This window comes from Limnohabitans sp. Rim28, assembly GCF_000293865.2.
In the GTDB taxonomy this organism is placed as follows: domain Bacteria; phylum Pseudomonadota; class Gammaproteobacteria; order Burkholderiales; family Burkholderiaceae_C; genus Limnohabitans_A.
In genome coordinates this window covers 1-57,671 of sequence record NZ_ALKN02000012.1, presented here as the reverse complement: position 1 = coordinate 57,671, position 57,671 = coordinate 1, and the positions used below count along the sequence as shown (strand labels likewise).

The window sequence follows — 57,671 nt, the reverse complement described above, 5'->3', positions numbered from 1 at the left end:
GCAAGCCGGTTACAAAATTGCTGCCGTGCACAATCCGCGTGAGCAGCGCCGAGTGTGGCTGGAAATGAGTGAAAAAAATGCCGACATCAAGCTGGCACGGCTACTGGCCGAAGAAGGCTCACAACAAGCCCGCACCCGGGCCTTGGCCGATGCCTTGGATTTGGCCCCGGACGATTTGGACCAGCTGCACATCGAGTGTTTTGACATCTCGCACACGGCCGGCGAGAACACCCAAGCCTCTTGCGTGGTGTTTCGCCAGCACAAGATGCAAAGCAGCGAATACCGGCGCTACAACATCGAGGGCATCACGCCAGGTGACGATTACGCGGCCATGCGCCAAGTGCTGATGCGCCGCTATGGCAAATTGGCGGAGGCCTTGCGCTCGGGGGAGGGGACGGCCCGGCTGCCAGATTTGGTGCTGATCGACGGCGGTAAAGGCCAAGTGAGCATGGCGCGTGAAGTGTTCACCGACCTTGGGCTGGACCTCTCGCGCATTGTGGGGGTCGAAAAAGGCGAGGGCCGCAAGGTGGGCCTGGAAGAACTGGTGTTTGCCGATGGCCGCGATAAAGTCTATTTGGGCAAAGACTCTGCGGCACTGATGCTGGTGGCGCAAATTCGCGACGAGGCGCACCGCTTTGCCATCACCGGCATGCGGGCTCAGCGGGCCAAGGTGCGCATGGGGGGCAGCAAGATCGAGGAAATTCCTGGCATCGGGCCGCGCAAACGGGCCAAGCTGCTGCAGCGCTTTGGCGGGGTGCGTGGGGTCGAAAGCGCCAGTGTGGAGGATTTACTCGGGGTAGAGGGCATCTCGCGGGAGTTGGCCGAGTCCATTTACAACGCCTTGCACTGAGCTCCAACATTCAGACACACGGGTGTCAGACTCTTGCATGCATCACATGCCACAATCGAAAGCATGTTTTTCACGATTCCGACCCTCATGACTTGGACGCGCATTGCCGCGATCCCCTTGATCATTGGTGTTTATTACTTGGACAGTCTGGCGATTGAGACTCAGAACCTGATCGCCACACTCATGTTTGTAGTGTTTGCCTGGACGGACTGGCTTGACGGTTATTTGGCCCGAAAACTCAACCAAACTTCAGCCTTCGGTGCATTTTTGGATCCAGTTGCCGACAAGTTTTTGGTTTGTGCGGCATTGCTCATGTTGGTTCAAATGGACCGAGTGAACGTGCTGGTCGCTCTCATCATCATCGGCCGCGAGATCGCCATTTCGTCTTTGCGGGAATGGATGGCGCAAATTGGTGCCAGCAAAAGTGTGGCCGTACACATGGTGGGCAAGCTCAAGACCACGGTACAAATGGTGGCCATTCCGTTTTTGCTTTACAACGGCACCTTGTTGGGTGTGATTGATACCCGCGCTTGGGGTGCAGTGCTGATTGTGGTGGCCGCAATCTTGACGGTTTGGTCGATGGTCTATTACATGCAGAAGGCTTTGCCTGAAATCCGAGCCCGCGTGAAATGACCGTGGGCAAACCGTCGGGTGCTTGGGTCTGGGCTACCCCCTTGGTGTTTGTGCTGATCTGGAGTACGGGTTTCATCGTTGCCCGTTTCGGCATGCCCCATTCGCCGCCATTTTCCTTTTTGTTGTTGCGCTACTTGCTGTCCATGGCCTGTTTTCTGCCTTGGATTTTGTGGGCCCAGGTTCCTTGGCCACAAACACGGCAGCAGTGGATTCACCTGTCTGTGACTGGCGTTTTGATACAAGCTTGTTATTTGGGCGGCGTTTGGGCGGCCGTCAAGGCGGGAATGGGTTCAGGACTTTCCTCTCTGGTGGTGGGTATTCAGCCCGTGCTCACAGCGATTTGGTTGTCGTGGATGTCCCGCCCATCTTCTGCACTGGAGGCGGCTTCACCAGCCGTGACCCCCCGCCAGTGGTTGGGTTTGTGGCTTGGATTTGTTGGTTTGTTGATGGTGGTCTGGCACAAACTGAGCTTGTCTAACCCCATGGACCATGTGACACCCGCCAATATGGCTTTTGCCATCGGCGCTTTGTTGGCCATCACGGCGGGAACGCTTTACCAAAAACGGTTTGTGCAACCCTGCGATGTTCGAACGGCCAACACCGTTCAGCTCATGGCTTCTGCTGTGGTCACCTTGCCGCTGGCGTTGCTGGAGACTGAAGCCATCAGCTGGAACGATGAATTGATAGGCGCTATGGCATGGTCGGTTTTGGGTCTGACGCTGGGTGGCAGCTCGCTCTTTTACATCCTGATTCAACGCGGCGCCGCGGCAGCGGTCACCAGTTTGTTGTATTTGGTGCCTCCGACAACGGCGGTGATGGCTTGGTTCTTGTTTGGCGAAAGCATCACGGCCCTGACCTTGGCCGGAACGGCCCTCACGGCCTTGGGCGTTGGCATGGTGGTTCGGTCACCTCGGTGAATGCGCGATCATTCACTTGTCTGTATTCTCTGCATTTTTTGAAAAAGGAAACTCCATGACCCGACACCGTATTGCCGTCATTCCAGGTGACGGCATTGGCAAAGAAGTCATGCCCGAAGGCTTGCGTGTGATGGATGCCGCAGCCCGTAAATTTGGCATTGACTTGCATTTTGACCACTTCGATTTTTCAAGCTGGGACTATTTCGAGAAACACGGTCAAATGTTGCCCGACAACTGGAAAGACCAGATTGGCGGTCACGATGCGCTGTACTTTGGGGCTGTGGGGTGGCCAGACAAGATCGCCGACCATGTGTCTTTGTGGGGCTCCTTGTTGTTGTTCCGCCGGGAATTTGACCAGTACATCAATTTGCGTCCAGCCCGTTTGATGCCCGGCATCATTGCGCCTGTGGTGCGCCGCGATGGCAGCCCTCGTCAACCCGGTGAAATTGACATGTACATCGTGCGTGAAAACACCGAGGGCGAGTACTCCAGTATTGGTGGGCGCATGTTCCCTGGAACTGAGCGTGAAATCGTGATGCAAGAGACTGTGATGTCGCGCATCGGTGTTGATCGTGTGCTGAAATTTGCATTCGAATTGGCGCAGTCGCGCCCCAAAAAACACCTCACCAGCGCCACCAAATCCAACGGCATTGCCATCACCATGCCTTATTGGGACGAACGCGTGGCCGAGATGGCCAAGGCTTATCCCGGGGTCAATGTCGATAAATTCCACATTGATATCTTGACGGCCCACTTTGTTCAGCGCCCAGACTTCTTTGATGTGGTGGTGGCCAGTAATTTGTTTGGGGACATCCTGAGCGATTTGGGTCCTGCGTGCACCGGCACGATCGGCATTGCGCCCAGTGCCAACCTCAACCCAGACCGCAAGTTTCCATCCTTGTTTGAGCCCGTACACGGATCTGCCCCTGACATCGCCGGCAAGGGCGTGGCCAACCCGATTGGTCAGATTTGGTGCGGCGCCATGATGCTCGAATTCTTGGGTTACAAAGCCGCTCACGATGCGGTTTTGAGCGCCATTGAAAAAGTGCTTGCGGCAGGAAAGGATGCCCCGCGCACGCCCGATTTGGGCGGCAAAGCCAGCACTTCTGACGTGGGACGCGCCATCTGTGAGGCTTTGTGAGGAGTTGTGAGGCTTTGTCAGGCGCCATCCAGCGCAGCCGGGCTCATGCATTAAAAAACTGTTCCAGCTTTTACGGAGCTTGAATTTCAAGGCTAGAATTCGTTTTTCCGAGCGTGTACAGAAGGTTTTTTGAAGCACCCACAAGGTGATAATTTCTTCCTGCTGTTCACCTATTGTCGATGTCTCTCGCCACGGCACCCTTCTTGTGCTGGCAGGCATCTGTTTAACCACCGTGATAAACGGTCTAATACCCAGAGGTTTTTTGTGAACAAAACTGAATTGATCGAACACATTGCCAAGCATGCTGATTTGTCCAAGGCAGCAGCAGGTCGCGCCCTTGAGGCCACCATGGGCGCAGTCCGTACCACCCTGAAAAAGGGCGGCACTGTTTCTTTGGTAGGTTTTGGCACCTTTGCCGTGGGAAAGCGTGCAGCCCGTACAGGCCGCAACCCACGCACTGGCGCTGCGATTAAAATCAAGAAAGCCAATGTGCCAAAGTTCCGTCCAGGCAAAGGCCTGAAGGACGCTTTGAACTGATAGATATTTGAGGGGGTGCTTAGCTCAGTTGGTAGAGCGGCTCCTTTACACGGAGTAGGTCGGCGGTTCGAGACCGTCAGCACCCACCACCTCATGAACAAAGGCGAACCCGTGGTTCGCCTTTTTTATTGATCAACCGAGACTTCGAAAATGTTTGACGCCATTCGTAACAAATCCAGGATCCTGATGGGCGTGCTGGTCCTGCTGATCATTCCTTCATTTGTTTTGTTTGGCGTTGAAGGCTACAACAACCGTGACGCCCGCGGTGTTGTCGTGGCCCAAATTGGGGATGTGGAAATCACCCAGCAGCAATGGGATGCCATGCACCAGCAAGAGGTGGACAAAATCCGTGCCTCCATGCCAAACCTTGACCCCAAGATGCTGGGATCGGACGAAGCCCGCTACGCGAGTTTGGAGCGCATGGTCAACGATCGAATGATCGCCGTGGCATCGGAGAAGCAATTGTTGGTGACCAGCGATCAGCGTCTGGCCAATTACCTTCAGCAAGACCCTTCGATCGCCAGGCTGCGTGGCCCGGATGGCAAGCTCGACATGGACCGATACCGTCAGTTGGCTTCCAGCCAAGGCATGACGCCTGAAATGTTAGAAGCCCAAGTCCGTCGTGATTTGTCGGGTCAACAAGTCTTGGCGGCCCTTCAGACCTCGGCCATGTCATCGCAAAAACAAAGCGATGTGGCTTTGCAGGCTTTTTTCCAGCGTCGAGAGGTTCAAATGTTGGGTTTTTCTCCGGCCAATTACGTGGCAAAGGTGAAGCTCAACGATGCAGATCTTGAGAAGTTTTATCAATCCCATTCAGACCGATTCCGTTCGCAGGAAACCGCTGATGTGGAATATTTGGTGTTGGACGCTGCTGCATTGGCTAAAAATATCCAGTTGCCAGAGCAAGATGTCAAAACTTACTACGAGCAAAATGTCCAGCGCCTGTCTGGTCAAGAGCAGCGCCGTGCCAGCCATATTTTGATCAATGCGTCCAAAGATGCGCCAGCGGCCGATAAAGACAAGGCCCGCGCCAAAGCTGAATCTCTGTTGGTCAATTTACGGAAGGACCCCAAAGCCTTTGCTGATTTGGCCCGTAAAAATTCGGATGACACCGGTTCTGCAAGCAACGGTGGCGACCTGGATTTTTTTGCCAAGGGCGCCATGGTCAAGGTGTTTGAAGATGCCGCGTTTGCTCTGAAGAAAGGCGAAATCAGCGCTGTGGTCGAGTCGGAGTTTGGTTTTCACATCATTCAACTCACAGACATCAAAGCGCCGGTGACCCCTGGCCTCGAATCCATGCGGTCGCAACTCGAAGCCGATTTGCGTCAGCAACAAGCCAAGCGTCAGTTCGCTGAGTTTGCTGAAACATTCAGCAACAGCGTTTATGAACAAGCCGATACTTTCACATCGGTGGCGGATAAGCTCCGCTTGCCAATTCAGCAAGCTAAAGGTTTGACCCGAGCCCCCATGGCTGGACAGCAGGGCGTTTTGGCCAATCCTAAACTTCTGGAGGCTGTGTTTTCCGATGAATCGGTCAGCAAGCGTCGCAATTCAGCGGCCATCGAGCTTGGTAACAACACCTTGGTTTCAGCGCGTGTGGTCAATCACAGGCCTGCTGCATTGCAGCCATATGCCGAAGTGAAAGATCAAGTTCGCGCAGAGTTTTTGACCGAACAGGCCATCGCACTGGCCAAAGCCGAAGGGGAGGCCCGTTTGGCCGAGTGGCAAAAGAATCCCACCGCTGCTGCCATGGGTTCGGCCCTGACCATTTCGCGAGATCAAACGCAAGGACAAGCTCAGAAGTTTGTGGATGCCGTCTTGCGAGCAGACCCAGCCAATTTGCCTGCGTTGGTGGGTGTTGATCTGGGCGCCATGGGATACGTCCTCGCGCGTGTCAATAAAATTGTGCCGCGCGATGAGCCAAGTGCGCAGCAAAAAGCGCAAACGCGCGAACAGTTTGCACGCTTGCTGGCCAGTGCAGAGGCCGCAGCTTATATGGCGCACTTGCGGTCGCAATTCAAAGTCAAAATTTTGGTGCCCAAGCCTAAATTGCCGACAGCTTCTTAAATCTCTTTTGCCAAGCCCATCGCCTGTTTCTTCAGGCTATAATCTCTGCTTCGCGGTGGCTGTAGCTCAGTTGGTAGAGTCCAGGATTGTGATTCCTGTTGTCGTGGGTTCGAGCCCCATCAGCCACCCCAGGTTGTTCAAAAAACCCAAGTTTTAAAACTTGGGTTTTTTGTTGAAGCTGAATTTTTTGCGCTTTGTTTTTGGAGCCTTCATCGTTTAGCGATGTATAATTTGAGGCTCAATGCGGGAATAGCTCAGTTGGTAGAGCGCAACCTTGCCAAGGTTGAGGTCGCGAGTTCGAGCCTCGTTTCCCGCTCCATTTTTTTGAATCTCCGAGTTCTTTTGACAAAGTTGTTTTTGTCACTCACCGTTTTTTCGGCGCGATAGCAAAGCGGTTATGCAACGGATTGCAAATCCGTCGAGCCCAGTTCGACTCTGGGTCGCGCCTCCAGTCAAAACGACAACACAAAAATCCCGCTTTCAGCGGGATTTTTTTTGACGTGTGTGCTCTCACCCCCGTATCAGTTTTTGTATCAAATCTGCGGTACCTGAAGCCTCGTACTTGCGCATCAGTTTGACCCTGTAGATCTCGACTGTGCGGTGGCTGATCCCTAAAGCTTTGCCTATCTCCTTGCTGGTCTGTCCAATCATGAGCTGGGCCGCTACCTCACGCTCTCGGGCTGTGAGTTCGGCCTTGACGGGTTTGCGCGCGGAAAGGTCTTCAAAAGTCCAAATGCCGGCTGCATGGGGCGATGCACGGTTCAAGGCTCGACCCGTCACATGGCACCAGAAGGTTTCTCCTTTGAAGCGGCCGTCCACCCGCTTCATGATGCGGTCATCCGCGTAAACGCCCTGTGTGTTCAGAATCGGCGCGATGCGCTGACCAGTTCTTTCGTACTCGTCAGCGCTGGGATAAAGGAGCTGAAAACTTTGGCCAATCAGTTGTTCCTTGGTGACACCAAACATGTCGCAGACGCACTGGTTGCAGTCAACGATGGCTCGGTTACGCGAGAGGACCATGCCGATGGGTGCAAGATCAAAGGCGAGACGGTAATCAATGTCGGTGTTCATTTTCTCTGTGCAATGGCAAATTCAGTCTAACGCTGACAAGTCAAGGTAGACCCATGTCAGGGGCGGACTCTACGAAAAACTACGTATCTCATTACGTAGTATCGTAGCGCTATCAATCACCACATGGAGACAGGCGTGAACAAGATTTTTCCTTCCGCAGCCGAGGCCTTGAAAGGCATCGTCGCTGACGGGCAATTGATTGGCGTGGGCGGCTTTGGCCTGTGCGGCATTCCCGAAGCCTTGATCGATGCGCTCAAGAACAGCGGTGTGCAAAACCTGACCGCCATTTCGAACAACGCGGGCGTGGATGATTTTGGTTTGGGCATTTTGTTGCAGACGCGCCAAATCAAAAAAATGATTGCATCGTATGTGGGTGAAAACAAAGAGTTTGAGCGCCAATACCTGGCCGGTGAACTGGCTCTGGAGTTCACACCCCAAGGCACGCTGGCTGAAAAGCTGCGAGCGGGCGGCGCGGGTATCCCGGCCTTTTTTACCAAGACGGGTGTCGGTACTTTGGTGGCCGAAGGCAAGGAGCTGCGCGAGTTTGACGGCGAGACCTACGTCATGGAGCGCTCGCTGGTGCCCGATGTCTCTTTTGTCAAGGCACACCGTGCAGACAAGTCCGGTAACTTGCAGTTCCGCTACACCTCACGCAATTTCAACCCGGCTGTGGCCATGGCCGGAAAAATCTGTGTGGTCGAGGTCGAAGAGATTGTCGAGACTGGCGAGATGCACCCCGACAGCGTTCATTTGCCTGGCATCTACGTGCACCGCATTGTGTTGAACGCGCACCCCGAAAAGCGCATCGAAAAGCGCACCATCACTGAAAAGGCTGGAGTTTGATATGAGCTGGAGTCAAGACCAAATGGCCGCGCGTGCGGCCCACGAACTGGAAGACGGTTTTTATGTGAACCTGGGCATCGGCATCCCCACGCTGGTGGCCAATTTTGTGCCGGCTGATAAAGAAGTTTGGCTACAAAGCGAAAACGGCATGCTGGGCATTGGCCCTTTCCCCAATGAAGACGAAGTCGATGCCGACCTGATCAACGCAGGCAAGCAAACCGTTACGACCATCAAGGGCTCGTCCATCTTTGGCAGCGAACAGTCGTTTGCCATGATCCGCGGCGGCAAGATCAACTTGTCGATCCTGGGTGCGATGCAAGTCAGCGAAAAGGGCGATCTGGCCAACTGGATGATCCCCGGCAAGATGGTCAAGGGCATGGGTGGCGCGATGGACCTGGTGGCAGGTGTGAAGCGCGTGATCATCTTGATGGAACACGTGGCCAAGAAAAAAGACGGCACCGAAGACATGAAGATTTTGCCCAGCTGCACCTTGCCTTTGACGGGTGTGGGTGTGGTGGACCGCATCATCACCGACTTGGCCGTGATGGACGTCACCGATGCGGGCCTCAAAGTGATGGAGCTGGCCCCAGGCGTGACGCCTGAGTTACTGCAAAGCAAGACGGGTGTGAAATTGCACTTTTGACCCCCTCAAGTCCGCACATGCAAAAGGCCCCGAAAGGGGCCTTTTGCTTGGCATGGAGGCTTGGAGCGGGTGAAGGGAATCGAACCCTCGTTATTTGCTTGGGAAGCAAAAGTCCTACCATTAAACGACACCCGCGTGGAGGCATTCTAATCGTTCAAAGTCGCGCATCGGCGCTGTCTTAAATGAACAATAAAGTTAAAATTGATGCATGCGAATCCCCATTGTCAAACCCCAAACCCTCAATTTACAAGTTTGGTTTTTGACCGTACTGGCTTGCTACGCCGTGTTGGAGTTGTCTTTCAATCACCGGTTGTTGGAGTTGGCGGGTGACCTGCAGCTGGCCACTACCCCAGAACAATTGCACGACATCGAACTTTGGGGGCGTGTTGTTTCTGGCTTGGGTTTGGCCCTGTTGTTGATGCGTTGGTTTGACCGTTTCGTGAAGTCCCGTGTTGTGTTGGTGTTGCTCTGCTGCACTTTGGGCTTGGTCAGCATGTGGCATTTTCAAAAAGCATTGGTGGACACCATCGTCTCTCGCGCTGATGACCAAGATTTGATGATGAGTTGGCGCTCGCAGCTGAGTACGCAAGAAGCGCTGAATGGCCGAATGCAGCTGCGTGGCGAGACCTTGTTGAGCAGCCCGGCGCCTGCAGACATTCGCCCGGTGATGAGTGCCTTGTGGGCCTCTTCGTTGGCGGGTTTGTCACCGGATGATTTGGATGCTGAATCAGGTTCTGCGCAATTGGTCGGTGGATTTTTCGCGCCCACAATCACCCCAGAGCAATTGTCAGCGGCATACCGCAAAACGGTCATGACGCCTGTTGTGCTGGGGGCTTCTTTGTTGTTTGGCTTGCTCAACCTGTGCCAGTTTTTTGCGGGTGTGATCGCCTTGGTGTTGGCCTTGACCCGTCACGATGCCTTGCTGCTGCGGAGCAAATCTTGGTTGCTGCCCTCCTTGACGGCTTTGTGCATGGGGCTGAGTTGGTGGCCAGGCAATGTTTGGACAAATTCACCGGCCTACCAGCAGGTTGCAAGACCGGCGCTTTGGGCTGAAAAACCCTACCTGGCTCCTTTTGTGGAATGGAGCCTGAGGGCCGAGCCAGCGTGGGCCGACTCGGTCGCTTGGGTTCACAGCGCTTTGTTGCAAGACTATGAGTTCACCTTGCCTTTTCGGGGCATCTTCTCATCTGAGTCTTTGCAACATTTAACCGTTGCAAAGAACGGGCGGTGATCATTTGTCGGTGGGTTATTTCAAGATATCGCCCACGCAAAGGTACTTGATTTCTACATAGTCTTCCATGCCGTGACTGGAGCCTTCACGGCCCAGACCCGAGTGTTTGACGCCGCCAAAAGGCACATGCTCGGTCGCCAAAATGCCCACATTGATGCCGACCATGCCGTATTCGAGTGCTTCACTCACACGGAAGATGCGGCCCACGTCGCGGCTGTAGAAGTAGCTGGCCAATCCAAACTCGGTGTTGTTGGCCGCATCAATGGCTTCTTGTTCGGTCTTGAACTTGAAAATGGGCGCAAACGGACCAAAGGTCTCTTCCTTGGCGCAGACCATGTCGGCGTTGGCGTCTGCAATCACGGTGGGTTCAAAGAATTGGCCGCTTAGGCGCTTGCCGCCCGTGAGGACGCGCCCGCCTTTGGCGATGGCGTCGTTCACATGGCGCTCGACCTTGTCCAGGGCCGAGGGCTCGATCAGAGGGCCTTGGTTCACACCCTCGGCGAAGCCATTGCCGACCTTGGCAGTTTTGACTTTGGCTGCGAACTTGGTGGCGAATTCTTCGTAGACCGATTCATGCACATAAAAGCGGTTGGTGCACACACAGGTCTGACCCGCATTGCGGTATTTGCTGGCGAAAGCGCCTTCGACTGCGCTGTCGATATCGGCGTCTTCAAACACGATGAAAGGCGCATTGCCCCCCAATTCGAGTGACATTTTTTTGACCGAGGGGGCCGACTGCGCCATCAAAATGCGACCCACTTCGGTGGAGCCTGTGAAACTGATGTGGCGCACCACGTTGCTGGCACACAGCACCTTGCCAATGCCGATGCTTTGCTGGCCGTCGGCGGTGATGATGTTGAGCACGCCAGCAGGAATGCCGGCGCGGATGGCCAACTCGGCTGCAGCCAAGGCCGTGAGCGGCGTTTGCTCGGCGGGTTTGATGACCACTGGGCAACCTGCCGCCAAGGCTGGGGCGACCTTCCGGGTGATCATGGCCAAGGGAAAGTTCCAAGGGGTGATCGCCGCGCACACGCCTATGGGCTGCTTCAGCACCAGCAGGCGGCGGTTATTGTCAAACTGGGGCAAGGTTTCGCCGTTCACGCGTTTGGCTTCTTCGGCAAACCATTCCACAAAGCTCGCACCATAGGCAACTTCGCCACGCGACTCAGCCAGTGGTTTGCCGTTTTCTGCGGTCATGAGCCGAGCGAGGTCTTCTGTGTTGGCGATCAGCAGGTCAAACCATTTGCGCAGGATGATGCTGCGCTCTTTGGCGGTCTTGGTTTTCCAAGGGCCCCAGGCTGCGTTGGCTGCTGCAATGGCGGCTTCGGCTTCGGCGGCACCGAGGTTGGCCACGCTGGCCAGATGTCCACCGGTGGCCGGGTCGGTCACGTCAAAACGCTGGCTGCCCGCGACCCATTGGCCGTTGATCAGGGCGTCGGTTTTGAGCAAAGTGGGGTCGTTGAGTTGGGTGAGTGGTGATGCGGTCATGGTCTTCAAGTTGGTCGGTGATTACCCGGCTGCTGAGTGCTTGCCGGCTGAAAATGTGACATGGCGTACCAAAATCTGAGGCGCATGGCACCTGCTCAGTTTTTCGCACTGCATGAGCCAGCAATTATGCTGTTTTCCGGTGTTTTGCAGCGTGCAAGACTTTTTCCGAATCACAATCCGCTGAAAGCAATGACAGTAACATTCATTTTTCTGAATTTTTTGGAGTTCGCGGCGTGACCACCGAGCAGCCTATCCGCCCCGTGTTGAGCCCCAACCCCCCGGCACCCTTGGCGGCGAGCCCTTCGGAGTCAAGGCCCCGCTTGCGCGTGCTTTTACTGGGGGCGACCGGCACGATCGGTATGGCCACTGCGCGGGCCTTGCTGAAAAATGGCCACGAGGTGGTTTGCCTGGTGAGGCCTCGCCAAGGGGGGCGACCGACGCCAGCGGACATGGCACTGCCGGAGCGCCTGTCAGGGGCCACGCTGCTCTGGGGCAGTGCAGACGATGAGCGTGTGTGGCTGCAACCGGGTTTGGCGCAAACCCCTTTTGATGCCGTGGTCTCTTGCATGGCCTCGCGCATGGGCTCCCCCCAAGACGCCTGGAAGGTCGACCATCAAGCGCACCTGTGGGCGCTCAAGGCGGCACAAACGGCGGGGGTGAAGCATTTTGTGCAACTCTCGGCCATTTGTGTGCAAAAGCCCTTGCTGGCGTTTCAACACGCCAAATTGGCCTTTGAAAAAGCCTTGATCGAGTCGGGCATCACCTACTCCATCGTTCGCCCAACTGCATTCTTCAAATCGCTGTCTGGACAACTTGAGCGGGTCAAAAAAGGCAAGCCATTCTTGATTTTTGGCGATGGGCAGTTGACTGCTTGCAAGCCCATCAGCGACGACGATTTGGCCAACTTCTTGGCTGGGTGCCTGGACAATGCGTCGCGGCATAACCAGATCTTGCCCATAGGCGGGCCCGGGCCGGCCATCACGCCGCTGGCGCAAGGCGAGCATTTGTTTGCTTTGCTCGGGATGCCACCGCGCTTCAAGCGTGTTCCGGTAGGCCTGTTGGACCTGATCGTGGGTGTTTTGCGCGTGCTGGGAAAGCTCATTCCAGCCGCTGCGAACAAGGCCGAGCTGGCCCGCATTGGGCGCTACTACGCCACCGAATCCATGCTGGTGTGGGACGCTCAGGCACAGCGCTACGATGAGCAGGCCACGCCCTCGCATGGGTCACAAACGCTGTTCGACGCCTATGCCCGTTGGGTCAAAGGTGAGGGTGCGCCCGATCGAGGAGAACACGCCGTTTTTTAAGCGGGTTTGTTCCTGACTTCAGGGCTTTGAGCGCGTGCGGTTTTGCCCAGTTCTACAGAGCATGCCCAAACTTATAATGCGGGGTTGCACTTTGAGCGAAAACACCCCCCCATGAGCCAAGCCACTTTCTCCGTCTCCGACATCCGCAAGACTTTCCTGGACTTTTTCGAGTCCAAGGGGCACACCGTGGTGGCCTCCAGCCCCTTGGTGCCGGGCAATGATCCGACCCTGATGTTCACCAACTCGGGCATGGTCCAGTTCAAGGACGTGTTTTTGGGCTCTGACAAGCGCTCGTATGTGCGTGCTGCATCCGTACAGGCCTGCTTGCGGGCCGGTGGCAAACACAACGACCTGGAAAACGTGGGCTACACCGCCCGCCACCACACCTTCTTCGAGATGCTGGGCAACTGGTCCTTTGGCGATTATTTCAAGCGCGAATCGCTGGAGTGGGCTTGGGAGCTGCTGACCCAGGTCTACAAACTGCCCGCCGACAAGCTGTACGCCACCGTCTACATGGAAGACGATGAGGCCCATGCCATTTGGGAAGGCATTTTTGTCAAAGCCGGCTGGACGCCTGAGCGCATCCAGGCAGAGAACCGCATCATCCGCATCGGCGACAACAAGGGCGGCCGCTACAAATCCGACAACTTCTGGATGATGGCCGACACCGGTCCTTGCGGTCCTTGCTCTGAAATCTTTTACGACCACGGCCCGCACATTCCCGGCGGCCCACCCGGCAGCCCTGACGAAGACGGTGACCGTTTCATTGAAATCTGGAACAACGTGTTCATGCAGTTCAACATGGACGAAACCGGTGCCGTCACGCCGCTGCCCGCGCCTTGCGTGGACACGGGCATGGGCTTGGAGCGCCTGGCGGCGATCCTGCAACACGTTCACAGCAACTACGAAATTGACATTTTTGATGCGCTGATCCAAGCCGCATCGCGCGAGACCGGCTGTGCTGACCTGAAGAACAAGTCGCTGCGTGTGATCGCCGACCACATCCGCGCCACCGCCTTTTTGGTGAGCGACGGCGTGGTGCCCAGCAACGAAGGCCGGGGCTATGTGCAGCGCCGCATCATTCGCCGCGCTATTCGCCACGGCTATCTGCTGGGCAAAAAGACCCCGTTCTTCCACAAGCTGGTGCCCGATTTGGTGAAACTCATGGGCGCGGCTTACCCCAACATGGCCGATCAGGCCGAGCGCATTGCCGATGTTTTGCGTGTTGAAGAAGAGCGTTTCTTCGAGACGCTGCAAAGCGGCATGCAGATCCTGGATGCGGCCCTGGAGGGTGGCGTGAAGGTGCTGCCGGGCGAAGTGGCTTTCAAGCTGCACGACACCTATGGCTTCCCGCTCGACCTGTCGGCCGACGTGTGCCGTGAGCGCGGCCTGAGCGTGGACGAAGCCGGTTTTGCCACCGCCATGGAAAAGCAAAAGGCCCAGGCCCGCGCGGCCGGCAAATTCAAGATGGACAAAGCGCTTGACTATACGGGCGCGGGCAACGACTTTGTCGGCTATGACGACCTGACGTCCCACGCCAAAGTGCTGGCTTTGTACGCCGACGGTAACGCTGTGACCGAGCTGAAGGCGGGCCAAGCAGGCGTGGTGGTGCTGGACACGACACCGTTCTACGCCGAGTCAGGTGGTCAGGTGGGCGACCAGGGCATGCTCCACAACGCGGGCGGGCAGTTCAACGTGGCCGACACGCTCAAGATCAAGGCCGATGTGTTTGGCCACCATGGCGAAATCCAATCCGGTAGCCTGAAAGTGGGCGACGCGGTGCAGGCGCATGTGGACATGGCCCTGCGCGCCGCCACCGTGCGCAACCACTCCGCCACCCACTTGATGCACAAAGCCCTGCGCGAAGTGCTGGGCAGCCATGTGCAGCAAAAAGGCAGCTTGGTCAACGCCGAGCGCACCCGCTTTGACTTCGCGCACAACGCCCCCGTGACCGATGCCGAGATCCGCCAGATCGAAGCCCAGGTCAACGCCGAAATTTTGGCCAACGCGGCGGCACAAGCCCGAGTGATGGACATTGACAGCGCCCAAAAGACTGGTGCGATGATGCTGTTTGGTGAGAAATATGGCGAGACCGTTCGCGTGCTGGACATTGGCACCAGCCGCGAACTCTGCGGCGGCACCCACGTCAAAGCCACGGGCGACATTGGCCTGTTCAAGATCGTGGGCGAGGGCGGCGTGGCCGCTGGCGTGCGCCGCATCGAAGCCGTGACGGGCCAAAACGCATTGGCGTATCTGCAGTCGCTCGAAGACACCGTGACGCAAGCTGCAGGCACGCTCAAGGCCCAGCCTGCTGAGCTGAACAACCGCATTGCCCAAGTGTTGGACCAGGTCAAGGCGCTGGAAAAAGAACTGGCGGCGGCCAAAGGCAAGCTGGCTTCGGCCCAGGGCGACGAGCTGATGACTCAAGCGGTGGACGTCAAGGGTGTCAAGCTGCTGGTGGCCAAGCTGGAAGGCGCTGACGCCAAGACCTTGCGCGACACCGTGGACAAACTCAAGGACAAACTGAAGACCGCTGTGGTCTTGCTCACGGCTGTCGAGGGTGACAAAGTGCAGATCGCCGCTGGCGTGACCGCCGACAGCATGGGCAAAGTCAAAGCGGGCGATTTGGCCAGCTTTGTCGCAGGCCAGGTCGGGGGCAAAGGCGGTGGCAAACCCGACATGGCCATGGCCGGTGGCTCCAATCCTGCCGCATTGCCCGCCGCCATGGCCAGCGTACAGGCTTGGGTGGCTGAGCGGGTTTGAACAAGCGCTGATCCCTGAGGCGTCTCAACTTGATTGAGACACGGCGCCTTGCGCGATCAAGTCCTTGATCTCGGCTTCGCTCAAGCCATGCTCTTGCAGCAGTTCGCGTGTGTGTTGCCCCAGCAAAGGCGCGGCTTGGCCGGTGTCGGTGGGTGTTTGCGAAAAGTGGATCGGGCAACCAATACCGCGCGTGGTGCCCGCTTGCGGGTGCTCCAGCGTGACCACCATGCCGCGTGCCAACGTTTGCGGGTGTGACAGCGCCTCGCCAATGGTGTGCACCGGTCCTGCAGGCACGCCCGCAGCATCCATGTCAGCCTGCCATTCGGCGCGTGTGCGTTGCCGCAGCACCGCGTTCATGAGCGTGACCAATTCGTCCAAGTGCGCCATGCGGTCGCTGTTCGTGACAAAGCGGGGGTCTTCGCGCCATTCGGGGTGGCCCAACACCGTGCAAATGCGCTCCCAGTTGCTCTGGTTGGCGCCACCGATGTTGATCCAGCCGTCGCTGGCTTCAAAGGCCTGGTAGGGCGCGGTCAGGATGTGCGCCGAGCCCGTGGGCTGTGGTTCGCGCTGCGTGGCCAGCCAGACGGCGGCGTGCCAATAGGTTTGCTGCAGGGCAGCGTCGCTCAAAGAGGTGTCCACGATCTGGCCTTCACCGGTCTTGAGCTTGTGGATGTAGGCCGCCAGGATGCCGGTGGCCGCCAAGATGCCCGCGTTCATGTCGGACACGGCGTTGCCGCTTTTGGCAGGGGGCCGACCGGGCTCCCCCGTCACGGCCATCAGTCCGGCAAAGCCTTGGGCGATCAGGTCAAAGCCGCCCTTGTCGGCATAGGGGCCGGTGCGGCCATAGCCAGAGATGGCGCAGTAAATCAGGCCCGGATTCGCTTCGCGCAGGGTCTCGTAGCCCAGCCCAAGCTTCTCCATGGTGCCACCCCGGAAGTTCTCGACCAGCACATCGGCGTCTTTGACCATGCGCAGCAGCAGGGCGCGGCCTTGCGGTTTTTTCAAATCAATGGCCAGGCCGCGCTTGTTGCGGTTGAGCATCAAAAAGGGCGCAGACACGCCGTTGATTTGCGGGTCGCGGTAGCCCCGAGCGTCATCGCCGCCGGGGAGCTTTTCGATCTTGATGACATCAGCCCCCATGTCGGCCAACAGCAGACCACAGGTAGGGCCCGACATGATCTGTGTCATTTCAAGGACGCGCAGACCGGCCAAGGGTCCGGGACGTGGGGCCTTTTTCTTGCTTCCCATGTTCGACATCGTCAGCGGCCTTTCCAAAGGGGTTTGCGTTTGGCCACAAAGGCGTTGACGCCTTCATGAAAGTCTTCGCTGCCATAGGCCAGGCGAATCAGGTCTTCGGCCTCGGGTGCGGCGTGCTGAACCAAGCGGTTCAGGGCCTGTTTGCTGACCTGCTGTGTGACCGGAGCCAAGGCCGTTAGGCGCTGCACCAAAGCGCTGGTGGCCTCTTCCATGTCGGTGGGTTCAGCCAGTTGGTGCAAATAGCCGCAGGCCAGGGCTTCGTCCGCGCCGATCATCTCGGCCAGCATGAGCATGCGTTTGACGCGTTGCGGCCCGAAAGCGGCACTCAGGCGCGCCACGTTGGCCACCGACAAGCAGTTGCCCAAGGTTTTGGCAATCGGTACACCCAATTGCGAGCCCGGTGTGGCCAGGCGAAAGTCGCAAGCGGTGGCAATGGCCAGGCCGCCGCCGACAGCCCAGCCTTCGATGACCGCCACGGTGGGCATGGGCAAAGCGCAAAGCAAGTCAATGCAGGCTTCGATTTGCGCCTCGTAGGCCACGCCGTCTTCGCCCGTGCTGAAGGCTGTGAATTGCTCGATGTCGGTGCCTGCCACAAAGGCTTGCCCTCCGGCACCACGAAACACCACGGCGCGCACGCTGGTATCGGCTTTGAACGCTTCGCAGTGGCGGCTGAGTTGTTGGTACATGCCCCAGGTCATCGCATTGCGCGCCTGGGGTCGGTTGAAGATCACCGTGGCTACACCTTGCCGGATGGCAAGTTCCACGGTGCCTGCTGCCAAGGTCTCGGTCATCAGCTATCGAGCTTCACGTTGCTGTCTTTGACCACTTTGGCCCACTTGACTTGTTCGCTGCGGATGAAGTCTGCAAATCGCTGGGCCGAGCCGCCGCCATCTTCAGCGCCGAACTGAGCCAGTTTTTCCATCACATCCGGCATGAGCAACACTTTGTTGATGTCTTCGTTCATGCGCTGAGCCATGGCTGGGGGCATCTTGCCCGGACCTGCCAAGCCGTACCAAGTGGTGGCCTCAAAGTTGGGAAAGCCCGCCTCGACCATGGTGGGTACATTGGGGTAGCTGGAGGCCCGCTTGGCCCGTGTTTGAGCAATCGCGCGCACTTTGCCGCTTTTGACGTGCGGAGTCGCAGCGGTCATGGTGTCAAACGAATAGCCGATCTGGCCCCCAATCAAATCCGCCAACATGGGGCCTGATCCCTTGTAGGGAATGTGGATGGTGTCCACACCTGCAGCCAATTTGAAAGACTCGAGCGCCATGTGCTGGGCCGAGCCTTGACCGGCAGAACCAAAGCTCACCTTGCCGGGGTTGGCTTTGCATTGAGCGACCAATTCGGCCACGGTTTTGGCGGGTTGGTCGTTGTTCGAGATCAGCAAATTGGGCGTGATGCCCACCAAGGTCAAAGGTGTGAAGTCTCGGTCCACCACATAGTTGAGTTTGGGCATGAGAGCCGGGGCCAAGGCATGGCTGTTGATGTGCGCCATCAGCAGCGTGTTGCCGTCAGGCGCCGCCTTGGCCACTGCTTCGGCAGCGATCACCCCGGTCGCGCCCGCACGGTTTTCCACCAACACGGTGACGCCCCACATGATTTGCAGCTTTTGCGCCACGATGCGGGCCAAGATGTCGGTCCCGCCTCCTGGGGCAAATCCCACCAGGATGCGCACCGGTCCGGCAGGCAAGGTTTGGGCCTGAATTGACGGGGCCGCCATCGTTGCGGCTGTGGCAGCGGTAGCGGCCACAAAGGTTCTGCGTTTCATGTTGTCTCCTTGGGTTATGTTGGAAATGCACGCGAGAAAACGGAAAGCCCTGGCTTGGATGTCCTGTGTTCAGTGGCTAGAAAAGTGGTCCATGATGGCCTGCACGCCGCTGCCTTGCAGCGCCACGCCTGAGAGCTTCAGGCCCATTTCACAGCCCGCCACGGTGGCGATCAGGGTCAGGTCGTTGCTGTCGCCCAAGTGGCCGATGCGGAACATGCGGCCTTTGACTTTGCCCAGGCCCGTGCCCAGCGAGCAGTCAAAGCGCTGATGGATGACTTTGCGCACCGCGTCCGCGTCCACACCCTCGGGGGTCATGACGCCGGTCAGGATGGGGGAGTAGACCGCCGGGTCGGCGCACTGGATGGGCAGGCCCCAGGCGTTCACGGCCGCCCGCACGCCAGCGGCCCAGCGCTGGTGGCGCGCAAACACTTTGTCCAGGCCCTCGGCCAGCAGCATGTCGCAGGCTTCGCTCAGGCCATACAGCAAGTTGGTGTTGGGCGTGGAGGGCCAGTAACCGTTTTTGTTCATTTCGATCATCTCGCCCCAGGCCCAGTAGCTGCGGGCCATGCCGCCTTTTTGGCTGACCTCGATGGCGCGTGGGGAGAGGGCATTGAAGCTGATGCCAGGCGGCAGCATCAGGCCTTTTTGGGAACCACTGATGGTGACGTCCACACCCCATTCGTCATGGCGGTAGTCGGCGCTGGCCAGGCCCGAAATGGTGTCCACCAAAAGCAAGGCCGGGTGTTTGGCCGCGTCGATGGCGCGCCGGACAGCGGCGATGTCGCTGGTCACGCCGGTCGAGGTTTCGTTGTGCACCACGCACACCGCTTTGATGCTGTGGCCGGTGTCGGCTTTCAGGCGCTGCTCGATCAGATCGGCTTGCACGCCGTGGCGCCAACCTTCGAGGCCGGGCAGGCCCAGAACCTCGGACTTGAGACCCAACTGCTGGGCCAGCTTGTTCCACAAAAAAGCAAAGTGGCCGGTCTCGTACATCAGCACGTGGTCGCCGGCTTGGAGCACATTGCTCAGCGCCGCTTCCCAAGCACCGGTGCCCGAGGCGGGGTAGATCATGACCGGATGCTGGGTCTTGAAAATCTTTTGCACATCGGCCAGGACTTTCAGGCCCAGGGCGCCGAATTCGGGGCCACGGTGGTCGATGGTGGGCGAGCTGATGGCGCGCAAGATGCGGTCAGGTACAGGCGAGGGGCCTGGAATTTGCAGGAAGTGGCGACCGGTGGGGTGGAAATTGGTGACAAGCATGGGAAGTAAAGCCTTTCTGATGCTGCATATTTTTTGTATTCAAAATACATTTGTCAAGGGCATTTGCCCTAAAATTCAATGCATCTGCCCCAATTTTTGTATTCAAAATCAATTCATGGATTCCGAAAACCTGTCCATTGCCCGACCTGTGTTGCATGAACAAGTCGCGCACCGCCTGCGCCAAATGCTGGTGGAAGGCCTGATCCCGCCTGGCGGCAAACTCAACGAGCGCACCCTGTGCGAAGAGCTGAGCATTTCGCGCACCCCCTTGCGCGAGGCCATCAAAATGCTGGCTGCTGAAGGCCTGGTCGAGCTGTTGCCCAACCGAGGTTCGGTGGCCGTTCAGCTGAGCGAGGCCGACGTGCACCACACCTTTGAAGTGATGGCCGGTCTGGAGGCGCTGTCTGGTGAATTGGCGGCCCAGCGCGTGACCGAGGCTGAGCTCAGCGAGATCAAGGCCTTGCATTACGAAATGATGGCCGCCTACACCCGGCGTGATTTGTCGGCCTATTACCAGGTCAATGCGGCGATCCACCGCAGTTTCAATGCGGCGGCCAAGAACCCGGTGTTGACGGCCACTTACAACCAAGTCAATGCCCGTTTGCAGGCGCTGCGTTTTCGCTCCAACCAAGACGGTGACAAATGGCAACGCGCGGTGGACGAGCACATCGCCATGGTGCAGGCGCTGGAAGCCCGCGACCCGGCTGCCCTGCGCCGAGTTTTGATGCAGCATCTGGACAACAAACGCCACGTGGTGATCGAGCAGCTGCGCAGTTCACGCCAGACCATTTCTGCTTCGCCAGAGGGTACCGGCCTCAGCGGTATCCCATTTCAGTCAGAAGGACACGCCCCATGAACGCCCCTTTGCCGATCGATTTGTCCAAGTCCTTGCCCCACCATGCCTACGACAAGGTCGCGCGCACCAGCAACGAGGTGGCCGGTTTGTTGGCCAAGCGTTTGCGCTCGGACACGCGGGGTGAGGTCCTCTTTTCGGCAGCCGACAGGGGCCGCTACGCCACAGACGCTTCCATTTACCAAGCCATGCCTTTGGGCGTTTTCGTGCCGCGTGACGCGTCCGACGTGCGCGTGGCGCTGGACATTTGCCGCGACCTGGGCGTGCCCATCGTGCCGCGCGGCGGCGGCACCAGCCAGTGTGGTCAAACCGTGGGCGCGGGTTTGGTCATCGACCATTCCAAGCACATGCGGCAGGTTCTCGCGGTGGACCCGGAGCAGCGCACCGCCAAGGTGGAACCAGGCTTGGTGTTGGACCACCTGAATGCCGCCCTCAAACAGCATGGCCTTTGGTACCCAGTGGACGTGTCCACCAGCGCGCAGGCCACGCTGGGCGGCATGGCGGGGAACAACTCGTGTGGCAGCCGCTCGATCGCTTACGGCAACATGGTGCACAACGTGCTGGGGGCTGAGGCTTGGTTGGCGGATGGCAGTTTGCTTGACTTTGGCGCTTACGAGCAGGCCCAAGGAAGGGTGCGTCAGATCGGCGACTTTGTGCGCGATCTGGCCCAGCAGCATGCTGGCGAAATCGAAGCGCACTGGCCCAAAGTCTTGCGCCGGGTGGCCGGCTACAACCTGGACATTTTCCGCAACCAGAACGAGCGGCCTTACACCGCGGACGGCTCGGTCAACTTGGCGCATTTGCTCATTGGCAGCGAGGGCACGCTGGCGCTGACGCGCTCGCTCACCCTGCGCTTGTCTGAATTGCCACGCGCCAAAGTGCTGGGCGTGGTGAACTTCCCCAGCTTTTACCAAGCCATGGATGCGGCCCAGCACATCGTCAAGCTCGGGCAGGGCATGCCAGTCGGGCACTTGTCGGCCGTCGAACTGGTGGACCGCACCATGATCGAGTTGTCTTTGCAGAACCCGGCCTTTGCACCCACCATCCGCACCGCCTTGTCGCCGCACATCAACGGCGGCATGCCCGAGGCGGTGCTGCTGGTGGAGTTTTCCGGGCCGAGCAAGGGCGATATCGCGCACAAAATCAAGGAACTGGTGGAGCTGATGGGCGACCTGGGCTTGCCCGGCAGTGTGGTCGAGATGGTGGACGATGCGCCGCAGAAAAATCTGTGGGAAGTTCGCAAGGCGGGCCTGAACATCATGATGAGCCTGCGCGGCGACGGCAAGCCGGTGAGCTTCATCGAGGACTGTGCCGTGCCTCTGGAAAGCCTGGCCGAGTACACCGACGCCCTGACCGGCGTGTTTCGCAAATACGGCAGCCGCGGCACCTGGTATGCCCACGCTTCGGTGGGCACCTTGCATGTGCGCCCCATCCTCGACATGCGCCGCGATGGCGCTGCCAAAATGCGCGCCATTGCCGAAGAGGCGAGCGAACTGGTGCGCCGCTACAAAGGCGCCTTCAGCGGTGAGCATGGCGATGGCCTGTGCCGGGGCGAGTGGATCGGCTGGCAGTTCGGCCCGCGCATTACCGAGGCCTTTGCCCGCATCAAACAGGAAATGGACCCGCAGCAACTGCTGTGCCCCCAGCGCATCGTCAACCCGCCCAAAATGGACGACACGTCCTTGATGCGTTTCCCCCCGACGTACAAGGTGGTGCCCATCCAAACAGCACTCGACTGGCGCGCCTGGGACGTGCAAAACGACCCGGTGACCGAGCAAACCAGCGCACCCGGCACCGGCGGTGACCCGGCCCAGGGCTTGGCCAAAGCGGTGGAGATGTGCAACAACAATGGCCATTGCCGCAAGTTCGATGCGGGCACCATGTGCCCCAGCTACCGCGTGACCCGCGATGAGCAGCACCTGACGCGCGGCCGCGCCAACACCCTGCGCCTGGCCCTGAGTGGCCAGATCGAAGGCCTGGCGGGCCAAGACGCGCTCTCCAGCCAAGCGGTGCACGATGCGATGGACCTGTGTGTAGGCTGCAAAGGCTGCAAACGCGATTGCCCCACCGGCGTGGACATGGCCAAGATGAAGGTCGAGTTTTTGCAGCACTACAAGGCCAAACACGGCCACACGCTGCAAGACAAACTGGTGGCCCACTTGCCCGACTACGCGACCTGGGCAGCGCGTCTGGCACCGGTTTTGAACCTGCGCAACCGCATGCCGCTGTTGGCCGCACTGACCGAAAAGCTGCTGGGCCTGTCGGCTCAGCGCAGCTTGCCGCAGTGGCAGGCGAAGCACTTCTTCAACACCCCGCCAAGCGCTGCACAAGCGACCGCCAGCCGCGAAGAGGTCTTGGCTGCCACGCGCGGCGTGGTCTTGTTTGTGGACACCTTCAACGGCTACTTGGAGTCGGTCAACGCCCATGCGGCCGTCAAGGTGCTGCAAGCGGCCGGTTACACCGTCCATGTGGCCACCAAGTTGCAAGACGACGGCAAACACTTGTGCTGTGGCCGCACTTATTTGGCCACGGGGATGGTGGAACGCGCCCGTGAAAAAGCCAGCGAGGTCGTTCAAAGTCTGCTGCCTTTTGCCGAGCGCGGTTTGCCCATCGTGGGCCTGGAGCCCTCGTGTTTGCTCACTTTACGCGACGAGTTGCTGGTGATGGGTTTGGGCGAGGGCGCTCAACAGATCGCTCAGCAGGCTTTGTTATTTGAAGAGTTTTTGGCCCGTGAGGCCCAAGCCGGGCAGTTGGACGCGCTCAAAGCGCAGATTGCCCCGGTGATCCGCCCAGTTTTACTGCACGGACATTGCCACCAAAAAGCTTTTGACGCGGTGTCACCCGTGATGGAGGTCTTGCGCTGGATTCCGGGCGCCAAGCCGCAGTTGATCGAGAGCAGTTGCTGCGGTATGGCGGGCAGTTTTGGCTATGAAGCCAAGCACTACGAGGTGTCGATGCAAATGGCCGAGCTGAGTTTGCTGCCTGCGGTGCGCGCACAACCCGATGCGATCGTTGTGGCCGATGGCACCAGCTGCCGTCACCAAATCCAAGACGGCGCCCAGCGCGAGGCTGTGCACCTGAGTCAGTTGCTGGCGAGTTTGTTGCCGGGCTGAGCCACCGAGCTCAAGCGCCTGAAGGCGGACTGAGGGTCAAATGCAGCCCGCTGGCCCACTCGCGGGTTTGGCCCGTGATGGGGTCGGTGAATCGAACCGACTGGGCCAGCAATTGCAGGGGCTGGCTGAAGTCTTCGGGTGCATCCGGGCCGCGCAGCACCGTGGGGTAAAACAAGTCGCCTTCAATCGGGATGCCCAAGGCGTTCATGTGCACCCGCAGCTGGTGGCGCTTGCCGCTGATCGGCGCCAACGCATACAGTGCCCGCTGGCCATCGGTGTGCAGCAAAGCAATCCGGGTTTCGCTGTTAGGGGGCCCTGGCACTTCTTGTGATCTGAAAAACGGCTCACCGGGTGCCAAGCGGCTGGCGTGCACCAGCGGCAGCTGCAGGTGCGGCGCATGCGCCGCCACCGCGTGGTAGGTCTTGTGGATCAGGTGGTCCCGAAACAGCGCGTGGAAAGCGTCGCGGTCATGCAGTCGTTTTCCAAACAACACCAGTCCTGCGGTTTCGCGGTCGATGCGGTGCAGTGGCACCAAATCGGCACAGCCCGTCAGGCGCTTGAGCTGCACCAACAGGCTTTGTTGCACGTAGCGGCCCGAGGGTGTGACGGGCATGAAGTGCGGTTTGTCGACCACCAGCAAGTGCGCGTCTTCAAACAAGATCTGAGCTTGAAACGGCAACAAGGGCTCGTCGGGCAGATGGCGGTAGTAATAAAACCGTTGACCCGCGTGGCAGGCTTGGTGGGTCAGCGCCGGTTGGCCGTCTTCGAGCAGCACCAGACCTTGGTCCAAGCGCTCGGCCCATTCGCTGCGCGAAATACCAGGCATGCGCTGGGACAAAAAATCGAGCAGGTCTGGTGCACCGTGCGGTACCGACACCACGCTGGCGCTCACCCCATTGCGCATGGGCAACTGAATGCCTCGCATGGGCAACTGAATTGGGTGCCCGGATTCGCGCATTTCAGATGCGGCGAAACACCAAGTCCCAAACCCCGTGGCCGAGTTTGAGGCCCCGGTTTTCAAACTTGGTGAGGGGGCGGTAGTCGGGCTTGGCGGCAAAACCGTCTGCCGTCTCGCTGGTGTTGATCAACAAGGGCTCGGCGCGCAGAACGCCCATCATTTGCTCAGAATAGGGCTGCCAGTCGGTGGCCAAGTGCAGGTAGCCACCGGGTTGGATGTGTTGGGCCAGGCGGTGCACAAAGGGCGACTGGATCAGCCGGCGCTTGTGGTGGCGGCTCTTGTGCCAAGGGTCTGGGAAGAAGATGTGCACACCGTCCAGGCTGCTTTCGCCCAGCATGTGGTCCATGACCTCGATCGCGTCGTGTTGCACGATGCGGATGTTGGCAATGCTTTCTTCACCGCAGCGTTTGAGCAGGGCGCCCACACCCGGCTCATGCACTTCGCAGCACAAAAAATTGTCACCAGGTCGAACCTGCGCGATTTTGGCCGTGGCATCGCCCATGCCAAAACCGATTTCCAAAATCAGCGGCGCGGGCCGCCCAAAGGCGGCTTGCACATCCAGCCGTGCAGGGCTGTAGGGGATGAGGAACTTCGGTCCGAACTGCTCAAACGCCCGCATTTGGCCCGAACCCATGCGTCCGGCCCGCAGCACATAGGTTTTGATTTGCCGCATGAAGGGTGTGTCGGGGGCCGCCTGTGCGGAGACATTTTCTTGGGCTGGTTGCTGCTGCTGGGTGTTCTCGGGCGTCGTCATGAGGGGGTGGCTTAAGGGCCGAAGTGTTTCGCAAAGCCTTCGATTATCGCGGCTGTGGTTGGAGGTGGCGCTACGAAAGGGAGGATGTGAGGGAGGATGTGACGCGTCAGGCGGCTGCAAACGGGTTGACCAACTGCACACCTGCCAGAACTTCCCCTGTGCCCATGTCCTCGGTCAACAGGATGGCGCAACCTGAAATGTGGGCGCTGGCCAAAATCAGGGCGTCCCAATAACTCAGGGTGTGTTTTTGGTGCAAATCCAGCGCCATGTCGATGGTGTCTGGCGTCACGCCCGCCAAGTCCATTTGTTGGTAGCACTGCAGTTGCGCACGAACATGGCTGTGAGGCAAACCCAGTTTGCGCAGGCCGACCTGGATGTATTCGTTGAGCACCTGCGTGGATAAAACGCCCAAACGTTCAAACCGAAGATGACGCAGCAGGTCGATGGCGATGCGCTGTTTGAGGGGCTCGTCGGTGCTGTCTGCATAGACCAAGATGTTGGTGTCGATGAAGCTCCTGGTTTTGGGCAGCGCGAGCAGTTGGCCCCAAGGGGGCGTGGGTTCAGCCGCGATCATGTAAGGCATCTCGGTCAAACTTCCAGCCTTTGAGCGCTCCGCCACCGCTGAGGCAGCGTTGCTCCCAAGCTTGCCATTCGGCGGCTTGGCGCTCTTGCCCCGCGAGTTGCTCCAAGTAATCGCGCACGGCTTGGTTCAAGCTTTTGCCCATTTTTCGGGCTGCTTCACGCGCCGATTCGGCAACCCGTTCGTCCACAGACAAGGTGATGTTCATGGTTTGACCTCCCGCAATGGCATGAAATTCACACATATTATGTGCAATTCATGCTTTTTTTGCAAACGCCGCCCCCAAGTTGTTGGCGAGGAAAGTCGCCCAGCGGGCCAAGGCTTGGTCCACGGGCGTGTGTTCAGGCATCGTGGGCAGGCCCAAGGCATGCGCCGCTGCGTTCAGTGCCAGTAAAGGCTGCTGCAGGTCCAGCGCCAAGGCGCCGTTTTGTTTGCTCAGCTTTTCGCCGTTCTCGCCCATCACCAAGGGGGTGTGCAGGTATTGGGGCGTGGGCAGCCCCAAAGCCCTTTGCAGGACGATCTGCCGTGCTGTGTTGTCGACCAGGTCTTGGCCGCGCACCACATCACTGATGCCTTGCGCGGCATCGTCCACCACCACGGCCAGCTGGTAAGCCCACAGACCGTCGGCACGGCGCAGCACAAAATCGCCCACTTCTTCGCGTACGTTTTGCTGCTGTGGCCCCAGCAGGCGGTCAGTCCAAGAGGTGATGGCGGGCATGCCCAGTGCCGTTTGCACGGCCTGCACATTCAGCCGCCAGGCGCGAGCAGGTTTGCCTTTCAAGCCCTCACGGCAGGTGCCAGGGTATACGGCCGCGCTGTGGCGGGCCACGGTTTGGGCCGATTCAATGTCTTTGCGTGAGCAGCCACAAGGGTAGGCCCAGCCTTGGTCGACCAGCGATTGCAAAGCGACTGCGTAGGCGTCACCCCGATGGCTTTGCCACTGCACAGCACCATCGGACCGCAAGCCACACGCCGACAGCTGCCTCAAGATGGTCTGGTCAGCCCCCTGCACGCAGCGCGGCGTGTCCACGTCTTCGATGCGAACCAACCATTGGCCATTGTGGACCCGCGCATCCAGCCAACTGGCCAAGGCCGCGACCAGCGATCCCGCATGCAAAAGGCCGGTTGGCGAGGGCGCAAACCGGCCTGTGTAATCCACGTTCATGTGGGATCAGCGTTTTTTGAGCACGGCCAAAGCCAACTCCAGCCCAGAAACAAAGGCGTCCTCGACCCGGTGGCCCAAACACCAGTCGCCGCACAGGCCGATGCCTTGATCTTGGGACCACACAAAGCTCTTGCCCAAAGGCTGATCGGTTTTGGCGTACAGCCAACGGTGCACCTCGGCGTGTGCGGGTGTGACACGGATGCCGGTGATTTCAGCAAAGGCCTTGATGAGTTTGCCTTTCACGCGTGCGGGCGTGTCGTTGACGTGTTCGGCCGACCAAGGGGCGCTGGCTTGCACGGTCCAGCGTTCGATGCGTTCACGTCCAGGTTTGGACGATTCGCGCGCCATCCAGGCGATCCGGTGGTGGGTGCTGCGCGCGGCGTTCCATTGGGGCCCGATGGTGATCAAACCGGGTTGCACGGCTTGGGGATAGGCCAACATCAGCGTCCAGCAAGGGTCGACCCGCACCGCTGTCAAAGGCGCTGCAAGCGCGCTTTGACCAGAAGCTTTGAGCAGCGCAGCAGCTTGTTCAGGAGGTATGGCGAGGATGACTTTGTCAAAGCCAGCGTAGACGTGTTGACCGCCATCCTCTGTTTCAGTTTGCAGCTGCCAGCCGTTTTTCCTCAGAGGGTCGGCCATGATTTGGGTCACTCGTGTTTGCATTTGCACATTGCCGTCTTCGACCAAAGGCGCCGCCCAAGCCTTGACCAAAGCGTTCATGCCGGGCGCTGCGACCCAGTGACGCTCGCCGCCGGGCAAGCCGGCCTCGATCACGCGGCCATTGGGGTCGAGGACGCGAACGGCGTTGGCGCTCCAAGGCTTGCAAACCCCTGGGGCGGTGCCGATGGCGAGTTCAAAACGGGGATCGCGCACAGTGAAGTACTGCGCACCGTGGTCAAACCCCCCAAAAGCACTGGCTCGGGTCGACATGCGCCCCCCAAGGCCCCGGCTTTTTTCAAACAAGGTGACGTTGTGTCCCGCTTGCCGTAAGGTGCGAGCGCAAGTGACGCCGGCCATGCCGACACCGATGATGGCGATGTGTTGTGTAGTCATGGGGCCACTTTAGCTGAGAAAAGGGTCTGGTTACAGCCCGGGTGGGTTATCCCCGATGCCTGTGTCAGCCGCTTTTCTAGACGGCGTGCTTTGGCCGAAGCAAAGCATCCCGTGTGGTCTGATTTTCCAGCTGGGCCAGCCACCATTTGAGGGCTTGTCCCGCGGGGGCTTGGCGGTTGTCTCGCCAAGCGATGTGGCAGGTGTTGGTGCGCGGGTTGTTGACTTGCTTGACCACCAGCATCCCCTTTTCAACGTAGGGCTGGGCCAGCGATTCAGGTAAGAACCCACCGCCTAAACCGCGCAATTGGGCTTCAAGCTTACTTGTCATGTCTGGCACCGTGAAGACGTCTTGGCCACCCTGCAGGCCAATCGTGAGGCCTGAACCCCGGCTGACCGAGTCGGCCACGGCCACAGCGCGGTGCTGTTGCAAGCGGGTATCGCTCAGCGGTTCGGGGGCTTGGGCCAAGGGGTGGTGCGGGGCCACCGCGTAGATGAAAGTGATGTCACCCAGCAAGGCATGGCGGATGTCGGCTTGCGGTCCCGGCTCCAGCACCACGCCAAGCGCCAAATCGGCCTGGCCCGAGGTGAGGGCGGCCAGCGTGCCCGACAGGGTCTCGTAGCGCAAGCGAAGCCGTGTGGGCGTGCCCAGCGCTAAAAAACGGGCGCACAAATCCATCACAACACTGTGCGAAATGATGCTGTCCACAGCCACGGTGAACACGGCCTCCCAGCCCGTGGCCACACGACGCACGCGGTTGGCCACAGTGTCCATGTCGTCCAGCAAACGACTGGCTTCGCGCAGCAATTCGCGGCCTGCAGCGGTGGGCACGGCTTGGCGCGCACTGCGGTCAAACAGCAGCACATCGAGCGCGTCCTCAATTTGGCGTACGCGATAGGTCAGGGCACTGGGCACCAGGTTCAGGCTTCGGGCGGCAGCGGCAAAGCTGCCTTTCTGGCCGATGGTTTGCAACATTTGCAGGGCTTCAGGTGTCAGCCAGTCGCGTGGAGTTTGCATGTTTGGATATTGATTGTTCAATTGGTTTGAATGATGCCTGCAAACCTTATCAATGGTTCCCAGCAGGGTGTTCGTTAAAGTGACGCCATTGTTGGGTACCCGACCCAGCACCCCAAAAGGAAAACCGCATGCTCACTCTTCGTCAATCGGCCGAACGCGGCTATGCAGACCACGGCTGGCTCAAGTCTTTTCACAGTTTCTCGTTTGCCAACTACTTTGACCCTGCTCACATGGGTTTTGGCAATCTGCGCGTCATCAATGAAGACCGCATCGACCCCGGTACCGGTTTTGGCACGCATGGCCACCGTGACATGGAAATCATCAGCTACGTGCTTTCGGGCAATTTGGCCCACCAAGACAGCATGGGCAATGTCAAAGGCATTCCGCCCGGCGATGTGCAGCGCATGAGCGCAGGCAGCGGCGTGCGCCACAGCGAGTTCAACCATGCCCAAGGCGAACAAACGCACTTTTTACAGATCTGGATTGAGCCCAATGTGATGGGCATTGAACCGGGTTACGAACAAAAAACCGTGCCTGTCAGCGCCAAACGCGGTCAGCTGGCGCTGGTGGCAGCGCCACCCGCCGATCCCATGGCAGCCGATCACACCGTGCAGATCCATGCCGATGCGCGCATGTACGCGGGCCTGCTGGATGGCGCAGAAAGTGCCCAGTTGACACTGGCGCCCACCCGCAAGGCCTATGTTTTTTTGGTCAGGGGCAGTTTGCAGGTCAATGGCCAATGGCTCAAGGCGGGTGATGCGGCCATGTTGCAAGCCGAACCGTCTTTGGCTTTGACACACGGCGACAATGCCGAAGTCTTGGTGTTTGACTTGTCCGCATGATCGCGCTGGAAGGCCACCCATAGGGTGACCGCATTTCTTTATCCGTTTTTTTTAACATTCAGGAGTTATCTCATGGCCAAAACAGTTGTTGTTTACCATTCCGGCTACGGCCACACCCAGCGCGTTGCCCAATTTGTGGCCCAAGGCGCGAATGCCCAGAGCATCGCCATTGATGCCGACGGCAACATCACCGACGCCGACTGGTCAGCCCTGGATGCGGCCGACGCCATCATTTTTGGCTCTCCGACCTACATGGGCATGGCGTCTTGGCAGTTCAAAAAATTTGCTGACGCTACTTCCAAGCGTTGGTTCAGCAGCGCTTGGAAAGACAAGGTCGCAGGCGGTTTCACCATTTCTGCCAGCCCCAGCGGCGACAAACTGTCCACCATCCAGTACTTCATGACTCTGGCCATGCAACAAGGCATGGTTTGGGTGGGTCAGCCGGCCATGAACGACGGCACCATCAACCGCATCGGCTCTAATTCCGGTGTGATGGCGCAAGTGGGGCCCACCAGCCCGGCTGAAGACATTCCTCAAGGTGACCTCGACACGGCCAAGGCTTACGGCGAACGCGTTGCAGCCGTGGCAGCCAAGTGGCGGGCTTGATGCTTTGAGCGCCGGCCGGAGCCGCCATGCGGTTCTGGCTTTTTTTCGCCCACAGGGCCGAGCGACCTGACGCACCGCTGGGCTTGGCCGTGCTTGCTAGGATAGGGGCATGAAAATCATCACCCTGCTGCCTTGGCTCGATTGGCTGGCACTTTTTACTTTTTTTGGACTCTGGGTCGGCTATGCCTGGTTGGCCAAAGTGCGCGGTCTGCGCGATCAGACCCTGATCGCCAACACCAACCGTTACCGGCAAATGTGGATGCTCCAGGCCACAGCCCGTGACCCCCGCATGCTGGATGGGCTGATCACCCAAAACCTGTCTCAGACACCCGCCTTCTTTTCGTCCACCAGCATCATCATCATCGGTGGTCTGTTTGCCTTGCTGGGGACCACCGACAAAGCCGCAGGCTTGGTGGGTGAGATCCCGTTTGCGCAGCCGACCCCTTTGCTGGTGTTTGAACTCAAGATCTTGGTCTTGGTGGGCATCTTTGTCTACGCCTTCTTTCGTTTTTCTTGGTCCATGCGGCTCTACACTTTTGTGGCTTTGGCCATCGGCGCCATGCCGCCGCCCGAAGACTTTGCGGCCCAGCGGTTTGACCGCCAGCACTACGCTGAACGTGCGGGCAATTTGGTCAGTGCGGCGGCTGAGACCTTCAATGACGGTTTGCGGGCTTATTACTTCTCGTTCGCGGCCATGGCTTGGTTTTTTTCCCCCTTGGCACTCGTGTTGGCCACGGCCTTGGTGGTGTTGATTCTTTATGGCCGGGAATTCAGATCCGACGTCCTGGAAGTTCTGCGCAGTTGAATGCGCATGCTAAAGCATCCACTTCTGGATTGTGTGCCTGAAAGGGTGTGAAGGCTTTGGGGTCAGCTTCTACAATGTGAGGCTATGTTCGTTCACCTGCGCCTTCACTCCGAATTTTCTGTCGTTGACTCCACTTGCCGCATCGACGATGTGGTCAAGATGGCAGCCAAAGACGCACAGCCTGCGTTGGCCATCACCGACCTGAACAACCTCTTCGGAACGGTCAAGTTTTACAAAGAAGGTCGGGGCAAAGGTGTCAAACCCATCATTGGGGCCGAGATCATTCTGGAAGGCTTGGGTGGGGATATCGCTGTCACCAGCCGCGTTGTTTTGTTGGTGCAAAACCATCCGGGCTATCTGAACCTTTGCGAGTTGCTGGCCCGTGCTTGGACACAAAACGTGGTCAAAGGCGTGGCCGTGGTCAAGTTGACGTGGCTCAAGGAGTTGTCCAGCGGTTTGATTTTGCTTTCCGGCGCGCAAGCTGGGCCGGTGGGGCAAGCCATCGTGCAAGGCGATACCGACAAGGCGGCGGATGTCGCGCTCCAATTGGGCTCGATGTTCCCGCACCGGTTTTACTTGGAGCTGCAACGGGCTGGCCGTTCCGAAGATGAACCGCAGGTGGCCGGTGCGGTGGCATTGGCCGCACGCCTGGGTTTGCCGGTGGTGGCCACGCACCCAGTCCAGTTTCATGGCCCCGAAGATTACGAAGCCCACGAAGCGAGGGTCTGCATCTCCGAAGGTGAAATTTTGGCCAACCCCCGACGGGTGCGGCGTTTCACCCGCGAGCAGTACTTCAAGTCGGCGGCCGACATGTGTGCCTTGTTTGCCGATGTGCCCAGCGCGATGGCCAACACGCTGGAAATCGCCAAGCGCTGCAACCTGAACCTGGTGCTGGGCAAGCCCCAGCTGCCAGACTTTCCAATTCCGCCCGTGAACGGCGTGGTCATGTCGGTCGAAGACTATTTTCGGCATGTTTCTTTTGAAGGCTTAGAGCAGCGCTTGGTGCACCTGTACCCGGTTGAGGCCAAGCGGAGCGAAGAACGCCCGCGCTATGTGGAGCGCCTGGAGTTTGAGCTGAACACCATTTTGAAGATGGGTTTTCCGGGTTATTTCTTGATCGTGGGTGACTTCATCCAGTGGGCCAAGGCCAACGGCTGCCCGGTGGGCCCTGGCAGGGGATCGGGGGCGGGCTCTTTGGTGGCTTATGCGCTCAAAATCACCGATCTCGATCCTTTGCAATACAACTTGTTGTTTGAGCGTTTTTTGAATCCCGAGCGGGTGTCCATGCCCGACTTCGACATCGACTTTTGCCAGGGTAACCGCGACCGGGTGATCGACTATGTGAAGGACAAGTACGGCCGCGAGGCCGTCAGCCAGATTGTCACATTTGGCACCATGGCCGCGCGTGCGGCCATTCGCGATGTGGGCCGGGTGCTCGACATGAGCTACACCTTTTGCGACGGCATCAGCAAGTTGATCCCCAACAAGCCGGGCATGTCGGTCACGCTGCAATACCCGCCCGCCTCGCCCAAAGAGGGCGATAAAAACAATTACGCCATTGCCATGGAGCCGATCCTTGCCGAACGCATCGAGCGCGAAGAGGATGTGAAAACCCTCATCGAGTTGGCGCAAAAGCTCGAAGGGATGACCCGCAACGTGGGCATGCACGCGGGGGGCGTGCTGATCGCCCCGGGCAAGCTGACCGATTTTTGTCCGCTTTATCAACAGCCGGGCAGCGAATCGGCGGTCAGCCAATACGATAAAGACGACGTGGAAGCGGCAGGCTTGGTCAAGTTTGACTTCTTAGGCTTGGCCACCCTCACCATTTTGGAGATCGCCCGAGAGTTCATCATGAAACGGCACAAGGGCCAAGAAGACTTTGCCTTTGAAAAGATCCCGCTCGATGACGCACCCACTTACAGGCTTTTTTCAGACGGCAAAACCGAGGCGGTGTTCCAGTTTGAAAGCAGGGGCATGCAGGGCATGCTGCGCGATGCGCGCCCGAGCCGTCTTGAAGACCTGATCGCATTGAACGCGCTGTACCGACCAGGCCCCATGGACCTGATCCCCAGCTTTGTGGCCCGCAAGCACGGGCGCGAGCAGGTGGAGTACCCGCACCCTGCGGTGGCCCAGATGCTGTCAGAGACCTACGGCATCATGGTTTACCAAGAGCAGGTCATGCAGACGGCTCAGATTTTGGGCGGTTACTCGCTCGGCGGCGCCGACTTGCTGCGCCGGGCCATGGGCAAGAAAAAAGCCGAGGAGATGGCCGAGCACCGGGAAAAATTTCGTGATGGGGCACTGGCCACACACAACATCCCTCAGGAAAAGGCCGATGAAATTTTTGACCTGATGGAGCGGTTTGCAGGCTACGGTTTCAACAAGTCGCACGCCGCAGCTTACTCATTGCTGGCCTATCACACGGGCTGGCTCAAGGTGCACTACACCGCCGAGTTCTTCTGCGCCAACATGACGGTGGAGATGGACGACACCGACAAGCTCAAGGTGCTGCACGAAGACGCGCTCAAGTTCGGCATCCGTTTTGACCCGCCGGATGTGAACCGAGGCACCCACCGCTTTGAGCCGGTGACGGACAAAATCATCCGCTATGGCCTGGGCGCGATCAAGGGCACGGGCCAACAAGCGATCGACGCCATCGTGGCGGCCCGCACCGAAGGCGGCCCGTTCACCAGTCTGTTTGACTTTGCCGTGCGTGTGGACCGTACGCGCATCAACAAACGCACGGTGGACGCGCTCATCAAGGCGGGGGCTTTTGACTCGCTGAACATGAACCGCGCGGCTTTGTCGGCCAGCATTGACCGGGCATTTGAGTTTTCGAACGCCACCACAGCCAATGCCAATCAAGGCGGTTTGTTTGACATGTTGGGGGACGACTCACACGGCTCCAGCACCCAAGAGCCCGAGTTGGTCGAGGTGATGCCTTGGGGGATCAAGGAGCGCTTGCTGCTTGAAAAAACGGCCGTCGGCTTTTTCTTGTCAGGCCATTTGTTCGATGCGGTAGAGCGCGAGGTTCGCCAGTTTGCGCGTCGCAAAATTGACGAGCTGATCGACAGCCGCGAATCCTTGGTGCTGGCGGGTATTGTGAGCGACCTGCGCATCATCAACGGCCAACGCGGCAAGGTGGCCATCTTCAAACTCGACGACAAATCGGGCGTGATGGAGGCCACCGCCGACGAAGCCCTGATCAACTCGGCCAAGCATTTGCTCAAAGACGATGAGCTGATCATCGTCACCGCCAAAATGCAGGCCGACAGGTTCTCCGGCGGCTTTCGTCTCAAGATCGAACAGATCATGGACCTGGGTGCGGCCCGTTGCCGCTATGGCAAATACCTGCGCGTGGCGGTCAATGGCCGTGCGCCCGACATCGCCCGCTTGGTCAGAGAGTTTCCGGCGCAGCGCGAGCAAACCGAGCAGGGTGACTGGGTGCGAGGTTTGTCCGTGCGTTTGGTGCTGGAGCGGCGGCATGAGGCGCTGGGCGCTCGCGCCGAGCTGGCGCTGGGCGACGGGGCCAAATTTTTCCCGACCGACGCAGCTTTGGCCAGCTGGATGGCACAAGCCGACCAGGGCCAGGCGCGGATTGTTTACGACTGAGGCAGAACCGGCAGCTTGGCCCTCAGCGGTTGCCGTTTTGCTGGTTTTGTTCGCCGTTGTTGTTTTGCCCTGAATTGGCATTGGGCGACGCGTTCTGATTGTTGTTCTGGTTGACGGTGGTGTTGCCCGTGATCGAGCCAAAATTGGGGCTTCCCGCCATCACCCCGGTGTTGACCATGGGCCTGACCACAGGCGCACGGGGCGTGGGTGTGTTGTATGTCACCGAGGACGCTTGGCCCTCTTTGCCAAGTGACTCGTAGAGTTTGCCCATCAATTCGGGGTTGCCGGCGATCTTGGCCTCGATGGCACCCTCAAGGATGGAGGAGATCTCCAGCGTCAATGCGGTGCCCAACCAGTTGGGGCTGTTGGCCAAGAGGGTGGCCAATTGCACATCGGTGCAGCTGGCGGCGTTGCGCTCCAGCCAAGCTTTGGCCAAATCGGCCCGAGATTCGGGGGCATGGGTGCGCAGCGCAAGCGATTTGAAGTGGGCCACAAAACACGCACCGGCAGGCTTTTTTTGCGCCCAAGCGCTGGCCACAGGCAGGCATCCCATGGCGCTGATCAAGCAAATGGCAAAAATTTTCATAGGTTTGGGGTCTGGGCTGCCAAGTTGAATGCGCAAGGGACAAGCGCGGGTATAAAAGACTTGAAGTTGAATCGACACGAGAAAGACAAAGTTGAGGCCTTAGGCCTTGTCCAAGGGTGGAGCAATGGTCGATCAATCCAGCGGTCTAAAGCCGAGCACGATCACGGGCGGTACCCGGCCATCGGTGTCTTTGGGGAAAATCTCGGTCTTGTCGATGGCCCGCAGAACTGCTTCGTCCCAGGCTTTATTGCCACTCGATTGAAGGATTCGGCGGCTTTGGATGACCCCGTCCGGTGCCACTCGGACCTCCACCTCGGCCCTGGGATTGCCCACCATGTCGCCGGGGTAAGTGATGTTGGGTTTGATGCGGCCCACCAAGCGACCCGCATAGGTGGCCGAAGGCCCGGACGATTTGAGGGCTGTTCCCGTCGCGTTTTCACCGCCCGAAGCCCCGGCCATGCCTTGCATGCGTTTGAGGTTTTCTTGGCGCAAGGCGTCTGCTCTGGCGGCGTCAGCTTTCTCGGCTTTCTCGGCCTTTTCTTTTTCAGCGGCTTTTTTCTTCTCCCGCTCTTTGTCTTCTTGGGCCTTTTTCTCTTTGGCGAGCTTTTCCTTTTCGAGCTTGGCTTTCTCAGCCTTGTCTTTTTCTGCTTTTTCTTTTTCAGCCTTGGCTTTGTTCAATTTTTCTTTGGCCGCTTTGTCTTGGATGGCCTTTTCTTGATCGGCCTTGAGCTTTTCAGCATTCAGCTTTTCAGCCTTGAGCTTTTCGGCTTCTTTCTTCTTTTCTTCTTGTTTTTGCTTCTCAAGCGCGATTTGTGCGTCTTTCAGTGCCAGCGCCGGATCAGGGGCAGGCGCAGGGGGTGTGGGTTGGGCGGGAGGCGTTGGCCGGGTTTCAGGCACAGGCTCTGGCACAGGTTGCGGCAAGGGCTCTTGCAACCGGGGCGCAGCCGCTTGCGGCACGGCGGACCACAGCTCGGCCTCGGCTTGCAAGGTTTGCGGTTGGGTTTTCCAAGCCGTGGCCAGGCCCAGTGCCAAAAACAACAAGGCGTGCGCCACCCCAGCCACCACCCAAGCGCGGCCCATGCCGGGCTGCTCTGGGGGCGCAAACTCGAGGTGCGGCGTGGCCTTGGCGTTCACCTGAGTCCTTATCAAGGCGCCAACTGAACCGACAAGCCAACGCGGGCAATGCCCGCGCGTTGCAGGCTGTCCATGACCTTGACCACGGTTTCATATTTCACCGTACGGTCTGCACTGATCACCACGGCGGTGTCATCGCTTTCACCCACCAGACGCTTGACGCTGGCGGCCACGCTTTGCAGGGTGGCGCTGTCGGTTTTGCCTTCGCTCACCAGTTCCAGTCGTTCGTCTTTCTGGATCACGATTTGGATGACTTTGTCGGGCTGTTTGGCGGCTTTGCCGACGCTGGGCAGGTCCACCATGCTGGGCGTGATCATGGGCGCTGTGACCATGAAAATGATCAACAACACCAACATCACGTCGATGAAGGGCACCATGTTGATTTCCGAGATGGTGCGGCGTCCGCGGCCTCGGGAAGAAGTAGAGGGCATGCTGGTTGGCCCCGATCAGTGGCCCGAGGCCGAGCCGTTGCCCATGGCCACGTTGGCGCCCAAGCTGCGTTGCAAAATATTGGAGAACTCTTCGATGAAGGTTTCCAATTTGATGGCGATGCGGTCCACGTCGTGCGAAAAGCGGTTGTAAGCCAGCACAGCCGGAATGGCGGCGAACAGGCCAATGGCGGTGGCCACCAAGGCCTCTGCAATGCCGGGTGCGACAGCGGCCAAGGTGACTTGCTGCAAGCTGGCCAAGCCTGTGAAGGCGTGCATGATGCCCCAAACAGTGCCAAACAGGCCGACATAGGGTGAGATGGAGCCGACCGAGGCCAAAAAGGCCAGTTTGGACTCGGCCACGTCCATCTCGCGCTGAAAGCTGGCCCGCATGGCGCGTCGTGCGCCGTCGAGCAAGGTGCCGGCGTCGGTGATGCGGCGTTCACGCAATTTTTGGTATTCACGCATGCCGCTGGCAAAAATACGTTCCATCGGGCCTGACAGTTTGGCGTTTTGGCTGGCTGCATTGAACAACTCATTCAGGCTGGTGCCCGACCAAAAGACGCGTTCAAATTCTTCATTCAGATTTTTAATGCGCTTGATGGCCGTGATCTTGCGCACGATGGCCGCCCAACTGGCCACAGAGATGCTGAGCAAAATGAGCACCACCAGCTGCACGACAAAACTGGCGTGCAGCAAGAGCGAGACGATGGACATGTCTTGGTTCATTTCAGGGCTTCCAGAACGGGGGCCGGAATGCGGCCGGGTTTCAAGGTGTTGCTGTTAACCCAGCCGAGGCGAATGGTGCCCTCAGCCAGGAGTCGGTCGCTGGTTTGATTTTCGTTCGCTGTGCGCAGGTAGGCACGCTGGACAATGGTCAGGCTGGCTTTGCCGCCTGTTTGCAATTCGGCAGTGACGATCAAGGTGTCGTCCAGTCTGGCGGGAGAGTGGTATTTGACGGTGGTCTCCGACACAACAAACATGCCGCCCGACGCGTCGCGCAGTACCTGCTGACCAAAACCCAGGGCTCGCAACCATTCGGTGCGGGAACGCTCAAAGAACTTGAGGTAGTTGGCATAAAACACGATGCCGCCTGCGTCGGTGTCTTCCCAGTAAATGCGAATCGGATGCTGAAAAACACGCGGGTTCAGGCTGGGCGCTGTCATGGGGCCAAGGCTGTTCATGGCTGCAACCACGCTTTCAAGCGGGCCATGGCGGTGTGCAACTCGGCCATCGAGTTGGCCGTTGAAAAGCGCACAAAGCGGGCGGTTTGGTCGGTGCCAAAGTCGCGTCCGGGCGTGATGGCCACATGGGCGTTTTCAAGTGCGGCAAAGGCAAACGCCCAACTGTCTTTGAGGCCCAGTTTTTGGCAGGCAGCGCTGCAGTCGGCCCAGGCGTAAAACGCGCCATCGGGGGCCACAGGCACGGTCAGTCCCAAGTCGTTCAGAGCCGGAATGAAGTAATCGCGCCGCGCCTTGAATTCGGCGCGGCGGTGCTCGTATTCGGCCAGGCTCTCGGGCGCAAAGCAGGCCAGGGCTGCTTGTTGAGCCACAGTGCTGGCACAGATGAAAAGGTTTTGTGCCAAGCGCTCCAACACGGGGGTGAGCTGCTCGGGCACCACCAGCCAGCCCAGACGCCAACCGGTCATGTTGAAGTATTTGCTGAAGCTGTTGATGCTGATGATGTCGTCGCCCAGGGCCAGGGCGCTTTGACCAAACGCATCGTCGTGGCTCAGGCCCAGATAAATCTCGTCGATCAGGGTGATGCCGCCGTGAGCGCGCACCACATCCACGATGCGCGCCAACTCGGCCGGCTCGATCGACGTGCCCGTGGGGTTGGAGGGCGAAGCCAGCAAGACGCCACGGGTTTGCGGGCCCCAAGCCGCGGCCACTTTGGCGGCGCTGAGCTGAAAGCGCTCCTCGGCCGTGGTGGGCACCAAAACGGCTGTGCCTTCTGCGGCGCTCACAAAGTGGCGGTTGCAGGGGTAACTCGGGTCAGGCATGATGATTTCATCGCCCTTGTCGATCAATGCCAAGCAAGCCAGTTGTAAAGCGGCCGATGCGCCTGCGGTGACCACGATGCGGCTGGCGGGCACTTGCACGCCAAAGCGCTGCAAGTACCAAGCGCTGATGGCCTGTCGCAAAGTGTCCAGGCCGAGCGCAGGGGTGTATTGGGTTTGGCCGGATGCGATGACCGCCTGGGCAGCGCTTTGTACCCGAGGTGGCGCAGTGAAGTCGGGCTCGCCGATGTTCAAAAACACCACAGGTCGGTCGGTGTGGGCAACTTCGCGGGCTTTTTGCGAAGCGGCCTTGGCCACTTCCATCACCCAAAAGGGCTCTATCCGTTCGGCGCGCTCGGAGATTCGCATGGCTGTGTCGTTGTGGCGGTTTATTTGGCGCGTCCAGACTGGCGGTCAGCTTGCACTTCGGCGCTGCGCAGCTCTGGGGCCAGACCGTTCAAAACCGCGTTGACGTATTTGTGACCATCGGTGCCGCCAAAGTCTTTGGCCAGTTCAATGCACTCGTTGAGCACCACGCGCCATGGCACATCCAGGCAGTGTTTCATCTCATAGACGCCAATCCACATGATGGCCCGCTCGATGGGGGAGATCTCGGCAAAGCTGCGATCGAGCTTGGGTGAAATCAAAGCGTCCAAGGCGGCGGCATGCTCGGTGCAGCCGTAAAGCAGGGTGTCGTAATGGGTCGAGTCGGCTTTGTTGAAGCCCGACAAATCGCGTGTGAACACATCGATGTCGGCTGCTTCGTTGCGGCCCACGATGTGCTGGTACAAGGCTTGCAGGGCAAACTCACGCGCGCGGCTGCGGGCCGATTTGGCGGACGATTTGCGAGTGCCTGAGACAGCCTTTGGGGCAACGCCTGCTTCGTCCGTGGTGTTTTGCGGGTCGGTCATCAGGCTTTGTCTTCTTCGTCAAGGTCATCGGCCAACTCGGCCATGTCGGCCGACAGGTCGTCCATGATGCAGGCCATTTCGACCGCTACGCGGGCTGCGTCACGGCCTTTCTCGGTTTGGCGGGCGATGGCTTGTTCCAGATTTTCAGTGGTCAAGATGGCGTTGGCAATCGGCAGGTTGTAGTCCAGCGACACCCGGCTCACGCCTGCGCCCGATTCGTTGGCCACCAACTCGAAGTGGTAGGTCTCGCCACGGATGATGCAGCCTAAAGCGATGAGGGCGTCGTACTCGGCGCGCTCGGCCATGCCTTGCAGGGCCACGGGCACTTCCAAGGCGCCGGGCACCATGACGTGGTCGATGCTGGTCACGCCTAAAGCTTCGAGTTCTTCGATGCAGGCTTTGGCCAAGGCGTTGGTGATGTCTTCGTTGAAGCGGGCTTGCACGATGCCGATGTGCAGAAATTGGCCGTCGAGTTCTTCGGCCAGGCCTTTGTTGGCGTCTTGCATGTTTATTCCTTGGGGATGTAAGCGGTGATTTCAAGGCCGTAGCCGGTCATGCTGGGCATGCGGCGCGGGTTGCCCATGAGGCGCATTTTGTGAACGCCGCATTCGCGCAGGATTTGTGCACCCACGCCATAGGTGCGCAAATCCATTTTGCCGCGTTCGGGCGCCTGGGCCGAGCGGGCGCGTCCCTCAAACTGTGCCAGCAATTGTTCCGCCGACTCGCCGCAATTGAGCAGCACGGCCACGCCGAAGCCCTGGGCGTTGATGTAGCCCAGGCTGGCGTCCAAGCCCCAAGAGTGCATGGCGCGGTTGACCTCCAGGGCGTCAAGCACGGACAGGGGCTCGTGGACGCGCACCGCCACTTCGGACTCTGGCGTCCATGCGCCTTTGACCAAGGCCAAGTGAACCGATTGGTTGGTTTGGTCGCGAAATGCGTGCGCGGTGAATTCGCCGTGTGCGGTTTGCAGGGGACGGCTGCCAATGCGTTCAACCAGTGACTCGTTGCGGCTGCGGTGCTCGATCAAGTCGGCGATGGTGCCGATCTTGAGGCCGTGCTCGGCCGCAAAAATTTGCAGATCGGGCAGGCGGGCCATGGTGCCATCGTCATTCATGATTTCGCAGATCACGGAGGATGGTGAGCAACCGGCCATCGCGGCCAAATCGCAACCGGCTTCGGTATGGCCAGCGCGCATCAGCACGCCGCCGTCCACCGCTTGCAGGGGAAAGATGTGACCCGGCTGCACCAAGTCGGTGGGCTGGCTGGCCTTGGCCACGGCCACCTGTACCGTCTTGGCTCGGTCAGCGGCTGAGATACCGGTCGTCACGCCTTCGGCCGCTTCAATCGAGACGGTGAAGGCCGTGCTGTAAAAAGTGCCATTGCGGGTGGCCATGGGCGGCAACTTCAAAAATTCGCAGCGCTCCCGGGTCAGCGTGAGGCAAATCAAGCCCCGTCCAAATCGGGCCATGAAGTTGATGGCTTCAGGGGTGACGTGGTCAGAAGCCAGCACCAAGTCGCCTTCGTTTTCACGGTCTTCTTCATCGACCAGGATCACGATGCGACCGGCTTTCATCTCGGCCACGATCTCTTCTACGGGCGAGATGGCCACGGGTGTCGGTTGCGCGGGGGCGTTCATGGGAGGTCCTAAATTAAGAAGCTTGGGGCAACAAGCCAGCGCTGAGCATGCGCTCCACGTAGCGGGCCACGGTGTCGATTTCGAGGTTGACGCGGCTGCCTGATTGCAGGCTGCCCAAAGCCGTGTTGTCGACGGTGTGCGGAATCAGGTTGATGCTGATCTCACAGCCATCGGCCAGATCGGCCACCCGATTGACCGTCAGGCTCACACCGTTGACCGTGATCGAGCCTTTGTAGGCGAGGTATTTGGCCAAGGCGTGCGGGGCCATGACGCGCAGTTCCCAGCTTTCGCCGATTTGCTCAAAATGGCTGACATGGCCTACGCCGTCCACATGGCCGGACACGATGTGTCCGCCGAGTCGGTCGTGCGCACGCAGCGCTTTTTCGAGGTTGACGGTGCCTTCTTGGTCAAGGCCACTGGTTTTGTCCAGCGATTCGGCCGAGATGTCGATGGTGAACTGACGACTTTCGGGGTTGAAGGTGGTGACAGTCATGCAAGCGCCGTTCAGGGCGATGCTGTCGCCCAGGCCGACATCGTCAAGGTACCCGGCGGGGGCCTCGATGGTGAGGCGCTTGCCGTGGTGTAAAGAGCGACCCAGGTCGTGGGTGGCGACGATTCGCCCCACGCCGGTGATGATTCCGGTGAACATAGCTGTGTATTTTCGCAGGTAAAGCGTGTGAATCGGGTGGCAACGCAACAAAAATGCAGTCCCGTGAGTGCATCCGGCCTTCCGTTGCAGCGCCTTGTGCTCAGGGTTTACCAAGGCGACAAGGCACAAACCGTGTGCCTAAAATGGTGCATTGCAGCAGATTTTCATTGGCCGCATGCCATCAGGAGTTTTCATTGCCGGTCAAGCCCAAAGTCAAATCGACCCCTCCGCAGCCACCGCTCAATGCGAACAGTGCGGACAAATCGGCAGCCGTTGGGGATGTTCGCACCATCAAGAAATACCCCAACCGCCGGTTGTACGACACGCAGTCTTCCAGCTATGTGACTTTGGCCGAGATCAAAAAAATGGTGATGACGGCTTTGCCGGTGCAGGTCGTCGACGCCAAAACTGGGGAAGATCTGACCCGGTCCATTTTTTTGCAAATCATCTTGGAAGAAGAGTCTGCTGGCGCACCGATGTTCAGTGAGGCCGTTTTGTCGAACATCATCCGCTTTTATGGCCATGCCATGCAAGGGCACATGGGTTCTTATTTGGAAAACCATGTGCAATCCTTCATGGATTGGCAAAACAAGTTGGGCGAGTCCAGCCCCGTTTTGAGCCCAGAGGTCTGGGCGCAGTTCATGCAATGGCAAACGCCAATGATGCAAAACATGTTTTCTGGCTTGGCCAACCCGTCTCAAAACGGCATGACCCAAATGCAAGAGCAGATGCAAAAACAGATCCAAAAGAACACGGAGCAATTACTCGGCGTCATGGGTTTGCGGACCTGACGGGCTTTGCATGACCTTTTGTCACGAAGCGGTCGTTTTTGCGGGGACAATGCGGGGATGCGTGAAATGACCCCAACAGCCCCCACCTCAGTCAACCTGCCCGCCCCCAAAGTGGGTTTCGTCAGTTTGGGTTGCCCCAAAGCCTTGACCGATTCCGAACTGATCCTGACGCAATTGAGTGCCGAGGGTTACCAGACTTCCAAAACTTTTGAAGGCGCTGACCTGGTCATTGTGAATACGTGTGGCTTCATCGACGAAGCCATTCAGGAGAGCCTGGACACCATCGCGGAAGCCTTGAGCGAGAACGGCAAAGTGATCGTGACCGGTTGTCTGGGTGCCAAAACAGGCGAGGGCGGTGGCAACATGGTGCGAGAGATGCACCCCAGCGTGCTGGCCGTGACCGGACCGCATGCCACCCAAGAGGTGATGGATGCGGTACACACCCATTTGCCCAAGCCGCACGATCCGTTCCTGGATTTGGTGCCCGGTGGTTTTGGTGAGGCGGGCCTCAAGCTCACGCCACGCCACTATGCTTACTTGAAGATCAGCGAGGGCTGTAACCACCGTTGCACCTTTTGCATCATCCCGTCCATGCGCGGCGACCTGGTTTCGCGCCCGATTGGCGATGTACTCAAAGAAGCCAAGGCACTGTTTGAAGGCGGTGTCAAAGAGTTGCTGGTGATCAGTCAAGACACTTCCGCCTTTGGCGTGGATGTGAAATACCGCACGGGTTTTTGGGATGGCAAGCCGGTCAAGACCCGCATGCTCGAATTGGTCCAGTCGCTGGGTGAGATGGCCCGCGAGCACGGTGCCTGGGTGCGCTTGCACTATGTCTACCCCTATCCGAGCGTGGACGACATCATTCCCTTGATGGCACAGGGCCTGGTCTTGCCTTATTTGGATGTGCCTTTTCAGCACAGCCACCCCGATGTGCTCAGGCGCATGAAGCGTCCAGCCAGCGGGGAGAAAAATTTAGAGCGCATTCAACGTTGGCGTGAACTGTGCCCAGAGTTGGTGATCCGCAGCACATTCATCGCCGGTTTTCCGGGTGAGACTGAAGAGGAGTTCGAGCATTTGTTGGGCTTTTTGCGGGAAGCGCAGATTGACCGGGCAGGGTGTTTTGCTTACAGCCCAGTCAAGGGTGCAACGGCCAACGAATTGCCTGGCATGCTGCCAGAAGCCTTGCGCGAAGAGCGCCGAGCTCGTTTTATGGCGGTGGCCGAAGAGGTGTCGATTGCCCGCTTGCACCAGCGTGTGGGTGCCACCATGCAGGTGCTTGTGGACAGTGCGCCCGCCATGGGCCGTCGCGGCGGCGTGGGTCGCAGTTTTGGCGATGCACCTGAGATCGATGGCGTGGTGCGCTTGTTGCCCCCGGAAAAAATCAGCAAAACACTGAAAGTGGGTGAGTTCACCCGTGCGCGAATTGTGCGTGTGGAAGGCCACGATTTGGTGGGGGTGCCGTTGTGATTTGGGCAACAAAAAAGCCGTTGAAGGTGATTCAACGGCTTGATGCATTTTTAACTCATCGCGTTCGATAAGATTGGTGCCCAGAAGAGGACTCGAACCTCCACGATGTTACTCGCTAGTACCTGAAACTAGTGCGTCTACCAATTCCGCCATCTGGGCGCCTCAGGAATCAAAGGATTGTATATCAAAAACGTAGCGCCCCCCAGCGGCTTGCTGGAAGAAATTGAAGGCAGTGTCCAAGGTCATCGTGACGGTCATGGGTTCTTGATCCGTGACAGCGGAGAGTCCGACATTTACCTCTCGCCCAATGAAATGCGTGCCGTGTTGCACAAGGACCGCGTGAAGGTTCGCATCGTGCGCCAGGACCGCAAAGGCAGACCTGAGGGGCGAATCGTCGAGATCGTGGAACGCCCCGAGCAGCCGATCATTGGTCGTTTGTTGCACGAAGGGGGGTTGTGGTTGGTCGCGCCTGAAGACAAGCGTTATGGCCAAGACGTGATGATCCCCAAAGGGGCCACTGGCACAGCCAAACCCGGCCAAGTGGTGGTGGTCGAGTTGACGGAACCGCCCGCCTTGTTTGGCCAACCCGTGGGCCGCGTGAAAGAGGTCCTGGGGGAGATTGACGACCCGGGCATGGAGATTGAAATCGCCGTGCGCAAGTACAGCGTGCCCCACGAATTTTCAGCCGGTTGCTTGGAGCAAGCCAAGGGATTGCCCGACAAGGTGCTGGCCAAAGACCGCAAGGACCGTGTGGATCTGCGCGATGTCCCCTTGGTCACGATCGACGGCGAAGACGCCCGAGATTTTGACGATGCGGTGTACTGCGAACCCGCCAAAGTGGGCCGTGGCAAAGGTTGGCGTTTGCTGGTGGCCATTGCCGATGTGAGCCACTATGTACAGACCGGCAGCGACATTGACATTGATGCCTACGACAGGGCCACCAGCGTGTATTTTCCGCGCCGCGTGATTCCGATGCTGCCTGAAAAACTGTCAAACGGCCTGTGTTCGCTCAACCCCGACGTCGACCGTTTGTGCATGGTGTGCGACATGCTGGTGAATGCCAAGGGCGACGTTCATGCGTACCAGTTTTACCCGGCGGTGATGCACAGCCATGCACGTTTCACTTACACCGAAGTGGCCGCGATTTTGGCCAACACCCGCGGACCTGAGGCGCTCAAGCGCAAAGCGCGTGTGACCGATTTGATGAACCTGCAGGATGTGTACAAGGCTTTGCTGGCTTCGCGTGCCGTGCGGGGCGCGGTGGACTTTGAAACCACCGAGACGCAAATCGTCTGCGACGAAAGCGGTCGCATTGAAAGGATCGTGCCGCGCGTGCGCAACGAAGCGCACCGCCTGATCGAAGAAGCCATGCTGGCCGCCAACGTCTGCAGCGCCGACTTCATTCAGCAAGGCAAGCACCCCGGCTTGTTCCGGGTGCACGAAGGCCCCACGGCCGAGAAGAAAGACATCCTGCGCAACTACCTCAAGGCCTTGGGGTTGGGCATGAGCATCAGCGACGATCCGCACACCAGCGAGTTCCAGAAAATCGCCCAAGCGACCAAAGACCGCCCGGACGCGCAGCAGATCCACACCATGCTGCTGCGTTCCATGCAGCAAGCCATTTACACCCCGGTCAACAGCGGGCACTTTGGTTTGGCCTACGAGGCTTACACCCACTTCACCAGCCCGATCCGGCGGTATCCGGATTTGTTGGTGCACCGGGTCATCAAAGCCATTTTGCTGGACCGCAAATACACCTTGCCCAGCTTGCCTGTGCCCGGCGAGGCGCACGCCAAGTTGACCAAGCGTCTCGAAAAAGGCCGTGCGGCCAAGGGCGATGCGCCCGAGTCGTCTGCACCGCGGGTACGCATGTCAGCAGCCGATCAACGCGCCTGGGAGGCTGCGGGCTTGCATTGCAGCGCCAATGAGCGCCGCGCCGATGAGGCCAGCCGTGACGTGGAAGCCTGGCTCAAGTGCAAGTACATGCGTGAGCATCTGGGCGAAGAGTACGGCGGTGTGGTGTCAGCAGCCACCAGCTTCGGGATCTTCGTGACACTCGACAACCTGTATGTTGAAGGCTTGGTGCACATCACCGAATTGGGGGGCGAGTACTACCGCTTTGACGAGTTGCGTCAAGAGTTGCGCGGTGAGCGCACCGGCATCCGCTATGCCATTGGCAGCCGCGTGCAGGTCCAGGTCAGCCGTGTCGACCTGGATGGTCGCAAGATTGATTTCAGGTTGGTGCACGCCGGCGACGAGTTGGTGCAACGGGCCATGCGTGACAAAGGCGTCTCCCCACCGGCTGATGGGCGGCGCGACAAGCAAAGGCTTGTCAAGGATCGCCGTCTGGCCCATGCCGAGCGCAACCGGTCCCCCATCCAGGCCCTCAAGGCCTCGGTCAAGAAGGCGGCGGCCAAAAAGAAAGGTGGCCGCAACAACAAGCCCCAACGTTGAAGCGGACAAGCCACCGCGCCAAGCGTTGGGCGCCATGACGTGTTCACAAACCAGGCTTGCAGGCCTGGTTTTCAACGGCCTACAGGGCCGTCTCCGGCGGGACATACGCCAGACCTTGCAAGCCGAGGGTCAATTTTCAAGCCAAGGCCCTCAACAATGACGGGGTCGCCATCCCCATCGAGGATGTCAAACGCTGTGATGGCCTGATCGTTCCACGAAGGCCTTTGGCGCTGACTTGCCGATTCGGCCACTGGCCCTTGGCCCATCGGGCCCAATCGGGATGATCCCTTTGTTCTGACTCAGGCCAAGCAACCTCCTTGCGCAGCGCAGTCTGCAGCCCTTGTTGTTCTCAAGCGCCTTGGATTGTTCTGAAACGATCCCCTTTCCATTTTGTGGAATTTCAATGTTTAAAGATACAAATTTCATAAAATTTGTATCTGAAATAACCCTTGTCAATTTTTTGATTGTAGATAAAGGAAGGATATTCCTGTAATTAGCCGTCTTGGTGAATTTTTAAATTAAAAAAATATTCAAATATGCCAAGAAAGTGTAGAAAATGATTGCAGACCAACACAAAATAATGGCTCGCTTGGTGGAGCTGTCTCATTGGGAGTGGGCCAATTTGCCCTTGCTCAAGACCGTTGTCGGGCGGCATGTGTATTTTTCAATCGTGCATGACGCCATCTTCCATGCCAGCGGCCCGACAGATCGGTCACTCAAGCAAGTCCTCAACCATCCCGAATACACCGATCGGGCGGTGCGCATGAAGTTGCGAGAAATGGAGGACGAAGGCCTCATCACCAGGGTTTACAACGAAAAAGACAAACGCGCCCGGCAAATTGTGCCCACGGCAAAACTCCTGGACCTCATGGCAAAACACGCTGAAAACACGCAAAAGATGCTCGAGAAGGACTTCATCATTCTGGAAAGACAATCTTGAGCACCAAGATCGACATGCGGTGCCTGGGGGCATTTTTTTGGGGACTTTGCTTTTTGTCCTGCACAGTTCAGGCCCAAGAACAAAGCACTTTGGCTGCAGAGCCACACCGTGCGCTGTTGGCCGAGCTCCTGACCCGCCACCCCGGTGTCCTGGCCGCAATGGGTCAACTTCAATCCGCCCAACACGATGCCGAGGGTGCCAAATGGCAATTTCTGCCCACAGCATCGGTCGGCATTGAAAAAAATCCTCAATCTGCCAATGGCCTGACCGACACACGGACTACTTTTGCACGCCTTCAGCAGCCACTTTGGACAGGCGGCCGCTTGACCGCCCAGCTCGACAAAGCGCGTGCGCAAGAGGCGTTGGCCAATCTGACCCTGAGCGAACAACGTCTGGGCTTGGCCACACGCTGGTTGCAGCTGTGGTCAGAGGTGCAAGCCGCGGAGCTCAAATCCCAGGCCTTCACGGAAAGTGAAGCACAGCACCTCAAATACGTCAGGCAAGTCCAAAACCGAGCCCAAGAGGGCCATGCGCCGCGCAGCGATGTTCAGCTCTCACTGTCCAGGCTTGCCGCCGTGCAGGCCGAACTCGAGCAAGCCAAAGCCCAAAGGCAACAAGCCATCAGCAGGCTTGCGCAAATGTACGGTGGCCCCATGCCCAGCCAGACCATCCGCTGGACGGCCGTGTTTCAGCCGCCACGACGGACCGACGATTCCAACCGTAGCCATGAGCTATGGACGGTCATGGCGTTGGACAAGCATCCCAGCCTCCAAAAGTCCATCGTGACGGTCAATGTGCTGCGTGCAGATGCGGACATTGCCAAATCACGCATTTATCCCGAGGTCTATCTTCGAGGAGAACTGATCAACCGGGACATCAGTAGAACCACACAACAGCTGTATGTGGGCTTGACTTCCAATTTCGGGGCCGGCTTGTCTTCCATGGCTTCGGTCGCTTCTGCCCAGGCACGCTTGCAGGCACAGGAGCAAGAAATCGAGGTCAAACGCCGCGACATTTCTGACCAAATCCATGCCGACTTGCAAACCATCGAATCGCAAGGTCTGCGCCTGACTTACCTGCTCCAGGCCCAGGAAAGCGCTGAGCAATTCATGCAAGCTTCCGAGCGCCAATTTGACGCTGGCCGCCGAACTTGGCAAGAGCTCATGAACACAGCCCGTGAAAAAGCCCAAGTACTTGTGCAAATGGCCGACACCCAATCGAGCCGCTGGCTCGCACAGCAGCGCTTGGCCTTGTTGGCCGCTGGGGTAGAGGCCTACCTGCAGAACAACAGCAACCCCTGACCTCAATGACCCCATCCTCGACCCCGCTGCCTGACTTGGCGGTTTTGCACACCACATTGATGCGTCTGGCACAACTCAGACGCGAACCGGTTGATGGGCTCGGCCTGCAAGCCGCGTTGCGCCAGCTCGGACAAGCCCACCAGCAGCTTGCAACCCTGATGGATGCATTGGCCCAACTCAACCAATGGCCCAAAGTCCAATGGTCAAAGTCCCCGGACGCGAGCCGGCTGCCGTGCATTGTTGTGGGGCCCCAAGGGCAGCTTGGCATCGTCACCGCGCACACGGCGCAAGGGCATTGGGCCACCAGTTGGTGGCAATCCGACATCCGTCAATTCGCCGAGCAGGCGATGGACCGATTTGAAGACGGCCACCGTTTTATCCGCATTCGGATGACGGCGCCTTTCGTGATCAGCGAAAGTCCCAGTCTTCAGCTGGTCTGGTCCGAGATTTTTTCGCACAAACGCCTCTTGACCGATATCGCCGCTGGGACCTTGGCCATCAGTTTCTTGGCGCTGGCCACCTCGTTTTACAGCATGCAGGTCTATGACCGTGTGGTCCCCACCCAGGCCGCGTCCACCTTGCTGGTTCTGACTTTGGGGGTGTTGGTCTCGGTTTTGTTTGAAACACTGGGCAAATGGCTACGCGCGCAACAGGTCCACCACCTCACGGACGCGGTCGATCAAAACCTGGCACGCTCGGTTTATGGCCGATTCCTGGGTGTCAGGCTGGATCAATTGCCCGCCAGCGTGGGCGCCACCTCCTCAAGGTTGCGCAGTTACGAAAGTATCCGGGCTTTCCTGGTCAACGTCAGTACCCAGGCCATGGTCGATGTGCCAGTGGCATTGATCACCTTGTTTGTGCTGGCCCTGATCGGTGGCTGGTTGGCGCTCATCCCTGGCGTATTCCTGGCGTTAGGCTTGGTCATTGGTTTCCTGTTTCACAACCGCATGGACCAACTGGCCAAATTGTCCACACCGGCCCAGCACCAAAAACTCGGTTTGTTGGTTGAGAGCATTGAAGGCGCAGAAACCATCAAATCAGGTCAGGGCGGCTGGCGCATGTTGTCCAAATGGCTCGACATGACCGACGAGTCCCGCCAATACGAGCAACGCATGCGCCAACTCACCGAAATGCAGCAATTTCTGGTGGCCATGTTCCAGCAAGGTTCCTATGTGGCGCTGATTGCGGCAGGTGCGCTTTACGTTGGCCACGCTGACTTCACCATGGGGGCCCTCATTGCCTGCTCCATCCTCAGTGGGCGCATCCTGGCTCCGATTGCCACCATCCCGGCGCTCATCATGCAATGGGCCCAAACCAGGGTGTCATTGCAAGACCTGGACAAGCTCTGGACGCTCCAGCTCGACCACCCCCCTGGTCAGGAACCCATTGTGCTCGAGACTCTGCGCGGCCAATTCGAGTTGACCGACATCGACATGAGCTACAGCGGCACCACCGCCGTCAAAATCAAGCAACTGCGCATCCGCGCTGGGGAGCGAGTGGCCGTGCTCGGTGGCGTCGGTAGCGGCAAGACCAGTCTGCTTCGGTTGCTCTCTGGCATGTACAAGGCCGGGCAGGGCAGGGCCCTGCTCGACGGGATCGACCTCGAGCAAATCGCCAAAGCCAGTCTGGCCAACCAAATGGGTTTTGTGCCGCAAGACGGACGCCTTTTCGCGGGCACCCTGCGTGACAACCTGGTGCTGGGCATGAACGACCCTGGTGACGACGCATTGTTGGAAGCCGCTCGCCAGACCGGTCTCTTTGAAACCGTCATCGCGGCCCATCCCAAAGGCCTGGCCCGCGAGATTTCAGAGGGCGGACAAGGTCTGTCCGGCGGTCAACGTCAGCTGGTGCACATCACCCGTGCCGTTCTGCGCCGTCCCCGAATCTGGCTTCTGGACGAACCCACGGCCTCCATGGATCCCCAACTCGAGCGGCAAGTCATTCAGACACTGCAACACCACCTCACGGAAAACTCCGAGAGCACCATGGTGATCGTCACGCACAAACCGCAACTGCTCAGCCTGGTACAGCGGGTCATCGTCATGGCCAACCAACAAATCGTGATGGACGGCCCGCGTGACCAGGTGATGCAACAACTGCAAGCCATGGCAACGCAAGCTCAGCAGTCAGCCAAAACCCACACCGCCACTGCAGGCACTTCCGCATGAGCCACTCCAATCCCCCGCTTCGTTTCACGGGCATTTACCTGCTGTTCCTCCTGATCCTGATCGTGGCCTGGGCAGCCTGGTTTGAGATTGACCAAATGGTCAGGGCGCAAGGACAGGTCATTCCTCAAGACAAAACCCAGGTCATTCAAGCGGCGGACGGTGGTGTCATCAAGGAACTGCGGGTCAGCGAAGGCGAAACCGTCACCAAAGGCCAAGTCCTGGCCGTGCTCGAAAGCGACCGCGCCCTTGCCGGGGTCGAAGAAATCAGCAACCGCATTGCCGGGTTCCAAATCAGTCGCATTCGCGCACAAGCCGAGGCCATGGGTACCGTGCCCAAATTTGCCCAATTCTCAAAGTCCCATGCTGACCTCGTCGCATCGCAACAAGCACTCTATTTGCAGAACCAAGCCGCTTTGCTCAAGGAAACCGAGGCGTTGACCGAGCAAGTTCGGCTGGCCCATTCGGAGTTCGAACTGACCCAGCGCCTGCATGACAACGGAGACGTCAGCCGCATTGAATTGATGCGCACCCAGCGAGGGCTGGTCGATGCCCGTCAGAAACTGCATGCTGTGCAGGAAAAATACAAATCCGATGCGCGTCGCGAATTGGCCAAGATCGAGGAAGAAGTCACCAGCCAACGCAGCAAATTGCAAGAGCGCGCCAGCATACTGGATCACACTGAAATCCAGGCGTCCTTGGACGGTGTTGTCAAATCCTTGCGCATCAACACCTTGGGCGGTGTTCTGCGCAACGGCGATGAACTGATGCAGATTTCCCCGACCACGGGCGGCTACATCATCGAAGCCAAAATCAACCCTGCGGACATTGGGCAATTGCAACTGGGTTTGCCAGTCACCGTCCGACTGGATGCATTTGATTACAGCATCTACGGAAGTCTGGAAGGCCGCCTCACCTACCTCAGTTCCGACACCCTCACCGAGCAAGGCCCCGATGGCAAGTACCAGACCTACTACCGTGCCAAGGTCGAGTTGCTGGCCCAAGACGCTGTCAGGCGGATCAGATCGAGTGACATCAAGGCCGGTATGACCGCCACACTCGATGTCAAGACCGGTCGACGAACTGTTCTGGCGTTCATGATGAAACCCATTTCCAGGGCATTTGAAGGCGCTTTGGGGCAACGCTAAATCCCTGAGCACAAACCGTTTTTCTTGAAACGCTGCTGGCACCTAGGGTGAATGGGCTCGCCCTTTGTCTGGTCCTGCTGAACCTTGAGCGGCCCGCAGCCATATTTCACCTGATGCTCATCGCTGATGGCAACAAACTGGCCTTTCAGGTCGTTGTTTTGATCAGTTCTACCGCTGCTTGCAGGCAGAGATCCTGTTCACGCACTGCTGCGCAGCATGGTGCGTCCCACAAATCCATCTGATGTTTACCCATGTTCCTTGGCTCGGTCTGCATCCGGATCGGCGCAAGGTTCTGGGGTCTGATTTCGCGTATTTCAGTGAGTAATTATTTTTAATTTATGAGGGAAAATTTTTCCCTCATTCAATCAATTTATGGGTACTAAGTAAATCAATATAGTTTATTTTAATATTCTCGAAAATGTTAATTAAACATCATGAAAACTAACAAAAAAATCAATATCACCACCGACCAATCAGGCACCCAGTTGGTGAAGGTGGCCAAGGGTCAGGTGTTCCAGATTTTGATTGACGGCCAGCCCTACATCGGTCAAAAAACCATCCATGGGCGACGCTTGCTTCTGAAGCGACAGGCGGATGCCTTGGTGCTGGAACTCGAAGGCCGGGACCAGCCCCTGGTGGAGGTGGCCGACTTCTTTGAGCCCCAGGCGGGCAGTGACAACGCCAGTTTGCTGGGTGACATCGATCCACAGACCCTGTTTGTGGCAGAGCAATGGGCCGCAACGGGCACGGCTTTGACAGGGCAGACCACGCCGGGCCAAATCATGGTGCCAGATGCGAGCCTGATCGCGTCCGCCGCAAAACCCGAATCACAGGCCAGCCGCCCAGCGCACGCCAAGAGCGACAAAGATGGTGGCGGATGGGCATGGGGCCTGGGAGGACTGGCCCTGGCCGCCTTGGGCGGTGGTGGAGGGGGATCGGACAAACAATCTGAGCCGAAGCCAGAGCCACAACCCGAGCCCGAACCCGGTGTGCTTGTCTCCGGCACATTCCTGGCGGGGCCGGTGGTAGACGGGCATGGTTTGAGCGTGCTGGTCTTCGACCTCAACGGCAACCGAATCGGCCAGGGCGCCATTGACAGCGCTGGTCGCTACAGCGTTGACGTTGGCAGCTACCGTGGCGGTGTGGTGCTTAAAGTGATCGATGCCAACGTGGGCAACGACTACATGGATGAGGCCTTGCAGCGGGCCACGGACCTTGGCGCGGTGCTGATGGCCGTGGGGACCGTCCAGGCGGGCACGAACCCGATCCACGTCAATCCGGCCACCACGGCAGCGGCCGTGTTGGCCGGCCTCAAGGCGGTCGATGTCACCGGCGCAGGCGCAGACTTGGCCGCACAGGTGGGGCGCGTTGAGGGGGCGGATACGAGCGCACAGTTGCAGGCCATCGAGCAGGCCAACAAAGCGATTGCGCGCCTCATCGGCGTCAGCTCGAGTTTGGTGCAAACAGGCCCGGTTTCGACAGTTTTGCCGGATGGAACGGCCAATTCGGCCAATGTGGGCGCAAACGACGCGCAGCGCATCGGGCAATTTGCGGCGGTGCTGTCGGGCTTGTCGATGAAAAATGGGGGAGACAAGCGGGCCGCGATCGAGCAATTTGACGCATGGCTGGTGGCATCGAATGGCACCTTGGAGGTCTCCAGCGCTGGGGCTGCGGCGTTGATTTTGGGCAGTATTGGCCCATTGATCACGCCCGATCAAATAGCCTTGTTGCTGAACAAGGATGCGCAAACGCAAGCGAGCGCATTTGTGGCCAGCGGTGCGAGCGCACTCACGCCCATGGTCGCCCGCTTTCTCACGGCCGATCAGATGGCGTCCATCGCCAACCTCCAGAGCATCCCGGTGGACGCGCTCAAAGTCATGAAGCCTCAAAGCTTGGAGGGCCTGTCAGCCTCGCAGGTCGCGGCATTGACCAGCGGGCAATTGAACGCACTCACGCCAGAACAAAAGGCGACGCTCAACGGCGTACAGCTGGATGCGTTGGTGGCGCGGGCCAATTCGGCGGGTGCGGCCCTGGCAGCGGCGCAAAGCGAGCTCGATGCGGCGCAAGCGGCACTGAGCAGCGCCCTGAGCGCCATGAGCGCCCCTGCCACAGCGGGGCAGCTGGCTGCAGTTGAAAGCGCGCAGAACACGCTCAAGGCCAAGGCGGCCGCGGCCACGAGCGCAGCCAACGCAGCCACTGCGGCCGTGACGGCCGCGCAGGCTGCGGCCACAGCGGCGGGCGAGACCATCAACACATCGGCCATCAGCACAGCGGCAGCGGCCGCAATGAGCGACGCGGGTACGGCGGCAGGCGAGGTGGCCTTGGCTTCGCTGAGGGTGGCAGCTTCTGGCAACACCAGCACAGCCACCACCCCCGACATCCCCCCCGACATCCCCCCCGCCATCACCGCACTGGCCGTGAGCTACGGCGCAGCTGAAGTTGGCACAGCAGGCAACAGCGCAGGCGAGACCATTGTGCTGACGCTCACCTTCAGCGAAAGCGTCAATGGCCTGAGCTCGGGCAGCAACAACACCGTCTTCACCGTTGCAGGCACCGGTGTGAGTGCCTCCTGGGGTGGCAGCGGCAGCACACGGACACTGACTTACACCATACAGGCCGGACAAAACGGACAGGCTGCGATTGACGAAGCGGCCCTCAAGAGCGCTTTGCAAACTGGTCTGTCCGATGTGGCGGGCAACGCCCTCAGCATCAGTGGATCGATTGCCAACATCGACAGCACGGCGCTGACGGTGATCGACAACACCGCACCGACTTTGTTGTCCAGCACACCGGGTGACCAGGAGTTCTTGCGTGCCGATGCCAACATCACCCTGACCTTCAACGAAGCGATTGCGCTGGGCAGCAACGGCACCATCACGCTCAAGGCCCTGGACGGAGCAAGTGACGTGGTCATCAACGTGGCCAGCCATGGCGGACAACTGTCCATCTCGGGCAGCACGCTGACCATCAACCCCACATCCGCACTGGACGACGGCAAACAGTACGCTGTGCAGATCAGCAGCACGGCTATCCGTGACACGGCGGGCACGGCGTTTGCGGGGATTGCCAGCACCGACACCAGCACGCTCAACTTTGCGACCTTGGTGGCTGGCAACGGCGTATCGCCCAATCAGGTGGCCAACGGCTATGGTGGATTTGTGGTCAATGCTGCCGGAGAGAATGAATCGTTTGGCGTTGCTGTGGCGAGTGCAGGGGATGTCAACGGTGACGGTTATGACGATTTCATCGTGGGTACATCAACTTGGGGTGGTGTCCTCACCAATGGGACTGCCTATGTGGTGTTTGGCAAAACCAACACCACGGCCGTCGAAACCACCGACTTGGCCGCTGGCACCGACGGCTTTGCCATCCTTGGTGAAAACACGTACGACCAACTGGGCTACTCCGTCTCTGCTGCGGGCGATGTCAACGGCGACGGCAAAGCCGATCTTTTGGTCGGTGCTGTGAGTTACTCTTTTGCTACCGGGCGCAGCTATGTGGTGTATGGCAAAGACAGCACGGCGGCCGTGGACTTGGACGATATCGAGAACGATGACAACAGCCTGGGTTTTGCCATCACCGGCGAGAATATGCACGATGGTTCTGGCGGGAGCGTGGCTGCGGCTGGCGACTTCAATGGCGATGGCCTGGCCGACTTGGTGATTGGGGCGGATGGTGTAAACAACTACACCGGCAAAACCTATGTGGTGTATGGGCAGCTCAACCGCAGCAACCTAGACCTGACCAACCTGGCGGGCAGTCCCGATGGTTTTGTCATTCAGGCTGAAAACGTTGGCGATAACAGCGGGTACTCTGTGTCTGCCGCTGGCGATGTCAACGGCGACGGCTTGACCGACCTGATCGTGGGCGCTATTGAGGCCAACGCCGGCGATGGTCGCTCTTACGTGGTGTTCGGAGGCACCGGCAACAGCACCATCGATTTGACGGATGTGGCCAACGGCACAGGTGGCTTTGTGATCACTGGCGAGGCGGGTGACGAAGGCAGGTCTGGCGTCAGTGTGGCTGCCGCAGGGGATGTCAACGGCGACGGCTTGGCCGATGTGGTGATCGGTGCCGATCACAGCACCATCAGTTCGCCAAATACGGGGCGCAGCTATGTGGTGTTTGGCAAAAGCAACGACACCACCGCGGTGAACCTGAGCGACATTGCCTCAGGCAACGGCGGCTTTGCACTCCAGGGCGAAGCGGTGGGCGATTACGCAGGTTTCAGTGTCAGCGCGGCAGGCGACATCAACGGCGACGGCTTGTCCGACTTGATTGTGGGCGCTCCCGGTACCAACGCCTGGAGTGGCAAGTCGTATGTGGTGTATGGCCGCACCAGCGACACGCTGGTGCAGCTTTCGGACGTCGCTGCAGGTACGGGGGGATTTGCCATTCTTGGCGAAACGGACTCCGGTGAACTTGGCACTGCGGTTTCGGCGGCCGGCGATATCAACGGTGACGGCTTTGCCGATCTGTTGATAGGGGCACCCAGCGTGAACAATTACTCAGGCAGCGCCTACGTGATCTTCGGCGGCCATCAAGACCGCAGCGTGGTGGACTTCCTGGGCACGGCCAGCGCCAACAGCCTCACAGGCACGAGCGCCGCTGAAACCTTTGCCGGCGGCGATGGCAACGACACCATCAGCGGTGGTGGTGGCTCGGACGTGATTTGGGCCGGGCGGGGCGACGACACGGTGGTGCTCAACAGCACCAACGTGGCGGCCTTGCAGGCGGCCTTCAACAGCGGTGGTCAAAACACCACCCAACTCGCCCGTGTGGACGGCGGCACGGGGTTTGACACGCTGCGCCTCAATGGCAGCCACCTGGACTTGACCTTGGTGGCCAACCCGGGTGCCAGCGCACCGGGGGGCTTCTCGCGCATCAGCAGCATCGAAGCGATCGATCTGGCCAGCGACAGCGCAAGCAACAC

49 protein-coding genes and 6 tRNA genes (1 of these 55 running past the window's edge) are annotated in these 57,671 nt (G+C 58.9%); 30 read left to right on the top strand and 25 right to left on the bottom strand.

What is annotated here, in order from left to right; genetic code table 11:
- The 10 genes from uvrC to B472_RS13280 form a co-directional block, all read left to right on the top strand.
- A protein-coding gene (gene uvrC / locus B472_RS13325; RefSeq protein ID WP_019428316.1) for an excinuclease ABC subunit UvrC crosses the window boundary here: on the top strand, positions 1-850 show its 3' portion. 1,091 nt of this gene lie to the left of the window's left edge; the window shows 850 of its 1,941 coding nt (coding positions 1,092-1,941); its start codon lies off the left edge, out of view; its stop codon occupies positions 848-850.
- 63 nt (positions 851-913) lie between these two features.
- Complete coding sequence (gene pgsA / locus B472_RS13320; protein ID WP_026039810.1) at positions 914-1,483, top strand: CDP-diacylglycerol--glycerol-3-phosphate 3-phosphatidyltransferase; 570 nt, start codon at positions 914-916, stop codon at positions 1,481-1,483.
- Positions 1,480-2,400 (top strand): DMT family transporter, encoded by a 921-nt coding sequence (locus B472_RS13315; protein WP_019428314.1) that lies wholly within the window; start codon positions 1,480-1,482, stop codon positions 2,398-2,400. Before pgsA ends, B472_RS13315 begins: the two co-directional genes overlap by 4 nt.
- 55 nt (positions 2,401-2,455) lie before the next feature.
- On the top strand, positions 2,456-3,541 hold the full coding sequence (locus tag B472_RS13310; RefSeq protein ID WP_019428313.1) for a tartrate dehydrogenase: 1,086 nt from the start codon (positions 2,456-2,458) through the stop codon (positions 3,539-3,541).
- 264 nt (positions 3,542-3,805) lie between these two features.
- Positions 3,806-4,078: an HU family DNA-binding protein gene (locus tag B472_RS13305; protein ID WP_019428312.1), complete on the top strand. Its 273-nt coding sequence runs from the start codon at positions 3,806-3,808 to the stop codon at positions 4,076-4,078.
- A gap of 13 nt (positions 4,079-4,091) precedes the next feature.
- Positions 4,092-4,167, top strand: a tRNA-Val gene (locus B472_RS13300).
- 61 nt (positions 4,168-4,228) lie between these two features.
- The gene (locus B472_RS13295) at positions 4,229-6,145 is read left to right on the top strand and encodes a SurA N-terminal domain-containing protein (protein ID WP_019428311.1); all 1,917 of its coding nucleotides are present in this window, start codon (positions 4,229-4,231) and stop codon (positions 6,143-6,145) included.
- Positions 6,146-6,200: 55 nt separating this feature from the next.
- Positions 6,201-6,276: transfer RNA gene (locus B472_RS13290), tRNA-His, on the top strand.
- 112 nt (positions 6,277-6,388) lie between these two features.
- Positions 6,389-6,464: transfer RNA gene (locus tag B472_RS13285), tRNA-Gly, on the top strand.
- A 58-nt stretch (positions 6,465-6,522) separates the two neighbouring features.
- Positions 6,523-6,596 (top strand) — tRNA-Cys (locus B472_RS13280).
- Positions 6,597-6,655: 59 nt separating this feature from the next.
- Here the strand turns inward: B472_RS13280 and B472_RS13275 are convergent.
- Complete coding sequence (locus B472_RS13275) at positions 6,656-7,216, bottom strand: LuxR C-terminal-related transcriptional regulator (RefSeq protein WP_019428310.1); 561 nt, start codon at positions 7,214-7,216, stop codon at positions 6,656-6,658.
- Positions 7,217-7,351: 135 nt separating this feature from the next.
- Here B472_RS13275 and B472_RS13270 point away from each other — a divergent pair, with 135 nt between their 5' ends.
- Complete coding sequence (locus B472_RS13270; protein WP_026039809.1) at positions 7,352-8,059, top strand: CoA transferase subunit A; 708 nt, start codon at positions 7,352-7,354, stop codon at positions 8,057-8,059.
- Position 8,060: 1 nt separating this feature from the next.
- On the top strand, positions 8,061-8,702 hold the full coding sequence (locus tag B472_RS13265; RefSeq protein WP_019428308.1) for a 3-oxoacid CoA-transferase subunit B: 642 nt from the start codon (positions 8,061-8,063) through the stop codon (positions 8,700-8,702).
- A 61-nt stretch (positions 8,703-8,763) separates the two neighbouring features.
- Here B472_RS13265 and B472_RS13260 read toward each other — a convergent pair.
- Positions 8,764-8,837 (bottom strand) — tRNA-Gly (locus B472_RS13260).
- Between the two features lie 73 nt (positions 8,838-8,910).
- Here B472_RS13260 and B472_RS13255 point away from each other — a divergent pair.
- Entirely contained in the window at positions 8,911-9,933 is a 1,023-nt protein-coding gene (locus B472_RS13255; protein ID WP_019428307.1) for a hypothetical protein, read from the top strand.
- A gap of 15 nt (positions 9,934-9,948) precedes the next feature.
- On the opposite strand, the gene B472_RS13250 is transcribed toward B472_RS13255, so the two are convergent.
- Positions 9,949-11,421 carry an NAD-dependent succinate-semialdehyde dehydrogenase gene (locus B472_RS13250; protein ID WP_019428306.1) on the bottom strand — a complete coding sequence of 491 codons (1,473 nt, stop codon included), beginning with the start codon at positions 11,419-11,421 and terminating at the stop codon, positions 9,949-9,951.
- A 60-nt stretch (positions 11,422-11,481) separates the two neighbouring features.
- Here B472_RS13250 and B472_RS17100 point away from each other — a divergent pair, with 60 nt between their 5' ends.
- The 3 genes from B472_RS17100 to alaS all read left to right on the top strand — a co-directional run bounded on the left by B472_RS17100 (position 11,482) and on the right by alaS (position 15,488).
- Positions 11,482-11,658 (top strand): hypothetical protein, encoded by a 177-nt coding sequence (locus B472_RS17100; protein WP_157951980.1) that lies wholly within the window; start codon positions 11,482-11,484, stop codon positions 11,656-11,658.
- Complete coding sequence (locus B472_RS13245; RefSeq protein WP_238147448.1) at positions 11,655-12,725, top strand: NAD(P)H-binding protein; 1,071 nt, start codon at positions 11,655-11,657, stop codon at positions 12,723-12,725. Before B472_RS17100 ends, B472_RS13245 begins: the two co-directional genes overlap by 4 nt.
- A gap of 111 nt (positions 12,726-12,836) precedes the next feature.
- Complete coding sequence (gene alaS / locus B472_RS13240) at positions 12,837-15,488, top strand: alanine--tRNA ligase (RefSeq protein WP_019428304.1); 2,652 nt, start codon at positions 12,837-12,839, stop codon at positions 15,486-15,488.
- Between the two features lie 24 nt (positions 15,489-15,512).
- Here the strand turns inward: alaS and B472_RS13235 are convergent, their stop codons facing one another.
- From B472_RS13235 to B472_RS13220, 4 genes are all read right to left on the bottom strand, one after another.
- Positions 15,513-16,745, bottom strand: a complete 1,233-nt coding sequence (locus tag B472_RS13235) for a CaiB/BaiF CoA-transferase family protein (RefSeq protein ID WP_019428303.1) — start codon at positions 16,743-16,745, stop codon at positions 15,513-15,515.
- A gap of 2 nt (positions 16,746-16,747) precedes the next feature.
- Positions 16,748-17,536: an enoyl-CoA hydratase/isomerase family protein gene (locus B472_RS13230; protein ID WP_019428302.1), complete on the bottom strand. Its 789-nt coding sequence runs from the start codon at positions 17,534-17,536 to the stop codon at positions 16,748-16,750.
- The gene (locus tag B472_RS13225; protein ID WP_019428301.1) at positions 17,536-18,513 is read right to left on the bottom strand and encodes a tripartite tricarboxylate transporter substrate binding protein; all 978 of its coding nucleotides are present in this window, start codon (positions 18,511-18,513) and stop codon (positions 17,536-17,538) included. The genes B472_RS13230 and B472_RS13225 overlap by 1 nt, the downstream gene beginning before the upstream one ends.
- A 69-nt stretch (positions 18,514-18,582) precedes the next feature.
- Entirely contained in the window at positions 18,583-19,773 is a 1,191-nt protein-coding gene (locus tag B472_RS13220) for an alanine--glyoxylate aminotransferase family protein (protein WP_019428300.1), read from the bottom strand.
- Positions 19,774-19,888: 115 nt separating this feature from the next.
- Here B472_RS13220 and B472_RS13215 point away from each other — a divergent pair, with 115 nt between their 5' ends.
- Entirely contained in the window at positions 19,889-20,629 is a 741-nt protein-coding gene (locus tag B472_RS13215) for a GntR family transcriptional regulator (RefSeq protein WP_019428299.1), read from the top strand.
- The gene (locus B472_RS13210; protein ID WP_019428298.1) at positions 20,626-23,739 is read left to right on the top strand and encodes an FAD-binding and (Fe-S)-binding domain-containing protein; all 3,114 of its coding nucleotides are present in this window, start codon (positions 20,626-20,628) and stop codon (positions 23,737-23,739) included. Before B472_RS13215 ends, B472_RS13210 begins: the two co-directional genes overlap by 4 nt.
- Positions 23,740-23,749: 10 nt before the next feature.
- On the opposite strand, the gene B472_RS13205 is transcribed toward B472_RS13210, so the two are convergent.
- The 7 genes from B472_RS13205 to B472_RS13175 form a co-directional block, all read right to left on the bottom strand.
- Complete coding sequence (locus tag B472_RS13205; RefSeq protein ID WP_040506109.1) at positions 23,750-24,664, bottom strand: pseudouridine synthase; 915 nt, start codon at positions 24,662-24,664, stop codon at positions 23,750-23,752.
- Between the two features lie 34 nt (positions 24,665-24,698).
- Positions 24,699-25,451, bottom strand: a complete 753-nt coding sequence (gene trmB, locus B472_RS13200; RefSeq protein ID WP_019428296.1) for a tRNA (guanosine(46)-N7)-methyltransferase TrmB — start codon at positions 25,449-25,451, stop codon at positions 24,699-24,701.
- A 106-nt stretch (positions 25,452-25,557) separates the two neighbouring features.
- Positions 25,558-26,034, bottom strand: coding sequence for a PIN domain-containing protein (locus B472_RS13195; RefSeq protein ID WP_116798681.1), 477 nt, complete (start codon positions 26,032-26,034; stop codon positions 25,558-25,560).
- Positions 26,012-26,239 carry a DUF6364 family protein gene (locus B472_RS13190; protein ID WP_040506108.1) on the bottom strand — a complete coding sequence of 76 codons (228 nt, stop codon included), beginning with the start codon at positions 26,237-26,239 and terminating at the stop codon, positions 26,012-26,014. Before B472_RS13190 ends, B472_RS13195 begins: the two co-directional genes overlap by 23 nt.
- Before the next feature lie 48 nt (positions 26,240-26,287).
- Positions 26,288-27,196: a tRNA glutamyl-Q(34) synthetase GluQRS gene (gene gluQRS, locus B472_RS13185; RefSeq protein ID WP_019428293.1), complete on the bottom strand. Its 909-nt coding sequence runs from the start codon at positions 27,194-27,196 to the stop codon at positions 26,288-26,290.
- Between the two features lie 6 nt (positions 27,197-27,202).
- On the bottom strand, positions 27,203-28,249 hold the full coding sequence (locus tag B472_RS13180; protein WP_019428292.1) for an NAD(P)/FAD-dependent oxidoreductase: 1,047 nt from the start codon (positions 28,247-28,249) through the stop codon (positions 27,203-27,205).
- A 76-nt stretch (positions 28,250-28,325) separates the two neighbouring features.
- A complete protein-coding gene (locus tag B472_RS13175) occupies positions 28,326-29,264 on the bottom strand; it encodes a LysR family transcriptional regulator (RefSeq protein WP_019428291.1) in 939 nt (312 codons plus the stop codon).
- Between the two features lie 128 nt (positions 29,265-29,392).
- On the opposite strand from B472_RS13175, the gene B472_RS13170 reads away from it, so the two are divergent.
- From B472_RS13170 to dnaE, 4 genes are all read left to right on the top strand, one after another.
- Positions 29,393-30,106: a pirin family protein gene (locus B472_RS13170; protein ID WP_019428290.1), complete on the top strand. Its 714-nt coding sequence runs from the start codon at positions 29,393-29,395 to the stop codon at positions 30,104-30,106.
- Positions 30,107-30,178: 72 nt separating this feature from the next.
- Entirely contained in the window at positions 30,179-30,712 is a 534-nt protein-coding gene (locus B472_RS13165; protein WP_019428289.1) for a flavodoxin family protein, read from the top strand.
- Positions 30,713-30,821: 109 nt separating this feature from the next.
- The gene (locus B472_RS13160; RefSeq protein ID WP_019428288.1) at positions 30,822-31,517 is read left to right on the top strand and encodes a DUF599 domain-containing protein; all 696 of its coding nucleotides are present in this window, start codon (positions 30,822-30,824) and stop codon (positions 31,515-31,517) included.
- 84 nt (positions 31,518-31,601) lie between these two features.
- Positions 31,602-35,129, top strand: coding sequence for a DNA polymerase III subunit alpha (gene dnaE / locus B472_RS13155; protein ID WP_019428287.1), 3,528 nt, complete (start codon positions 31,602-31,604; stop codon positions 35,127-35,129).
- Positions 35,130-35,151: 22 nt separating this feature from the next.
- Here the strand turns inward: dnaE and B472_RS13150 are convergent, their stop codons facing one another.
- The 10 genes from B472_RS13150 to B472_RS13105 all read right to left on the bottom strand — a co-directional run bounded on the left by B472_RS13150 (position 35,152) and on the right by B472_RS13105 (position 42,472).
- Entirely contained in the window at positions 35,152-35,715 is a 564-nt protein-coding gene (locus B472_RS13150; protein WP_133176096.1) for a hypothetical protein, read from the bottom strand.
- Between the two features lie 132 nt (positions 35,716-35,847).
- On the bottom strand, positions 35,848-36,849 hold the full coding sequence (gene tolA, locus B472_RS13145; protein ID WP_019428285.1) for a cell envelope integrity protein TolA: 1,002 nt from the start codon (positions 36,847-36,849) through the stop codon (positions 35,848-35,850).
- 11 nt (positions 36,850-36,860) lie between these two features.
- Complete coding sequence (tolR, locus tag B472_RS13140) at positions 36,861-37,280, bottom strand: protein TolR (protein WP_019428284.1); 420 nt, start codon at positions 37,278-37,280, stop codon at positions 36,861-36,863.
- Positions 37,281-37,295: 15 nt separating this feature from the next.
- Entirely contained in the window at positions 37,296-38,006 is a 711-nt protein-coding gene (gene tolQ / locus B472_RS13135; RefSeq protein ID WP_019428283.1) for a protein TolQ, read from the bottom strand.
- Positions 38,003-38,461: a YbgC/FadM family acyl-CoA thioesterase gene (locus B472_RS13130; protein WP_019428282.1), complete on the bottom strand. Its 459-nt coding sequence runs from the start codon at positions 38,459-38,461 to the stop codon at positions 38,003-38,005. The genes tolQ and B472_RS13130 overlap by 4 nt, the downstream gene beginning before the upstream one ends.
- Complete coding sequence (locus tag B472_RS13125) at positions 38,458-39,645, bottom strand: pyridoxal phosphate-dependent aminotransferase (RefSeq protein ID WP_026039802.1); 1,188 nt, start codon at positions 39,643-39,645, stop codon at positions 38,458-38,460. Before B472_RS13125 ends, B472_RS13130 begins: the two co-directional genes overlap by 4 nt.
- Before the next feature lie 20 nt (positions 39,646-39,665).
- Positions 39,666-40,187, bottom strand: coding sequence for a transcription antitermination factor NusB (gene nusB / locus B472_RS13120; protein ID WP_019428280.1), 522 nt, complete (start codon positions 40,185-40,187; stop codon positions 39,666-39,668).
- Positions 40,187-40,693, bottom strand: coding sequence for a 6,7-dimethyl-8-ribityllumazine synthase (gene ribH, locus B472_RS13115; protein WP_019428279.1), 507 nt, complete (start codon positions 40,691-40,693; stop codon positions 40,187-40,189). The genes nusB and ribH overlap by 1 nt, the downstream gene beginning before the upstream one ends.
- Before the next feature lie 2 nt (positions 40,694-40,695).
- Positions 40,696-41,823: a bifunctional 3,4-dihydroxy-2-butanone-4-phosphate synthase/GTP cyclohydrolase II gene (gene ribBA, locus B472_RS13110; RefSeq protein ID WP_019428278.1), complete on the bottom strand. Its 1,128-nt coding sequence runs from the start codon at positions 41,821-41,823 to the stop codon at positions 40,696-40,698.
- A 13-nt stretch (positions 41,824-41,836) separates the two neighbouring features.
- Positions 41,837-42,472 carry a riboflavin synthase gene (locus B472_RS13105; protein WP_019428277.1) on the bottom strand — a complete coding sequence of 212 codons (636 nt, stop codon included), beginning with the start codon at positions 42,470-42,472 and terminating at the stop codon, positions 41,837-41,839.
- A gap of 143 nt (positions 42,473-42,615) precedes the next feature.
- On the opposite strand from B472_RS13105, the gene phaR reads away from it, so the two are divergent.
- On the top strand, positions 42,616-43,263 hold the full coding sequence (gene phaR, locus B472_RS13100; RefSeq protein WP_019428276.1) for a polyhydroxyalkanoate synthesis repressor PhaR: 648 nt from the start codon (positions 42,616-42,618) through the stop codon (positions 43,261-43,263).
- 57 nt (positions 43,264-43,320) lie between these two features.
- On the top strand, positions 43,321-44,730 hold the full coding sequence (rimO, locus tag B472_RS13095) for a 30S ribosomal protein S12 methylthiotransferase RimO (RefSeq protein WP_019428275.1): 1,410 nt from the start codon (positions 43,321-43,323) through the stop codon (positions 44,728-44,730).
- 74 nt (positions 44,731-44,804) lie between these two features.
- On the opposite strand, the gene B472_RS13090 is transcribed toward rimO, so the two are convergent.
- Positions 44,805-44,889, bottom strand: a tRNA-Leu gene (locus B472_RS13090).
- A gap of 18 nt (positions 44,890-44,907) precedes the next feature.
- Between B472_RS13090 and rnr the strand changes: the two genes are divergently transcribed.
- The 6 genes from rnr to B472_RS13060 all read left to right on the top strand — a co-directional run.
- Positions 44,908-47,184 carry a ribonuclease R gene (gene rnr / locus B472_RS13085; protein WP_026039801.1) on the top strand — a complete coding sequence of 759 codons (2,277 nt, stop codon included), beginning with the start codon at positions 44,908-44,910 and terminating at the stop codon, positions 47,182-47,184.
- A gap of 556 nt (positions 47,185-47,740) precedes the next feature.
- The gene (locus B472_RS13080) at positions 47,741-48,124 is read left to right on the top strand and encodes a MarR family winged helix-turn-helix transcriptional regulator (protein ID WP_026039800.1); all 384 of its coding nucleotides are present in this window, start codon (positions 47,741-47,743) and stop codon (positions 48,122-48,124) included.
- Entirely contained in the window at positions 48,121-49,425 is a 1,305-nt protein-coding gene (locus B472_RS13075; RefSeq protein ID WP_019428273.1) for a TolC family protein, read from the top strand. The genes B472_RS13080 and B472_RS13075 overlap by 4 nt, the downstream gene beginning before the upstream one ends.
- A gap of 5 nt (positions 49,426-49,430) precedes the next feature.
- Positions 49,431-51,593 carry an ATP-binding cassette domain-containing protein gene (locus B472_RS13070; protein ID WP_019428272.1) on the top strand — a complete coding sequence of 721 codons (2,163 nt, stop codon included), beginning with the start codon at positions 49,431-49,433 and terminating at the stop codon, positions 51,591-51,593.
- Positions 51,590-52,738 (top strand): HlyD family efflux transporter periplasmic adaptor subunit, encoded by a 1,149-nt coding sequence (locus B472_RS13065; RefSeq protein ID WP_019428271.1) that lies wholly within the window; start codon positions 51,590-51,592, stop codon positions 52,736-52,738. Before B472_RS13070 ends, B472_RS13065 begins: the two co-directional genes overlap by 4 nt.
- Before the next feature lie 434 nt (positions 52,739-53,172).
- Positions 53,173-57,671: S-layer family protein (locus B472_RS13060; protein ID WP_050995489.1), on the top strand; the 4,499-nt coding region annotated here is incomplete at its 3' end.

What these genes read in the sequence shown, in the direction of transcription:
- pgsA (WP_026039810.1), top strand. Translation starts at nt 914, where the DNA reads ATGTTTTTCACGATTCCGACCCTCATGACTTGGACGCGCATTGCCGCG.
- B472_RS13315 (WP_019428314.1), top strand. Translation starts at nt 1,480, where the DNA reads ATGACCGTGGGCAAACCGTCGGGTGCTTGGGTCTGGGCTACCCCCTTG.
- B472_RS13310 (WP_019428313.1), top strand. Translation starts at nt 2,456, where the DNA reads ATGACCCGACACCGTATTGCCGTCATTCCAGGTGACGGCATTGGCAAA.
- B472_RS13295 (WP_019428311.1), top strand. Translation starts at nt 4,229, where the DNA reads ATGTTTGACGCCATTCGTAACAAATCCAGGATCCTGATGGGCGTGCTG.
- B472_RS13275 (WP_019428310.1), bottom strand. Translation starts at nt 7,216, where the DNA reads ATGAACACCGACATTGATTACCGTCTCGCCTTTGATCTTGCACCCATC.
- B472_RS13265 (WP_019428308.1), top strand. Translation starts at nt 8,061, where the DNA reads ATGAGCTGGAGTCAAGACCAAATGGCCGCGCGTGCGGCCCACGAACTG.
- B472_RS13255 (WP_019428307.1), top strand. Translation starts at nt 8,911, where the DNA reads ATGCGAATCCCCATTGTCAAACCCCAAACCCTCAATTTACAAGTTTGG.
- B472_RS13250 (WP_019428306.1), bottom strand. Translation starts at nt 11,421, where the DNA reads ATGACCGCATCACCACTCACCCAACTCAACGACCCCACTTTGCTCAAA.
- B472_RS17100 (WP_157951980.1), top strand. Translation starts at nt 11,482, where the DNA reads ATGGCGTACCAAAATCTGAGGCGCATGGCACCTGCTCAGTTTTTCGCA.
- alaS (WP_019428304.1), top strand. Translation starts at nt 12,837, where the DNA reads ATGAGCCAAGCCACTTTCTCCGTCTCCGACATCCGCAAGACTTTCCTG.
- B472_RS13235 (WP_019428303.1), bottom strand. Translation starts at nt 16,745, where the DNA reads ATGTCGAACATGGGAAGCAAGAAAAAGGCCCCACGTCCCGGACCCTTG.
- B472_RS13230 (WP_019428302.1), bottom strand. Translation starts at nt 17,536, where the DNA reads ATGACCGAGACCTTGGCAGCAGGCACCGTGGAACTTGCCATCCGGCAA.
- B472_RS13225 (WP_019428301.1), bottom strand. Translation starts at nt 18,513, where the DNA reads ATGAAACGCAGAACCTTTGTGGCCGCTACCGCTGCCACAGCCGCAACG.
- B472_RS13220 (WP_019428300.1), bottom strand. Translation starts at nt 19,773, where the DNA reads ATGCTTGTCACCAATTTCCACCCCACCGGTCGCCACTTCCTGCAAATT.
- B472_RS13215 (WP_019428299.1), top strand. Translation starts at nt 19,889, where the DNA reads ATGGATTCCGAAAACCTGTCCATTGCCCGACCTGTGTTGCATGAACAA.
- B472_RS13210 (WP_019428298.1), top strand. Translation starts at nt 20,626, where the DNA reads ATGAACGCCCCTTTGCCGATCGATTTGTCCAAGTCCTTGCCCCACCAT.
- B472_RS13205 (WP_040506109.1), bottom strand. Translation starts at nt 24,664, where the DNA reads ATGCGAGGCATTCAGTTGCCCATGCGCAATGGGGTGAGCGCCAGCGTG.
- trmB (WP_019428296.1), bottom strand. Translation starts at nt 25,451, where the DNA reads ATGACGACGCCCGAGAACACCCAGCAGCAGCAACCAGCCCAAGAAAAT.
- B472_RS13195 (WP_116798681.1), bottom strand. Translation starts at nt 26,034, where the DNA reads ATGCCTTACATGATCGCGGCTGAACCCACGCCCCCTTGGGGCCAACTG.
- B472_RS13190 (WP_040506108.1), bottom strand. Translation starts at nt 26,239, where the DNA reads ATGAACATCACCTTGTCTGTGGACGAACGGGTTGCCGAATCGGCGCGT.
- gluQRS (WP_019428293.1), bottom strand. Translation starts at nt 27,196, where the DNA reads ATGAACGTGGATTACACAGGCCGGTTTGCGCCCTCGCCAACCGGCCTT.
- B472_RS13180 (WP_019428292.1), bottom strand. Translation starts at nt 28,249, where the DNA reads ATGACTACACAACACATCGCCATCATCGGTGTCGGCATGGCCGGCGTC.
- B472_RS13175 (WP_019428291.1), bottom strand. Translation starts at nt 29,264, where the DNA reads ATGCAAACTCCACGCGACTGGCTGACACCTGAAGCCCTGCAAATGTTG.
- B472_RS13170 (WP_019428290.1), top strand. Translation starts at nt 29,393, where the DNA reads ATGCTCACTCTTCGTCAATCGGCCGAACGCGGCTATGCAGACCACGGC.
- B472_RS13165 (WP_019428289.1), top strand. Translation starts at nt 30,179, where the DNA reads ATGGCCAAAACAGTTGTTGTTTACCATTCCGGCTACGGCCACACCCAG.
- B472_RS13160 (WP_019428288.1), top strand. Translation starts at nt 30,822, where the DNA reads ATGAAAATCATCACCCTGCTGCCTTGGCTCGATTGGCTGGCACTTTTT.
- dnaE (WP_019428287.1), top strand. Translation starts at nt 31,602, where the DNA reads ATGTTCGTTCACCTGCGCCTTCACTCCGAATTTTCTGTCGTTGACTCC.
- B472_RS13150 (WP_133176096.1), bottom strand. Translation starts at nt 35,715, where the DNA reads ATGAAAATTTTTGCCATTTGCTTGATCAGCGCCATGGGATGCCTGCCT.
- tolR (WP_019428284.1), bottom strand. Translation starts at nt 37,280, where the DNA reads ATGCCCTCTACTTCTTCCCGAGGCCGCGGACGCCGCACCATCTCGGAA.
- tolQ (WP_019428283.1), bottom strand. Translation starts at nt 38,006, where the DNA reads ATGAACCAAGACATGTCCATCGTCTCGCTCTTGCTGCACGCCAGTTTT.
- B472_RS13130 (WP_019428282.1), bottom strand. Translation starts at nt 38,461, where the DNA reads ATGAACAGCCTTGGCCCCATGACAGCGCCCAGCCTGAACCCGCGTGTT.
- B472_RS13125 (WP_026039802.1), bottom strand. Translation starts at nt 39,645, where the DNA reads ATGCGAATCTCCGAGCGCGCCGAACGGATAGAGCCCTTTTGGGTGATG.
- nusB (WP_019428280.1), bottom strand. Translation starts at nt 40,187, where the DNA reads ATGACCGACCCGCAAAACACCACGGACGAAGCAGGCGTTGCCCCAAAG.
- ribH (WP_019428279.1), bottom strand. Translation starts at nt 40,693, where the DNA reads ATGCAAGACGCCAACAAAGGCCTGGCCGAAGAACTCGACGGCCAATTT.
- ribBA (WP_019428278.1), bottom strand. Translation starts at nt 41,823, where the DNA reads ATGAACGCCCCCGCGCAACCGACACCCGTGGCCATCTCGCCCGTAGAA.
- B472_RS13105 (WP_019428277.1), bottom strand. Translation starts at nt 42,472, where the DNA reads ATGTTCACCGGAATCATCACCGGCGTGGGGCGAATCGTCGCCACCCAC.
- phaR (WP_019428276.1), top strand. Translation starts at nt 42,616, where the DNA reads ATGGTGCATTGCAGCAGATTTTCATTGGCCGCATGCCATCAGGAGTTT.
- rimO (WP_019428275.1), top strand. Translation starts at nt 43,321, where the DNA reads ATGCGTGAAATGACCCCAACAGCCCCCACCTCAGTCAACCTGCCCGCC.
- B472_RS13080 (WP_026039800.1), top strand. Translation starts at nt 47,741, where the DNA reads ATGATTGCAGACCAACACAAAATAATGGCTCGCTTGGTGGAGCTGTCT.
- B472_RS13070 (WP_019428272.1), top strand. Translation starts at nt 49,431, where the DNA reads ATGACCCCATCCTCGACCCCGCTGCCTGACTTGGCGGTTTTGCACACC.
- B472_RS13065 (WP_019428271.1), top strand. Translation starts at nt 51,590, where the DNA reads ATGAGCCACTCCAATCCCCCGCTTCGTTTCACGGGCATTTACCTGCTG.